Below are 55,534 nucleotides of genomic sequence, written 5' to 3'. Positions count from 1 at the left end.
CGGCCGTAACAACTCCGGTAAGATCACCACCCGTCACAAGGGTGGTGGGCACAAGCGCCAGTACCGTCTGATCGACTTCCGTCGTCACGACAAAGATGGCATCAACGCCCGCGTTGCCGAAATTGAGTACGACCCGAACCGCACGGCTCGCATCGCACTCCTGCACTACGTTGATGGCACCAAGCGTTACATCATCGCTCCCAACAAGCTGTCCCAGGGTGACTTCGTCGAGGCTGGTCCTGACGCTGACATCAAGCCGGGCAACAACCTGCCGCTGCGCAACATCCCGGTTGGTACCGTAATCCACGCAGTTGAACTGCGTCCGGGTGGCGGCGCCAAGATGGCACGTTCCGCAGGTGCTTCGGTACAGCTCGTTGCCAAGGAAGGCCGCTTCGCTCAGCTGCGTCTGCCCTCCGGCGAAATCCGCAACGTTGACGTGCGCTGCCGCGCAACCGTCGGCGAGGTGGGCAACGCCGAGCAGTCGAACATCAACTGGGGCAAGGCCGGCCGCATGCGCTGGAAGGGCGTTCGCCCGACCGTCCGTGGTGTAGCCATGAACCCGGTTGACCACCCGCACGGTGGTGGTGAAGGTAAGACTTCCGGTGGACGTCACCCGGTTAACCCGAACGGCAAGCCCGAGGGCCGTACCCGCCGTCCGAACAAAGAGAGCGACAAGCTTATTGTTCGTCGCCGCCGTACTGGCAAGAACAAGCGATAGGAGCCTGGACACATGCCACGCAGCCTGAAAAAAGGTCCTTTCGTTGACCAGCACCTCTTTGTGAAGGTCGCACGGGAAAACGATAAGGGCACCAAGAACGTCATCAAGACCTGGTCCCGCCGTTCGATGATCATCCCCGACATGCTCGGGCACACGATCGCCGTACACGACGGACGCAAGCACATCCCGGTGTTTGTCACTGAGTCGATGGTCGGGCACAAGCTCGGCGAATTCGCTCCCACGCGGACATTCCGCGGCCATGTTAAGGACGACCGTAAGGGCAAGCGCCGCTAGGCGCCTGACTTTACGTCTTAGACGAGAGAAGGAAAGCAATGGAAGCCAAGGCTATTGCGCGTCACATCCGCGTAACGCCTATGAAGGCCCGGCGCGTCGTCAACCTTGTTCGTGGTAAGCAAGCGAATGAGGCTCTGGCAATTCTGAAGTTTGCCCCCCAGGCAGCTTCGGAGCCGGTATTCAAGGTACTTCAGTCGGCAATGGCCAACGCACGTGTCCTCGCGGACCGTGACGGCGTTGCATTCGACGACAGCGACCTCTTCATCACCGAAGCATTTGTTGATGAAGGCCCGACCATGAAGCGGTTCCAGCCGCGTGCCCAGGGCCGCGCCTACCGCATTAGGAAGCGGACCAGCCACATCACGCTGGTTGTCGCAACCCCGGAGAAAGAGGAGGCTCGCTAAGTGGGACAGAAAGTTAACCCGCACGGGTTCCGACTCGGCATCACCACCGACCACGTTTCGCACTGGTTCGCTGACAGCACCAAGCCCGGACAGCGCTACAAGGATTTCGTCCGCGAGGACATCAAGATCCGTCAGCTCATGTCCACCGGCATGGAGCGCGCCGGCATCGCCAAGGTCGAGATCGAGCGCACCCGTGACCGTGTCCGCGTGGATATCCACACGGCACGCCCGGGTATCGTTATCGGCCGCCGCGGCGCTGAAGCAGACCGCATCCGCGGCGAGCTCGAAAAGCTCACCGGCAAGCAGGTTCAGCTGAACATCCTCGAGGTCAAGAATCCCGAGATGGAAGCACAGCTTGTTGCCCAGGGCATCGCTGAGCAGCTGACTTCCCGCGTGGCTTTCCGCCGTGCGATGAAGAAGGCCATGCAGTCCGCACAGCGTGCGGGTGCCAAGGGTATCCGTGTTGCTTGCTCGGGTCGTCTGGGTGGCGCAGAAATGTCCCGCTCGGAGTTCTACCGCGAAGGCCGTGTGCCCCTGCACACCCTCCGCGCGAACATCGACTACGGCTTCTACGAAGCCAAGACCACCTTCGGCCGTATCGGTGTGAAGGTTTGGATCTACAAGGGTGACGTAACTGCCAAGGAACTGGCTCAGCAGGCAGCTGCTGCTCCGTCCCGTGGCCGTGCAGGAGACCGTCCGGGCCGCCCGGGTGGCGACCGCCGTCGTCGTAACGACCGTCCGGCAGCTGAGGCAGCACCCGCTGCCGTTGAAGCACCGGCCGCTGAAGCTGCTGCTCCGGCAGCAGAAGGAGGACAGGCTTAAATGCTTATCCCACGTCGAGTCAAGCACCGTAAGCAGCACCACCCGGGTCGTTCCGGCGCTGCAACGGGCGGCACCAAGGTCAGCTTCGGTGAGTACGGTATCCAGGCTCTCAGCCCGGCATACGTAACCAACCGTCAGATCGAGTCTGCTCGTATCGCGATGACCCGCCACATCAAGCGTGGCGGTAAGGTCTGGATCAACATCTACCCGGACCGTCCGCTCACGAAGAAGCCTGCCGAAACCCGCATGGGTTCCGGTAAGGGTTCTCCTGAATGGTGGGTCGCAAACGTCAAGCCGGGCCGGGTTCTCTTCGAACTCTCCGGTGTCAATGAAGAGGTAGCTCGCGAGGCCCTGCGCCTGGCAATCCACAAGCTCCCGTTGAAGGCACGCATTGTGCGTCGCGAAGGTGGTGAATAGAAATGGCAGTAGGGTCGAAGGATCTCGCACCCGCACAGCTGGACGGTTTCGACAACGAGCGTCTCGTTGAAGAACTCCGCAAGTCCAAGGAAGAGCTGTTCAACCTGCGTTTCCAGTCCGCCACCGGACAGCTGGAGAACCACGGTCGCCTGCGCGCGGTAAAGAAAGACATCGCACGCATCTACACCGTTCTCCGTGAGCGCGAGCTGGGCATTCGTGCCGAGGTTGCCGCACCGGTTGTGGAAGCCAAGGAAGAAAAGAAGTCCAAGAAGGCTGCCAAGGCTGAAAAGGCCGAGGTTGAAGCTGGAGAGGACGCCAAGTGAGCGAGAAGGAAACTGTGACGGAAGCAGCAGCCAGCGCTGAACAGCGCGGTTACCGTAAGACGCGTCGCGGCTACGTTGTCTCTGACAAGATGGAAAAAACCATCGTTGTTCAGGTTGAAGACCGCGTGAAGCACGCTCTGTACGGCAAGGTTATTCGCCGCACCTCGAAGATCAAGGCTCATGACGAAGAGAACACCGCCGGCATCGGCGACCTCGTTCTCATCTCAGAGACCCGCCCGCTCTCCGCTACCAAGCGGTGGCGTCTGGTGGAGATCCTCGAAAAGGCCAAGTAAATCCGACGCCAGGCATGCCTGGCAGTGATTCACTGGAGAAGCCCGTATTCCCTTGGGAATGCGGGCTTCTCCGCTTCTCCAGCCGTTTCGGTTTCAGGCTCTTAACGTGCTAGGATATTGAGTTTGTATGGCGCCACTTGTGCGTCGTCCACTACCTCGTAAACAATCGTGCCGCTGCATACTGCCCCGCGCAGAGTTTTCTGCAAGGGAAGCTGATGCTTGTGGCACGGGCGTTTAGGCCTGTACTGGCAAAATCCAGGCAGGTCAAGAGACACCCCGATCAACCGTTCCGCAAGGCTCATTCCGTATGCATGATTTCGGTCTGAGAACCGGCGCGACGCAAGGAGTAAAAATTGATTCAGCAGGAGTCGCGACTCAAGGTCGCCGACAACACGGGTGCTAAGGAAATCCTTACCATTCGCGTTCTCGGTGGATCCGGTCGTCGCTACGCAGGCATCGGCGACGTCATCGTCGCCACCGTCAAGGACGCTATCCCTGGCGGCAACGTAAAGAAGGGTGACGTCGTCAAGGCTGTCATCGTTCGTACCAAGAAGGAACGCCGCCGTGCGGATGGTTCCTACATCAAGTTTGACGAAAACGCAGCTGTGATCCTGAAGAACGACGGTGACCCCCGCGGTACCCGTATCTTCGGCCCGGTTGGTCGTGAACTTCGCGACAAGAAGTTCATGAAGATCGTTTCGCTGGCCCCGGAGGTGCTTTAGTCCATGGCTAAGATCAAGAAGGGTGACCTCGTTCAGGTCATCACCGGCGCCAAGCAGGAACGTGGCGGCGACCGCGGCAAGCAGGGCAAGGTCCTGCGCGTATTCCCGGACACCAACCGCGTGCTGGTAGAGGGAATCAACCGCGTCACCAAGCACACCAAGGTCGGTCAGTCGCAGCGCGGCACCAAGACCGGTGGCATCGAGGTTGTTGAAGCCCCGATCCACGTTTCCAACGTTGCTTTGGTTGACCCGTCGACCAAGAAGCCGACCCGTGTTGGTTTCCGTCTCGACACCGTTGAGAAGGATGGCGCTACCAAGACCGTCCGTATCCGCGTGTCCAAGGCCACCGGGAAGGACATCTAATGACTGAGACTCTCGAGACTCCAGTAAAGATCGTTCCGCGTCTGAAGACGAAGTACGCAGAGACCATCAAAAAGTCCCTGCAGGACGAATTCAGCTACGCGAACGTCAACCAGGTTCCCCGCCTGGTCAAGGTTGTAGTGAACATGGGTGTTGGAGATGCCGCCAAGGACTCCAAGCTGATCGACGGCGCCGTCCGCGACCTCACCCTGATCACCGGCCAGAAGCCGCAGGTAACCAAGGCCCGCAAGTCGATCGCACAGTTCAAACTGCGCGAAGGCATGCCCATCGGTGCACACGCAACTCTGTGTGGAGACCGCATGTGGGAATTCGTGGACCGTCTGGTTTCGCTGGCACTGCCGCGTATCCGCGACTTCCGCGGCCTCAACGGCAAGCAGTTCGACGGCAACGGTAACTACACCTTCGGTCTGACCGAGCAGGTTATGTTCCACGAAATCGATCAGGATTCCATCGACCGCGTTCGCGGTATGGACATCACGGTCGTCACCACCGCCAAGACCGATGACGAAGGCCGCGCGCTGCTCAAGGCGCTTGGTTTCCCGTTCAAGACCGAAAACTAACTACGTGACAGGTCCGACCGCGCACGCTCCTAGGAGCGGGCGCAGCGGAAACCGGTACGAGGAAGGGCTATAGCCCAAATGACTATGACAGATCCTGTCGCAGACATGCTCACGCGTCTGCGCAATGCAAACTCGGCATACCACGACACCGTGTCCATGCCGTACAGCAAACTGAAGGCACGCGTTGCTGACATCCTGAAGGCAGAAGGCTACATTGCCGGCTGGAAGGAAGAAGACGCCGAGGTTGGCAAGAAGCTGACCATCGACCTGAAGTTCGGTCCGAACCGCGAGCGTTCCATCGCTGGCGTCCGCCGCATCTCCAAGCCGGGCCTCCGCGTTTACGCGAAGTCCACCAACCTGCCGCACGTGCTGGGTGGCCTGGGTATCGCAATCCTGTCCACCTCTTCCGGCCTCCTGACTGACAAGCAGGCCGGCAAGAAGGGCGTGGGCGGCGAAGTCCTCGCGTACGTCTGGTAACGGGAAAGGAAGAGAATAATGTCACGTATTGGACGTCTCCCCATCACCGTTCCTGCCGGAGTTGAGGTCAAGCTCGATGGCTCCGTCATCAGCGTCAAAGGTGCCAAAGGCGAGCTGAGCCACACTGTGGCCAGCCCGATCGAGGTTACCCAGGAAGAGAACACTCTCACGGTCACCCGCCCGAACGACGAGCGCAACTCGCGTTCGCTGCACGGCCTGACCCGCACCCTGATCGCCAACATGATCCAGGGCGTTACCGAGGGCTACGAGAAGAAGCTTGAAATCGTTGGTACTGGTTACCGCGTTCAGGCCAAGGGTTCTGACCTGGAGTTCGCTCTGGGCTACAGCCACCCTGTCAGCGTCTCTGCACCCGAAGGCATCACCTTCGTAGTAGAGGGTCCGACCAAGCTCTCTGTTGCGGGTATCAACAAGCAGCAGGTCGGCGAGGTTGCTGCCAACATTCGCAAGCTGCGCAAGCCTGACCCCTACAAGGGCAAGGGTGTCCGTTACGCCGGCGAAGTCATCCGCCGCAAGGTCGGAAAGGCTGGTAAGTAAACCATGGCCATCGCAATTAACAAGAAGCGTTCGAACAAGAGCAAGTCTGCTGCACGCAGCCGTCGCCAGCTTCGTATCCGCAAGCGCATCACCGGTACGGCTGTACGTCCTCGTCTGGTCGTCAACCGTTCGGCACGTCACGTATTCGTCCAGGTTGTCGATGACAGCAAGGGTGTAACCGTGGCTTACGCTTCCACCCTGGAAGCTGACCTCCGCGCATTTGACGGAGACAAGACTGCCAAGGCCAAGCGCGTCGGCGAGCTCGTTGCCAAGCGTGCCCAGGCTGCAGGCGTCGAAGCTGTTGTCTTCGACCGTGGCGGTAACAAGTACCACGGCCGCATCGCCGCCGTCGCTGACGGTGCTCGCGAAGGTGGGCTGGCACTGTGACCGTTGAAAATAACGAAAAGGACATTCAGGTGACTGAAGCTGTAGCTGCTGAAGCAACTGAGACCGCACCCGCTACCGATGACCGCCGCGGCGGACGTCGTGGCGAGCGCGGCGACCGTGGCCAGGGCCGCGGCGACCGTGGTGGCCGCGGTGGCCGCGACGGCGGTCGTGAGGCTGAGAAGAGCCAGTTCGTAGAGCGCGTTGTCACCATCAACCGCGTTGCCAAGGTCGTCAAGGGTGGTCGTCGCTTCAGCTTCACCGCTCTCGTCGTCGTCGGTGACGGCAACGGTATGGTCGGCGTTGGCTACGGCAAGGCCAAGGAAGTTCCCGCGGCTATCGCAAAGGGCGTTGAAGAGGCCAAGAAGTCCTTCTTCCGCGTTCCCCGCGTTGGCAGCACCATCCCGCACCGTGTGCAGGGTGAGGCCGCTGCAGGTGTAGTCCTGCTGCGTCCGGCTTCCGCCGGTACCGGTGTTATCGCCGGTGGTCCGGTCCGCGCGGTATTGGAGTGCGTGGGTATCCACGACATCCTCTCCAAGTCGCTCGGTTCCTCAAACGCGATCAACATCGTTCACGCGACTGTTGCCGCTCTGAAGCAGCTCGAAGAGCCCGCTTCCGTGGCTGCCCGCCGTGGCCTGCCGCTGGACGAGGTTGCTCCTGCTGCTCTGGTGCGCGCGCTCCAGAACCAGAAGGCAGGTGTTTAGTCATGGCTAAGAACCTGACTCCCTCCGACGCCAAGTTGGAGATCACCCAGATCAAGGGCGTCATTGGCGCCAAGCAGAACCAGAAGGCTACCCTTCGGTCCCTCGGCCTCAAGCGCATCGGACACACTGTTGTCCGCAACGCTGACGCCGTGACCGTTGGCATGCTGAACACGGTTCCGCACCTCGTGAATGTAGAGGAGGCGAAGTAATGGCAGAGAACAAGACCGCCGAAGAGACTGTTGAGAAGCAGCACGCTCTGAAGGTCCACCACCTGCGCCCCGCCCCGGGTGCCAAGACCGCCAAGACCCGTGTTGGTCGTGGTGAAGGCTCCAAGGGTAAGACCGCTGGTCGCGGTACCAAGGGTACGAAGGCCCGCTACCAGGTAAAGGCTGGCTTTGCCGGCGGCCAGCTGCCGCTGCACATGCGCCTGCCGAAGCTGCGCGGCTTCAAGAACCCGTTCCGGGTTGAGTTCCAGGTTGTTAACCTGGAGAAGCTCAACGAGCTGTTCCCGGAAGGTGGCGTTGTCACCGTGGAGTCCTTGGTTGAGAAGGGTGCCGTTCGCAAGAACCAGCCCGTGAAGGTGCTGGGCACCGGCGACATCACCGTCAAGGTTGACGTCACGGTCCACGCATTCTCTTCCAGCGCTGCGGAAAAGATTGCTGCAGCTGGCGGAAGCACCACTGCTCTCTAAGAGCAAGTGGGGCAAAAGCCCGTTGTAAAAAGATCCCGGTATGCGGGGCTTCGGCCTCGTATACCGGGATTTTTTGCGTGATTGTGGGCTCTCGATTATTCCGACGGCGTCACAAGCGGTTAGACTCGGTTGTTGGGTTTCATTGATCCATCCACATCCTTGTACTTTCTACTCAGGAGGACGCTTGCTAAGCGCATTCGGCCGGGCGTTTCGGACGCCTGATTTGCGACGCAAGTTGTTGTTCACGCTGGGAATCATCACAATCTTCCGCTTGGGAGCTTTCATCCCCTCGCCTGGTGTGAACTACCAGAATGTCCAGCAATGCTTGAACACCGGTGACACCTCGCAGGGCATCTACCAGCTGGTGAACTTGTTCAGCGGCGGCGCGTTGCTGCAGGTTTCAGTGTTTGCGTTGGGCATCATGCCCTACATCACTGCGAGCATCATCGTGCAGCTGCTCCGGGTGGTCATTCCCCGGTTCCAGCAGCTCTACGAAGAGGGCTCCTCCGGTCAGTCAAAGTTGACGCAGTACACCAGGTACCTCACTATCGCCCTCGGTCTGTTGAACGCCACCACTCTGGTGTCTCTTGCCCGATCCGGTCAGCTGCTCCCTGGTTGCAACCTGCCCATCATTCCTGATGAGAGCATCATGACCACCATCCTCATCATCATCACGTTGACGGCCGGCACCGGCCTCATCATGTGGATGGGCGAACTGGTCACCGAAAAGGGTGTTGGCAACGGTATGTCGTTGCTGATCTTCACCTCCATCGCCGCAAGCTTCCCCGGCTCGCTGGGCTCCATTTGGGAGTCCAAGGGTCCTGGCACCTTCTTCACAGTCCTGGCCGTCGGCCTGCTCACAGTAGCCCTGGTGGTGTTTGTGGAGCAGTCACAGCGTCGTGTTCCCGTTCAGTACGCCAAGCGGATGATCGGACGCCGCACTGTGGGCGGCACCAGCACGTACATCCCCATCAAGGTGAACATGGCCGGCGTCGTGCCTGTCATCTTCGCTTCCTCCATGCTGTACCTGCCCGGGCTGATTTCGCAGTTCAACCAGCCGGCGCCAGGGGAGCAGATGGCCCCGTGGGTTGAGTGGATCAACAACAACCTCACCCGTGGCGACCACCCCATCTACATGGCTCTGTACTTTGCCATGATTGTGTTCTTCACCTACTTCTACGTTGCCATCACCTTCAACCCTGAAGAAGTGTCGGACAACATGAAGAAGTACGGCGGGTTTATTCCGGGCATCCGGGCGGGTAAACCGACCGCGGACTACCTGCAGTACGTGCTTTCCAGGATCACTTTGCCTGGAGCCCTCTACTTGGGCTTCGTGGCGTTGATTCCTTTGGTTGCACTTGTCCTGATCAACGCCAACCAGAACTTCCCGTTCGGTGGCACGTCTATTTTGATCATGGTGGGTGTTGGCCTGGAAACCGTCAAGCAGATTGATGCGCAGCTACAACAACGTCACTACGAAGGGCTTTTGCGATGACGAGAATGCTGATCATTGGACCTCCCGGTTCGGGCAAGGGTACGCAGGCTGAGCGGATTTCCGAGCGCCTCGGCGTAGTCGCCATCTCCACCGGCGACATCTTCCGTGCCAACGTCAAGGGCGAAACCCCTTTGGGCATCGAAGCCAAGAAGTACATGGACGCCGGGGACTTTGTTCCGGACAGCGTCACGAACGATATGGTTCGTGACCGCTTGAGCCAGAGCGATGTCGAAAACGGCTTCCTCCTGGATGGCTACCCGCGCACCACCGCGCAGGTTGACTACCTTGACCAGATCCTCGCTGAGGGCGAGCAGGAGCTCGACGTCGTGCTCCAGCTCACCGCTGACGACGAAGAACTGGTCACCCGTCTCCTGGGCCGTGCCAAGGAAACGGGCCGCTCGGATGACAACGAAACCGTCATCCGCCACCGCCTGGATCTCTACCACGAGCAGACCGAGGCAGTTGTGGCCAAGTACGCCGAGCGTGGCATCCTCACGCAGGTTGATGGCATCGGTGGTATCGATGAAGTTACCGACCGCGTGCTGACGGCGATCGAGTCGGCCAAGGCCGTGTAGTTTGTTCTCCACGTAGCCGGCAGCCCGGCGCTGGAGTGAGGGGTGTGTCCCGTACCGTGAGTGCGGGACACACCCTTTTCCTATTCCACCTGCAGTTCAATTTCGGCCACGCTCCCCGGTACGGGAAAATGGTTGAAGCAAGAGGCCTGATCGGCCTCTACAGCAAACCTTCCAGAGGAGATCATGGCGTTCGGTCAGCCCCGCATTGAATACAAAACCAACGAGCAGATGCGCATCATGCACCAGGCCGGACTCGTCCTGAGCCGTGCACTCGACGCTGCCGTTGCCGCGGCCAAACCGGGCGTCACCACCAAGGACCTGGACGACGTCTTCGCCGCGGTCCTCAATGATGCCGGGGCGAAGTCGAACTTCCTTGGATATCACGGCTTCCCGGCCACCATCTGCACCTCGGTCAATGAGGAAGTGGTTCACGGTATCCCGGGCGGCAAGGTCCTCCAGGATGGCGACATCATCTCCATTGACGGCGGCTGCATCGTTGACGGTTGGCATTCCGACTCCGCCAGGACCGTGATCGTGGGCAACGCAGATCCGGAAGACCAGCGTCTCTCCGATGTCACCGAAGCAGCTATGTGGCGCGGCATCGCTGCCCTGGCCAACGGCAAGTATGTAGGAGACATCGGAAACGCCATTGACGACTACGTATCTTCCGTCCAGGGAAAACCCCTGGGCATCCTGGAGGACTACGTGGGACACGGCATTGGCTCCGAGATGCACATGGCACCGGACGTTTTGAACTACCGGACCAGTCACCGCGGCCCCAAGATCCGGCCCGGCCTGTGCCTGGCCATTGAACCCATGCTGGTTCGTGGTGACATCGAGACCGCAACCCTCGACGACGACTGGACTGTGGTGACCACCGACGGCAAGCGTTCCTGCCAGTGGGAGCACTCGGTGGCTGTGCATGACAAGGGCATCTGGGTCCTGTCCGCCGCTGATGGCGGCGCCGCGCAGTTGGTGCCGCTCGGCGTCGTGCCCGTCCCCATCCCGTAACACCCGCAGAAGAAGAGCCGGGCTGCAAACGCAGCCCGGCTCTTCCTTGTTCTGAAGCGGTTATGCCTTGAGCTTGGGCTTGACGTCCTTGGTGTAAATACCCTCGAGCGTCTTCTTGAGATCGGTCATGGTTGCCTGGACATCGCCCTGTTGCGTGAGGATCTTCGCCGCTGCCTTGGCCATCTCCTGATCCGCGCCAGGCAGGAACACCCGGGCATTGTCCTGGACCCTGGTCGCGGCGAGCTGGTCCATGGCGGTCTTGATCTGTGGTGTTGCCGCAAGGACCGCCGACATGTCCGCCGAGAGCCTGGTGGGCATGTAGCCGGTGGCGGCCGAGAAAGCTGCAGTGTTCTCCGGTTCCGTCATGAACTTGAGGAACGTTGCCGCAGCCAACTGCTCTTCCTTGGTGATGCCGCTGGGGATGCCCAGGCCTGCGCCGCCAGTGGGGCAGACGCCGCTGGGTGCCTCCGGGCCGCCAGGCAGGAACCCTACGCCCACGTTGAACTTGGCTGCTTTCAGAACGCCGAGCAATGAGCCTGTGGAGGAAATGGTGGACGAGGTGATCCCGGCGGCGAAGTCATCCGCTGCTTCCTTGGATGAGACACCCGCCCAACCGTCCTTATAGATGGAGTCCTGGGCCCACTGCAGCGCAGCTACGGACTGGGCTGAATCGCAGGTGATGTCCCAGTCCTTGGACCAGCTGCCGCCCCAACCCCACAAGTTGTTCTGGAGGGTCCAGCCCGCGTAGCCGGCAAGGGCAGGGTAGATGTAGGCGTACTGGGCGCCGGAGGTGGCCTTGAGCTTCGGAGCCCACTCCGCGAATTCCTGCCAGGTTGCCGGTGCACGATCCGGGAGGCCTGCTGCCTTGAAGTGATCTTTGTTGTAGTAGAACAGCGGCGTGGACCGGCCGTAAGGGAGAGCCCACTGCTTGTCTTCGTATTTGTAGTCATCAACCAGGGATTTCTGGAAGTCGTCAATCTTGATATCGAGCTGCTTCACCAAACCATCGATGGGGATGATGCTGCCGTTGGAGTAGTAGCGGAACCACCAAACGTCGGAGAGCACAACCAAGCCCGGCAGCCCCGTCTTTGCCGCCTGGGAGGTCTGGAACTTCTGGGCGATCTCTTCATAGTTTGCCCCGGCCGTTACCAGGTTGACCTTGATGTCAGGGAACTTGGCATGGAACTTCTCAATGATCGCCTTCTCCACGTCCTGCGACTTACCGGGGTGGTTGGTCCAGAAATCGATGGACGCGGCGGGCTTTACACCGGTGAAATCGATGGTTGCGGTGTCGACGGCGTCTGCCGTGCCCGCCGTCGACGGCCCGCCGCATGCGGCGAGGGCCGCGGCTCCGGCTCCGAGGCCTGCCAGCCCCAGGAAATGGCGGCGGTCAAGGTTGCTGCGCATGGTGTTTCCTCTCAGTACGGTACTTCGATGCGAATGGTGCAGTTGGAGAAATTCAGCCGGTAACACTGCCCTGTGTCAGCCCGGCAACGATGTAGCGCTGGAGCGCGGCGAAGACCAGCAGGATGGGAACGATCACCAAGACCGCTCCGGCCATGAGGATTCCCCAGCCTGCGCCGTTGCCCTCGGAGTTCTGCAGCAGGGTCAGGCCCACGGGGAGCGTCATGGTTTCGGGGCGGTCAGTGATGATGAGCGGCCAAATGTAGTCATTCCATTCGCTGACCACGGTCACGAGCGCCACCGTGGCGATGGACGGCACCGAGACCGGCACGATGATCTGCCACAGCCGCCGCCAGTGGCCCGCACCGTCGATTTCGGCTGCTTCCAGAATCGAGGGCGGCAGCGTCAGGAAGTGTTGCCTCAGCAGGAAGGTGCCAAACGCCGTACCGAGGCCTGGAAGGATGATGCCCCACAAGGTGTTCTTCCCACCCATACCCGCGATCAGGATGTAGCTGGGCAGAATGGATACCTGTGCGGGGACCATGAGTGCCACCAGGATCAGTACAAAGATCACGTTCTTGAACGGGAAGCGGACAAACACCAGCGCGTACGCCGTCAGGATCGCGAGAATCACCTTGATGGTGGAACCCACCGCCGTAACGATCAGGCTGTTGGCGAAGAACTGGGCGAACGGAACCGTGGTCATGGCTGTGGCGTAGTTCGCCAGGTTCAAGGACTCGGGCAGGATCTTCAGATCCATGGTGACGATCTCGCCGGGTTGCTTGAACGAACTCAGCAACATCCACAGCAACGGCAGGAAGACCACCAGCGTTGCCAGGATCAACGGCAGGTAGCCGGTGGCCACCGTCCGGATGAGATTGGTTGTGGAGAAAGGCCGCGGCCGCTCTTGCCGCGCAGCTGACTGCGCGTTCTCTTGTGGGGAATCAACGACGACGGCGGGTGTGGGCGCGCTCATGAGTAGTGGACCTTTCGCTCAACGAACCGCAGTTGAAGAACAGTAATGATGAGCAGGATCGCGAAGAGAACCACCGAAATCGCGGCTGAGTAGCCTGCCCGGTTGTACGCGCCGAACGCCTGCAGGTACGCCTCATAGATCAAGGTGCTGGTGCCGTTCCCCAAGGGGGTCATGATGCGGATGAGGTCAAATGCCTGCAATGAACTCAGCATGGTGGTGATCAGCAGGAAGAACGTGGTGGGGGATAGCAGCGGTAGTGAGATGCTGAAAAACCTCCGTGCACCATTGGCCCCATCCAGCGCCGCAGCTTCCATGACGTCGCGGGGGAGTGACTGGAGGCCAGCGAGGTAGACCACGGCGCAGTAACCCAGGTTCTTCCAGACGTACACGATGATCACCATCACCAACGAGAGCTGGGGATCGTTGATCCACTGAGGGCTCTGCTGGCCAAAGCCGCGCAGGATCCACGCCAGCACCCCGTAGCCGGGATCGAAAATGAAGAGCCACACCAAACCAACGCCTACACCGGACAGTACATACGGCGCGAAGACAGCTGACCGGGCAAACGTGGTGCCCCGGACCTTTGAATTCAGGGCAAGGGCAACCAACAGGCCCAGGACCATGGAACCGCCCACTGTCACCAGCGTGAAGATTGCTGTGGTCCCAAGGACCGTGGACGCTTCTTCACTGGTAAAGAACGTGACGTAGTTCTGCAGTCCCACCACTGTGGCCGAAGCCGAACCGAGGGTCCAATCCAAGGTGGAGTAGTAGATGTTGTTGATCAGCGGCCAATAGGTGAACGTGCCGATCAGTGCGAGGTTAGGCAGGGCCATAGCCAGGAACACAAAGAATTCCCGGCGGCTGCGGGTGGACCAGCGCTTTCCAGCCTGACCGGGTTTGGCTGCTCTGACCGGCGGAACCGGGGGCTCGGCCGGCATGTCTGCAGGCGCAGCACTGGTGCTGTGAATCTGTCGGGTAGTCATGAGTCACTAACGGTTTCGGGCGAATGTGGGGCGCCAGCTCCCTGACCGGGGCGGCGAAGACAGGCCTAGCTCACCACACCGAAAGCCCGCGTTTTGGCCAAAATGGGGGGCCGTATCGATAGTTGGCTTACCCTTCCAAGCCCGTTTACTCGGCGTTACTCGGGTGTTCGTATTTGAGGCCGGCCTCCCACTTCTCGGGTGAACCGCGCCTGTCGGCGCGCTGCGCCCCTCTGCGCGCTCGGTCGTGCCGCCCCAACGGCGCCCTAACCTCGCAAGCTCGGCCAGGGAACCCTGCCGTCGTGGGCCCACCTTAGACGCGCGCTGCCGGGGCCCAGCGCACCGTCAGTTCGTTTTTCGGCCGGAGGTGGAGAATGGAGCCATGAATTCGATCACCGATGTTGCTGGCATACGGGTTGGGCATGTGCAGAGAGTCGGGGAGGGGTGGTTGTCCGGGGTTACTGTCGTGCTTCCTCCGCCGGGGACCGTGGGGTCTGTCGATGTGCGCGGGGGTGGGCCCGGGACGCATGAAACTGATGCCCTGGATCCGACCACGTTGGTGTCCACCGTGGATGCCGTGGTGTTGACCGGGGGCAGTGCTTTTGGGTTGGCCTCGGCTACCGGAGCCCAATTGTGGTGCGAGGAGCAGGGCAGGGGTTTTGCTGTTCCGGGGACGGTGGTGCCCATTGTGCCGGCGGCGGCCATCTTCGACCTCGGGCGGGGTGGCGACGTCAAAGCCCGACCCAACGCCGACATGGGTTACCAGGCTGCTGCAGCAGCCTTCGCCTCAGGCGACCATGCCGCCGTCGAACGTGGAAATGTTGGTGCCGGGACCGGTGCGGTAGTTGCACGTGGACACTACAAGGGCGGGGTAGGTACTTCTTCCATCACTCTTGATGGCGGGGTGATGGTGGGGGCCCTTGCTGTGGTGAACGCACTCGGAATGCCAGTGGTCAGCGGGTCGGGGCCACAGGCTGCGGCGGGCATGGCTGTTCCGCCGCAGGGGCTGAACACAACGCTCGTGGTGATCGCCACAAACGCTGTCTTGGATGTCGCCGAGTGCAAGCGGACGGCATCTGGCGGGCATGCGGGGTTGGCCCGGGCCTTGGATCCGTCCCATACCCTTGCGGACGGCGATACCGTGTTCGCCTTGGCGACCGGCGCCGTCGAGCTTGACCGCAGTACCGAACAGGCACGCCAAGTCTCACTGATAACGCTCCAAAGCGCTGCGGCGGAAGCCGTCCGGCTGGCCATTCTGGATGGCGTCATGGCGGCGGAAAGCGTCTCGACGGCGGCGGGAGACTTCCCGGCTTATCGGCCAGCGGGGGAGTGACGGCTGGAGACGGGTGCGCTACCATAGACGGATTTAACTTTCCGGCCTCATTGGCGTAGAGTTATTTGTTGGTTGTCTCTGCAGCCACGCCCTTTTCAGTGTCGTGGTTCCAAGAGAACCAAGCAAACAAAAAACGTCCGCTGGATCTTCGGTGCCTAACTGAAGGACGGTGGCAAACAACAGTTAGCGGAGGATATGGCCAAGAAGGACGGGGTCATTGAGATCGAGGGCGTTGTGACTGAGGCGCTGCCCAATGCGATGTTTCGCGTTGAGCTCACCAATAAGCACGTCGTTCTCGCACACATCTCTGGGAAGATGCGACAGCACTACATTCGAATCCTCCCCGAGGACCGGGTAGTGGTTGAGCTGAGCCCATACGACCTCACACGTGGTCGTATCGTCTACCGCTACAAGTAAATTGCTGGGCGGCAAGGCAAAAGTGCCTAAGCCGCTCCAGCAGATCAACTGCAAAACACGCAAAGGAACGCCATGAAGGTCAAGCCGAGCGTCAAGCAGATCTGCGACAAGTGCAAAGTGATCCGCCGTAACGGCCGGGTCATGGTGATCTGCGAGAACCCGCGCCACAAGCAGCGCCAGGGCTAATTCCCCCTTCGGGAATCAGTGTCCGCAAGGACAAACCTGGGCTGCTAGCCCACGCAAGTAAATAAAGGCAGCACAAGCTGTGCCAGGACTGCAGTACAGAGCCTGGTCAGCGAACCCCCGGTCGGAGGCTGGGGCCACACTGAACGTGTGGGTGTACTGCCTACGACCTCCGGTTTATTCAAGGAGTACTGCCACTATGGCTCGTCTCGCTGGCGTAGACATTCCCCGCGAAAAGCGGTTGGAAATTGCGCTTACTTACATCTACGGCGTGGGCAAGACCCGTGCACACGAAACCCTGGCTGCCACCGGCATCAGCGCTGACGTTCGCGTCAAGGACCTGACTGACGCCGAGCTGGTCCAGCTGCGTGACTACATTGAAGGCAACTACAAGGTTGAGGGTGACCTTCGCCGCGAGGTAGCCGCTGACATCCGCCGCAAGGTAGAGATCGGCAGCTACGAAGGCCTGCGCCACCGCAAGGGCCTGCCCGTACGCGGACAGCGTACGAAGACCAACGCTCGTACCCGTAAGGGCCCGAAGCGCACCGTCGCCGGCAAGAAGAAGGCCGGACGTTAATCCCTCGGGATTAATCCGGTTTTCCCCCGATAACTTTCTGTAGGAGAAACAATGCCCCCGAAGACTCGTGGAGCGGTTCGTAAGCCGCGTCGCAAGGATAAGAAGAATATTGCGCTTGGCCAGGCGCACATCAAGAGCACCTTTAACAACACCATCGTGTCCATCACGGACCCGAACGGTGCTGTCATCTCATGGGCTTCCGCCGGTGAGGTTGGCTTCAAGGGCTCCCGTAAGTCCACCCCGTTCGCTGCCCAGATGGCTGCCGAAGCTGCTGCAAAGCGCGCTCAGGAGCACGGTCTGCGCAAGGTTGACGTATTCGTCAAGGGCCCGGGATCCGGACGCGAAACCGCAATCCGTTCGCTTCAGGCCGCTGGCCTCGAGGTTGGCTCCATCCAGGACGTCACCCCCAGCGCCCACAACGGTTGCCGCCCGCCGAAGCGCCGCCGCGTCTAATTAGGTCTTCCCCGCCTGACCGGCCGGGCCTGCTATGGATGGTTTCGATCATCCATCAGCATGGTCCGGCTGGTCAGGCTGGAAACCGAAGCCGATTTCCACCACCTGTGTTGCGTCATATAGCGGATGCTCGCCGAAAGGAAACCTAAGTGCTCATTGCACAGCGCCCCACCCTGTCTGAAGAAGTTGTATCCGAGAACCGCTCCCGTTTCATCATTGAACCGCTGGAGCCGGGCTTCGGCTACACCCTCGGAAACTCCCTCCGCCGTACCCTGCTCTCCTCCATCCCCGGTGCCGCTGTAACCAGCATCCGGATCGATGGCGTGCTGCACGAGTTCACCACGGTTCCGGGTGTCAAGGAAGATGTCACCGAGATCATCCTGAACATCAAGAACCTTTCGGTTTCCTCCGAGCACGATGAGCCGGTTGTTGCTTACCTGCGCAAGCAGGGCCCCGGAGTCGTCACCGCCGCGGACATCGCTCCGCCGGCCGGCGTCGAATTCCACAACCCGGATCTGCACATTGCCACCCTGAACTCGAAGGGCAAGTTCGAACTCGAACTGACCATCGAGCGCGGCCGTGGCTACGTTTCGGCAGCTCAGAACAAGTCCGGCGACTCCGAGATCGGCCGTATTCCGGTTGACTCGATCTACTCGCCGGTCATGAAGGTAACTTTCCGCGTGGAAGCTACCCGTGTTGAGCAGCGCACCGACTTCGACAAGCTCATTGTCGACGTCGAGACCAAGCAGGCCATCGCCCCGCGCGATGCCGTTGCTTCCGCAGGCACCACCTTGGTGGAACTGTTCGGTCTGGCTCGTGAGCTGAACACCGCAGCTGAAGGTATCGAGATTGGCCCGTCGCCGACGGACGCTGCCCTGGCAGCGGACATGGCTCTGCCGATCGAGGATCTGGACCTCACCGTCCGTTCCTACAACTGCCTCAAGCGTGAGGGCATCCACACCGTGGGTGAACTCGTTGCCCGCTCCGAGGCTGACCTGATGGACATTCGTAACTTCGGTGCGAAGTCCATTGACGAGGTCAAGGCAAAGCTCGTGGAACTGGGTCTGTCCCTTAAGGACTCCCCTCCCGGTTTCGATCTCGCAGCCCGCGCCGCAGCCATCGAAGAGGACGACGCCGCGTTCAGCGACGACGAGCTCTAAACAGCAGATCTTGGCCGCCGGGTCCAGCAATGGACCTGATCGGCTTACATAACAGGAGAAATAACTATGCCTACCCCCACTAAGGGTCCGCGCCTCGGAGGCGGCCCGGCTCACGAGCGCCTGATGCTCGCGAACCTGGCAGCTGCTCTCTTTGAGCACAAGCGCATCACCACCACGGTCACCAAGGCCAAGCGCCTCAAGCCGTACGCAGAGCGTCTGGTCACCTTCGCCAAGCGTGGCGACCTCGCTTCGCGCCGCCGCGTTCTCGGCCTGATCAGCGACAAGGGCGTTGTCCACGAGCTGTTCACCGACATCGCCGGCGCTGTTGCTAACCGCGATGGTGGCTACACCCGCATCACCAAGATCGGCAACCGCAAGGGCGACAACGCTCCCATGGCTGTCATCGAGCTCGTTCTCGAGCCGGTTTCCCCGAAGCAGGCCGTTGTTGCTGAAGCAACCGCTGCCGCTGCCAAGGCTGCTCCGGCTGCCGAGGAAGAGGTCGTTGAGACCGAAGCCGCTGAAACCGAAGAGGCTCCTGCCGCTGAGGCAGAAGCTGCTGAAGCTGAAGCTGCTGAGACCGAAGAGGCTCCGGCCGCTGAGGACAAGAAGTAATTCACTGAATTCTTCACAGTAGACTTAAGTCTATGAACGAACGAAAACCCGCTGCCCCCGTTATGGGGGGCGGCGGGTTTTTGCGTGTCCGGCTTGATCTTTCGTACGACGGCGGACCCTTCAACGGTTGGGCATTGCAGCCCGGTCTTAGGACGGTGCAAGGATCCCTTGAAGAGGCTTTGGCGCTCCTTTTGCAGCGGCCCGTTCGTGTCACGGTGGCTGGCCGGACTGACGCGGGTGTCCACGCCCGGGGCCAGGTGGTCCATATGGACCTGACTGAAACCGAGTGGCTGTCACTGCCGCGCGGGCACGAACTTGATCCCGCCGTCGCGCTTCTGCGTCGGTTGCGGGGAGCCTTGAGCCGTATCCTCGGCGACCTCACCGGTGCTGTGGAAGTGCACGACGCCGGTCTGGCACCGGATGGTTTCGACGCCCGGTTTTCAGCGTTGTGGCGTAGGTACAGTTACCGGATTGCCGACGGCCCGGAACGCTGGGACCCGGTGCTGCGCGGCATCACCTTATGGCACAAGTCGCCCCTGGACGTGTCTCATATGAATGAGGGTGCTTCGGCGTTGCTGGGGCTCCAGGATTTTCGCTCTTACTGCAAGCCGCGTGAAGGCGCCACCACCATACGCGAGCTGCAGAAGTTTGCCTTTGAGCGTGCAAGCGACGGCGTCATAGTTGTCACCGTTCAGGCCGATGCGTTCTGCCACAACATGGTGCGGTCCTTGGTTGGTTCCGCAGCGCGCGTGGGGGAGGGCCTGGAAACCCCGGCATGGCTGCACTCGCGTCTGCTGGAACGTCGAAGGGACGCGAAATCTGTGCTCGCAGCACCGCACCCCTTGGTGCTGGAGGAAGTTGCTTATCCGTCCGATGCCGAGATGCTGGTCCGGGCTGAGCTGACGCGGGCCCGGCGGGAGTAGCCCCTGTTCTTCGTCCGGACGTGGGAGGACCCCCTCCCGGCTCTGGGTACCGGAAGGGGGCCGTTGTGGCACTCCGTGGTCTGGGATCCGCGAAGTGCCGGTCTATTTCCCGCGGAGCAAGATCAGCCGAATGCCTGCATGATCTTGATGGCTGCGGGACCCAGAAGGACTATGAAGAGGACCGGGAAAATGCAGAACAAGAGCGGAAAAAGCACCTTGACTGGCAACTTCATCGCACGCTCCTCTGCGCTTTGCCGCCGTTTGACGCGTGCTTGCTTGGCCTGGGCGCGGAGGACGTTCGCGATCCCGATGCCATATTTGTCGGCTTGTATTACGGCAAGGACGAAACTGCGGACGTCAGGTACGGCGCATCGATCGGCCAATGCCTCGTAGGACTCCTGCCGGGGACGACCCACTTGGATGTCCTGCAACGTGCGCATGAGTTCCTGAGGCAGAGGACCGGCCCCCTGCGAGGAAGCCCGTTCCATCGCCGATTCGAAGCCGAGGCCTGCTTCGACCGAAATCAGCATTTGATCCAGGGTGTTGGGAAACTCGAGTTTGATTGCCTCCTGCCGTTTGATCCCGGAGTTATAGATCAGGAGGTCTGGAAGGAAATACAGAAACACTGTCAGGAAGAGGCCCAGTCCGACCATTCCGGGACCAGGACTGAGAAGAAACAGGGATACTCCGCCGAGTGCTCCGGCCAGCCCAAGTGCGGGCTTTAGGGCTAGGAGCTTGGGCAACGGCATCGACATTGGCCGCCCGGCGAGGGCGAGCCAATGATCCATTTTGGCTTCGTAGCTGCCAGGGGTCAGTTTCCTGGCGACGCCCAGCAGGAGAGGGGGACGTTGAAGGTTTACCCCGCCGCCTTGCGCGAAGCCCGAACCGAGATTGCTCTGAATGGCAACTATGCCCTTACGGTCGATGCTGAGCAGCGACCAAGCGAAGTAGCCTACCGGCAGAACGATGGTGGCTATGATCAGCCATGCAATGGGAGTCATGAGCGTTGTCTCCTAGAATTTGATCTTCACAGTGCGGCTCATCCAGAAGCCGCCAACAGCGAACAGGACCGCGCTGACCACAACGAGGGCGATCCCTATGGGGTGTTCTGCGAAGAGCCTCATGTAACCGGGGTTCAACGCGGACATGAAGAGTCCCACAGCAACAGGAAGAATCATCAAGACCACCGCTGACATCTTGCCTTCAGCGCTTAAGGCGCGTACGTGGCCCTTGATCTCGCTGCGCTCCCGGATGGTTCCTGCCACCTGCTCCAATACCTCGGCCAAGTCGCCACCCACCTCGCGGTTGATCTGGATTGCTTGCCCAATCCACTGGAAATCTTCGCTGTCCATACGGCTGGCGCAATCCTCCAGTGCCTGCCGAGGGTCCTTGCCGATTCGTACTTCGTTGACAATCCGGGCAAGTTCTTCTGACGTTGGGGCCTGTGATTCCTGTGCCGCGGCCTCCAATGACCTCATGATGCTGTGCCCGACGCGAAGGCCACCAATCAACATCTGAATGGTGTCCGTTAACTGCATCTCAAACTTGCCGCGGCGTTTTCCTGTTTTCACGGCGAGGATCAGCTTCGCCCCAAAAGGTGCGGCAATAGCGAGCACAATGCCAATGAAGGGATTAATCAAAAGCCAGCCGAAGCCTCCCAGAAGTACAGCGGCGATCACAACCACCACCGTCACGTCTGCAGGAGCCTGTTTGACGCCGGCGTTGTATAGGACCTCTCGATTGAAGGGGCCCCCAGACGTGCCAATGGCGGTATCAACCAGGCGCACCGCAGACTCGGAAACGCGCCCCACTGCGGAGTTATCCTGTGGCAGGTCCACCCGACGACGCTCAACCGGGATAGGGCCATTCCGCGGTTTCAGGACCACGGCTACCAGGACGATGAGGGCGGACACACAGAGTGCGATCGCGAGGACGAAGAACGCTGGAGATTCCATCGCTAACGCCTCCCCACCGCTACTGGAGCGACACCAAAGGTCGCAGGGGATACCTGAATCCCGAGCTCCGTAAACCGATCGAGGAAACGGGGCCGAATGCCTGTAGGGATAGCTTTGCCCAGGAAGTGCCCCTGGGCGTCCAAACCTGCCGAGTAGTCGAAGAGAAAAGCGTCCTGGAGTGTGACGACATCCCCTTCCATCCCTTGCACCTCGGTGACATGGGTTACCCGTCGGCTACCATCACGGAGGCGGGTGACCTGAACGATGAGATCAACAGCTGAGGAAACCTGCTCCCGAATTGCGCGAAGCGGAAGATCCATTCCGGCCATCAACACCAGCGTCTCCAATCGTGCAATCGCGTCCCTGGGAGAGTTGGCGTGCACAGTGGACAGGGAGCCATCGTGGCCGGTGTTCATCGCCTGCAGCATGTCCAAGGATTCACCGCCACGGACCTCACCGACGATGATCCGATCCGGGCGCATACGAAGCGAGTTACGGACCAGATCACGGATAGTGATAGCACCCTTTCCCTCAATATTGGGTGGGCGGCTTTCCAGCCTGACGACATGACGCTGTTGAAGTTGTAGCTCCACGGCGTCTTCAATGGTGACGATTCGATCGGACTCCGGGATGAAGGACGACAAAACGTTCAGCAATGTCGTCTTTCCTGTGCCTGTACCGCCCGAAACGATGACATTCAAGCGTGCCCTTACGCAGGCGCTCAGTAATTCAGCCATCTCCTGGCTCATGGAGCCCCACTCAATGAGATTCCTGACCGTGAGCGGAACGTGGCTGAATTTCCTGATGGTCAACGATGGTCCGTTGACAGCCAGCGGGGGGATGATCGCATTCACACGCGAGCCGTCCTCCAACCGGGCATCGACCAATGGAGACGATTCATCGATGCGGCGTCCGACTCTTGAAACGATCCGTTCAATCACCTTCCGCAGGTGGTCATCCGAACTGAACTGCAGCTCGGTCAAGGCCAGGTGTCCATGCCGCTCCACGTAGATCTGGTCAAAGCGGTTCACCATGACCTCCGTGACGGAGGGGTCCTCCAGCAGACGCTGCAGCGGGCCGTAGCCCATCACCTCGTCGGAAATCTCGCGGATGAGCCGACGCCGCTCCTCGGGGGAGAGCGGTACTTGCTCCTCATCGATGACTGCTGAGAGTTCGTCCACTGCAAAAGACCGAAGATCCTCCTCGGATGACGACGTGTCACCCATGCGGTTTCCGATGCGTTCAAACAGTGAAGAAGCCGCACGCTGTTTGAGTCCGGCCAGCGCATCCACCGCAGGCGTAGTGGGTGCACCGCCCAAAATTGGGGTGGGCGCTGAAGCTGTTGCTATCCAGTCACCGCCGGGAGCCGTGTCCGGAGCTTGCATGTCACCCGGGGCAGCGGCACCAAGGGAGTTATTCTTCGAAAGTCTCTCTGACAGCTTCATGACACCACCACCCTTCGGTGCAGTTTGTTCTGAGGTGCGGATTCGAGCCGAGGATCGAACCGCTGAACGAGCTTCCGCAGTCCCTTGATCGCTGAATCCCGAACTGTGCCTTGCAGGACCGGGATGCCACGGTTCGTGGAGTAGGGAAGAGTGCGGGACCTCGGAATGACCGTGTCAACGGGCACTCCGATGGTGGCTTCAACGTCCTGGACGGAAAGACCACTCTTCCTGTCCGCGAAGTTCAAGACCGTATGCCGGCCCTGTGGCAACAGCTGAAGTTCCTTCAGAACGCTGAAGCACTTCCTCAGACCCCTGATGCTGGGCACATCCATCCCGCACACCCAGACTCCATCGGTGGCCAACTCCAGCGTGGCGAGACAGTGTTCGCCAAGGCCTGGTGCAGTGTCCACCACGACGTACTTGAACTCTGTTGCCAGCTGATTGAGGAGGCGGGTGACGTGTTCGGCAGTGATGTAGTCCGAATCAGAGGGCTTCTGTGGTGCGCAGAGTGCGTAGATTCCGGCTGGGTGGACGGTCAGAAACGCCTTGAGGACCATGGAGTCCTGGGCAGCAGCTCCGTGAACAGCTTCGGTGATGGAGTGCTCCGGTTCGAGCAACAGGCCGGAAGCGACGTCGCCGAATTGCAGGTCCAGGTCCACAATCACCACACTCATCGGCGCAAGCGACCCCAAGCCAATGGCGAGGTTCGTGGCAACAGTCGTCTTTCCCACGCCGCCTTTCGGTGACATGACGGCAATGACCCGTCCCCGCTCTTGTCCGGATTCGGCAGCTGGTTGCATTCCGCGTCGCCGGCTGGCGGCGGCCAAGCATGCACGTTCCAGGAGGACTCGGAGTTCGTTGACGTCCGCTTCGGGGGCGACCACATCCCTGACTCCAGCGTGCATGGCTTTCAGCACAATGTCAGCGCTGGGCTCGGCCACCATCAGGAGGCTGATTTCGGGGTACTGGAGGTCGATCACCGTGGCCAGTTTGAAAGCGTCGTCAGGATTGACGCCTGGGCCGAGGATCATCACCTCTGGAGGTGCTCCTGTCAGTTGCTTGAAGATTTCGTCGGTGCCGGCTTGGAGGACGGCCGGGGACAGCGTTTGAAGGTCGCCGTGCAGTGCGCCACTGATGGCTTGCCGAATGCGTCCTTCAAAGTCTCGGACGGCAGTGATGGCTACGAAGCGGCTCATTGGACCAGCCCTCCAAAGGTCGTCGTCGGAGGATCGCTCTTGACGGTCTTGTCGGTCTGCTTGGAGAGCCACAGAGTGCCAAACTCTGCGCCAAAGACCATCTTTGTAGCGTTGGCGTCGCTGAGCGCCACCGTGACGTAGGCGGATCCGTTGGGAAGTGCCACCCCCTTGTCAGTTCCTGCTGATTTTTCCGCGTCAGGGGCTGCTTGCTGGACTGCGGTGACCAGAACGTCGTGATACAGCAGTTCTGTGAAGTCTTTCCAGCCGGTCAAGCCAGCCGGAAGGTTCGCACCTGCCGGAACCGCTTCGTCCAATTTGAAGGAAGCAAAGACTGTGACGGTGTCTCCGGCCTCAATCCGGCCTCCCAGGATTCGCTCGGGCGCAAGTACGAACGTTGCTTCTTGCAATCCCTCGGGTACAGGAACAGTGCCTGGTGCGAGATCTTTGGGGCTGACCAGTTTTACTCCCAGAAGCTGTTCCCCTGGTTGGAGGTCTGATGAGGTGACCTTGCCCTTTTGATCGCTAAGGGCATTGATGGTGCCGGGTGCCACCGCCGACTGCGGCAGGGTTTCGGTCTTGACCTTGGACTGAATTTCTTCAGCCTTGGTGCCGGCCGGTATGCGTTCCTTAACCACAAGGACGTTTACGGGATCAAGCCCTTGCTGCGCACGCTTGTCGGCTCCTTGAACGTAGCTGACCAACAAGACGGTGCCGATGACTGCTAACAGCAGTGCCGCAATGCCTCCCAGTAGGCGTGTTTTCACTTTCTACTCCTTTGATTCTTTCGGATTCCAGAACAGCGGCATCTCAGCCCGCTACCCAGTGAGCGTGACGACGGAGGCCCCGTAGTTGGGAGTTCCCTCCGTTGTCTGCATGCCCTCTTCGAGTGAAACGAAGCGGGAGAAGTACCCCTGGAGTCCGCGGCAGTTGCCAGTGCAACTCGGGGCGAGGGGATCAAGAACGGCCCCAGAGCCGCTGAATTTGTAACCGGTGACCTGAAATGCTGCGAAGCCAATCAGTGTGTATTCGGCGTTTGAACCATTCCCCGTCGCAGCACTGAAAAGCGGAATAAGAGCTGGCTCGTCCATGATGGTGGCCAAAGCTGCATTACATCCAGCTGCATTCGGGAAGTGGTTGCCGGTCTGACCGTCGACTGTCATGTCGAGGTCGATATCCGTAGAACATCCAGAATCTGTCAACAGCCAACCAAAGCCGCCGGGCTGGTAGCCATTCTGTGCGGCGCACCCCGGGACTGTCGGCGCATTCTCGTCGTACCGAAGAAGAAGATGGGTCGGGGTGGGATCTCCTGAGAAATTGCCGGTGGAGTTTAGCGAGGACAGCTGCGTCGGCGAGAGGTATTTCTTGAACACACACTCGCTGACCGTCCACGGCAACGTGGTCGCAGCTGACGGAGCGCCCCACGAGGCCTCAGCCGACGCGTCAACTGTGGTCGTGTCGTAGCCCATTGCCCGCGCAAAGAAAAGTGAGAAGCTGTTCTGGCCCGCAGTGTCCCTGGCGTTGGTGACCACCCGTACCGTAGTGGCAGAGGGGAACGTTACGACGGCGCCGCTGGTGTTGTCATTGGCATTGTCATTGGCGAACTGGTTTCCGGTAGACGCGCTGCTCCCGCAGTTACCCCCTGCGCAGTCGGTGGCGATAGCCAGCGCTGCTGCATCAGCGCCATTCTGCAGTTGGGCTTTCTCGGCATAGATTGCCCCGACATCCACGGCCAAGGCGGCAAACCCGAAGAGGACGACCATGAGGCCTGCGACGATGACGGTGCTTGCGCCACGTTCGGAGTCGACGGCATCCTTATGCGTCCAAATATCCCGACGTGCCCTGTCTAACCACCGCATCTCATGACCCCCACTCCTGACAAATTAAGCGGGAAGATGCCTGTTCCGCCGAAGAAGCCGGCGTCCAGGAATCCAGTCATCGAAGACAGGGAAACACTGGTGGTGACTTCCACGTTTGATCCTGGCGCGCAGCTGGAAGCATTGTCTGCGACGGTGACTCCTAATCCGTCCAAGGCCGGCGCCGCTGCCAAAGCGGCGCCGGAGACGTCGAGGGTGCCGTCTTGGTAGTGCACTGCGGCATGGCGGGCTCCTTCACGTGCGGCCTGAGTCAGGGAAACCTGGACATTGTAGGCGCGCCCAAACTCCATGATTCCGAACAGGATTAGCAGCAAAAGTGGCAGGAGGATGGCCAGTTCCACGGCCGCGGCGCCACGCTCATTCGTTTTGGATTTCACATCCGTCTCCCGGTCCCAGATCCAACAGAACGTGCTTTAAAAGCGACGGGTTGGTCGTGGTTGCCAATCGGCAGCCGCGACCAACCGAGTCACGTGGCTGAGCTAGAGGATGCCGCCGAAGAGAGTAGTAACACGCCCTCCGAGTGCGAAGGCTGCAACTCCCACCACGACGGCGATAGCGGCGACCATGATGCCGTATTCAACCATCGTCGCGCCCTTCTCATCGGAGGTGAAGCGATCCTTGACGCCGGCAATGTACGAGGTAATGGTGAACATGAAAGCAGACATTGGAATTTCCTTCCCAGAAAAATATTCGTGAATGTGGATATAGGTCCAGCAAATTATCGGAATTTGCATTTATACGTTTCCCGAACTACCCCCATGTTTCCTTTAGCGGTTCGGAATTCGATGAGATAAGAATTCACCCTGGGAAGTGGCTGCGACAATGCGTAGCCGTACTCGACTTGGGGGAGTGGCCGCTACTCGCCGGCACGCACTGAGGGGAGGAAGTACTCAGTTTTGGATGAAAAAGGGCTCGAAACTACTTGGTTTCGACAGGAGCCTTAGTGATTTGGGGGCCCGGGATGGGAAAGGTAAGTGCGTACTACGTTGTGTCAGCTCATGACCAGGGCGACGCTGAGGGCGCCGATGACCATCGCTGGACCATGTGCCGTTTCTGTGGGTTTTTCCGTGCGTCGCAGGCGCAACATCAGTACCGTGAGCACCCCACCTACCACGAATCCCAACAGTCCGCCGAAGAGTACTTGCTGCCAACCCAAGTACCCCAAGTACAGTCCGAGTGGTGCTGCGAGCTTCACATCGCCCATTCCGAGGTTTTTTGGCGAAATAAGTTTAAGAATGACGTAGCTCGCGAACAGGACAGCCCCTCCGGCGAGTGCCCGCGCGAGCTCCGGCCATCCCGGGGCAAGGGCTGCGGATGCCGCCAGGAGGAGTAGTCCACCCCCAAGAAGGAACACTATGAGTGCATTCGGCAGCAAATGGAGGGCGAAATCGATCCGTGAAAGCTGCACGCCCAGCAATGCCAATAAGAGAAATGCCGGCAACTCGGAAGAGAAACCAAAACGCCATGCGAGCAAACCAAACAGCAGCGAGGTGACAGCCGCCGTCGTGATCCGGACTTGAGGTGCAGGGGTGCTGCCAAGCCGCGGTAGCGTGCGTGCGATCACGAGCTCGGCCGCAGGGCTGAGGAGCAAACCTGGCAGCGCCATAAGGAACGGAAAGACGGGCCCGTCGGTCATGTGCTCTCCCTCAATCGGCGCCCAACCCCCTGGGGCGGTAACTCCATTTTGACCCGGGCGCCCCGTTGAAGGTATTGTTTAGAGTCGTTGTGCGTGTCCTATCTCGATGACACATGCCTTATGGGGGATCCAGTTGCAGGATCGCTAACTCCTGAGGCATTTCGAGATCCTGGGATAACTGGTACATAGAGCCCTCACCTCTGCTCCGGTAGCGCATACATAGTAGGTACACGCCTTATTGCGTGCCGCCTAAAACATGAACGCCAGAACAAGAACGAGGCAAAACCGTGCGTACGTACACCCCGAAGCCCGGCGATATCAACCGCCAGTGGCACGTCATTGACGCCACCGACGTTGTCCTTGGTCGTCTTGCCAGCCAGACCGCAACACTGCTGCGCGGAAAGCACAAGCCGACCTTTGCGTCCCACATGGACATGGGCGACTTCGTCATCATCATCAACGCTGAAAAGGTTGCCCTCACCGGCGCCAAGCTGGAGCAGAAGCGCGCATACCGCCACTCCGGTTACCCGGGCGGCCTGACCTCCGTCAACTACGCCGAGCTGTTGGAATCCAACCCGGTTCGCGCTGTTGAGAAGGCCATCAAGGGCATGCTCCCCAAGAACTCCCTCGCCGCTCAGCAGCTGGGCAAGCTCAAGGTCTACGCAGGCCCGGAGCACCCCCACGCTGCACAGCAGCCGAAGACTTTCGAAATCACCCAGGTCGCCCAGTAGTCCTGGCCACCAACTAAACTTTTTATTACAAGGAGAACCGTGGCTCAGAACGAAGAACTGACCGCCGAAGCCGTCGAGGCTGAGGAAACCCTCACCAGCTACACCTCTGAAAGCACATCTGCTGAAGATGCGCCGAAGAAGGAGCGCCCGGCACTGACCGTTGCCGGCGCAGCTGTTGGCCGCCGCAAGGAAGCCGTTGCACGCGTTCGCGTTGTGCCGGGCTCCGGCAAGTGGACCATCAACGGCCGCACGCTGGACAACTACTTCCCGAACAAGCTGCACCAGCAGGACGTCAACGAGCCCTTCAAGATCCTTGATCTTGAAGGCGCCTACGACGTCATCGCCCGTATCCACGGCGGTGGCATCTCCGGCCAGGCCGGTGCCCTGCGCCTCGGTGTTGCTCGCTCGCTGAACGAGATCGACGTCGACAACAACCGCGCCACCCTCAAGAAGGCCGGTTACTTGAGCCGTGACGCCCGCGTCATCGAGCGCAAGAAGGCTGGTCTCAAGAAGGCACGTAAGGCTCAGCAGTACTCCAAGCGTTAATTCGCTTCGCCCCTTCGCCGGGGCATCGAAAGCCCGTTCCGCCACCTCGGCGGGGCGGGCTTTCGCCGTTATGCAGGGGCGGTGCGCGGCCCGCATGTGACGTTCCGACACGCTCCTGAACTGATGGTGTCCCGGCGTCGTCTAAACTTGAGCCGATGTCTAGATTATTTGGAACAGATGGCGTGCGCGGTCTCGCGAACGGATTGCTCACCGCCGAGCTGGCTATGCAGCTCGCCCAGGCCGCCGCCGTCGTACTCGGCCATGACCGCACAACCGACGGCAAGCGGCCACGCGCCGTCGTTGCCAGGGACCCCAGAGCGAGTGGCGAGTTCCTCGCCGCCGCCGTGGAAGCCGGGCTTTCCAGCTCCGGAATCGACGTCTACGACGCCGGCGTTCTTCCCACCCCTGCAGCCGCTTACCTGGTGGCAGATCTCGACGCCGATTTCGGCGTCATGCTGTCGGCCTCCCACAACCCCGCGCCGGACAACGGCATCAAGTTCTTTGCCCGCGGCGGCCAGAAGCTCCCGGACCACGTCGAAGACGCCATCGAGGCACAGCTCGGCAAAGAGCCGCAGCGCCCGGTGGGAGCCGACGTCGGACGCATCCAGCGCTTCTCCGACGCTGAGGACCGTTATATCGTGCACCTGCTGGGCACGCTTCCCAAGCGCCTCGACGGCCTGAAGGTGGTCCTGGACTGTGCCCATGGTGCGGCGAGCGGTTGTTCACCCCAGGTGTTCAAGGACGCCGGTGCGGACGTCGTAGTGATCGGCGCTGAGCCGGACGGCCTGAACATCAACGAGGGCGTAGGATCCACCCACCTGGGACCGTTGAAGGAAGCAGTCCTTCAGCATGGCGCCGACCTTGGCGTAGCCCACGACGGCGACGCCGACCGTTGCCTCGCCGTGGACCACGAAGGCAACGAAGTGGATGGCGACCAGATCATGGCTATCCTTGCACTGGCCCTCAATGAGGCCGGAAAGCTCAAGGACAGCATCCTGGTGGCCACCGTCATGAGCAACCTCGGCCTCAAGATCGCCCTCAAGAGCGCCGGTATCACCATTCGCGAAACCGGAGTCGGCGACCGCTATGTCCTCGAAGAAATGCGCAACGGCGGTTACAACCTGGGCGGCGAACAGTCCGGCCATGTGATCTTCTCCGATTACGCCACCACAGGTGACGGTGTCCTGACCGGCCTTCAGCTTGCGGCGCAGGTTGCACTGACAGGCCGCAGCCTTAAGGAACTCTCCACCGCGATGACCAAGCTCCCGCAGCTGATGATCAACGTCAAGGGCGTGGACAAGGCCCGCGCCGCTACCGACGAAGGCGTGGCGGCTGCTGTTGCTGCAGCCGAACTCGAACTGGGGGAGACCGGCCGAGTGTTGCTCCGCCCTTCAGGCACCGAGGCGCTGGTGCGCGTCATGGTGGAAGCTGCTGACATGGAAACGGCGGAGCGCGTGTGCACAGGTCTTGCTGCCGTGGTCAAAGAGCGTTTAGGCGCTCCCAGCCACATGGCAGTCTAGGGAATCGCGTTTTGGGCCGCCCGCACTCCTGCTCGATAAGTGAGCAGGGGAGCGGGCTTTGGCTTTTAAGGTTCTAGAGGTAGTCCGGCGCTGCTTCGAGACCGAAGTACTCTTCCAGGGTCGCGATGCCGCGCGTTGACATGTCAGTGGCAGCCTCCACACCGAGGTAGCGCAGGTGCCAGGACTCGTAAAAGTAGCCGGTGGTGTCGTGGAACATCCATGGATAGCGGATCACGAACCCGAACTTGTGGGCATTGGCTTTGGCCCATACAGCGGCGGGTTGCTCGGCAAAGCAAGGCTGGAAACTGCAGGCACCCGCACCGTCGCCAATGTCAAAGGCCCAGCCCGTTTGATGCTCAGAGTGTCCTGGCCGGGCGGATGCCCGGTCAGCGGCGGCCTGACCGGTGCTGGCGACATATCCGCCGTAGGTAGCTACCTGGGTGGAATAGGAACGGTAGCCAGAGGCTAACGTCATGATGACCCCTTCAGCGGCCGCGGCCCCGAACATCTTTTCGGCAGCAGCCGCCGTCGTGCTGTTCAGCAATGCCGCTTCGCCGCTGACGGCCAACCGCACGCCCGGCTGAACCAAATCTGCTGGCACGAAGTCCTGGGGAGCTAGTGGCCGGTGTTTGTTGACCACAACCCAGGGACTTGTGGGATCCGTGAGGGAGTGCTGAGGGGCAACGGCTTGCGAGGGGGCCGTGCTGGAGGGTGTCGCGCTGGCCGTTTCAACGGGTGCAGTTTCGGTGGCCGCAGCGCTTGGGGTGGCTGTGGAGCTCGTTACGGGAGCTGAGGGGGCTTCGCTGGTGGCGGTGGCGGCAACGGGGGAAGGTGTGGCGTTCTCAGGAGTGCAGGCGGCGAGGGCTGCCATTCCAGCGCCAGCGGTCAGCAGGCTTGCGAATACCCTCCGGGTAGGCAGCGGTGGAGGATTGTTGGGCACGCTAGACCTTCCTCAGCAGCATTCGGCGGATGGAGTGGTCTGCGTCCTTCGTGAGTACCAACTGCGCGCGTCCGCGGGTAGGCAGGACATTCTCCTCGAGGTTTGGCTCGTTGATCCGTTTCCAGATGCCTCTTGCCGTGGATTCGGCGTCGTCGTCAGAGAGTGTTGCGTAGCGGTGGAAGTAGGACTCGGGCTGGGCAAAGGCGGTGGTCCGCAATTTACGGAAACGGTCCACATACCACTCCTCGATGTAGCTGGTTTTCGCATCGACGTAGATGGAGAAATCGAAGAAGTCGCTGACGGCCAGTCCTTGTTTTCCGTCCATGCGGGGACGGGCGGGGGCAAGGACGTTGAGTCCTTCCACAATGAGGACATCCGGACGCCGCACCACAACTTCTTTGCCCGGAACGATGTCGTAGGTGACGTGGGAGTACCACGGTGCCCGCACTTCCTCGGCGCCGCCTTTGACTTCTGAAACGAAGCGAAGAAGTCCGCGGCGGTCGTAGGACTCGGGGAATCCTTTTCGCTCCAGGAGGTGCCGGCGCTTCAGTTCGGCCAGGGGATAGAGGAAGCCATCTGTGGTGATGAGTTCCACGTTGGGGGTACCAGGCCACCGCCTGAGCATTTCCCGGAGTACACGGGCGATCGTGGATTTACCAACAGCTACGGATCCGGCCACGCCGATCACGAACGGCGTGCGTTGGGTTTGCTCGCCCAGGAAGGTGGTGGTGGCCGCGTGGAGCTGGTGCGAGGCTTGGACGTACAAGTGGAGGAGGCGTGAGAGCGGGAGATAGACCTCCCGGACTTCCTTCATGTCCAAGGGGTCTCCGAGGCCGCGGAGGCGGAAGACGTCCTCTTCGTTGAGGGGCTGCTCCATCTGCGCTGCAAGTCTGGACCACGTTTGACGGTCCAGTTCTACAAACGGGGAAGCGCCGTCGCCATTAGCTTCGGTGCGTTGCAAAGTCACGCTCATGATTCTGCCCTCCGCGGGACGGATCAGGAAATGCACGACGACGGGCAGGTGAATTGTGAGTGGTGGCTGTCCACGTGAGGCTATGAGCTAGGACGTCCCACATCAGTTGTTTGGAGTAGACGCTAAGCTTGTGCCCATGTGTGGAATCGTAGGCTATGTTGGCAATTCGTCTCGCAAGGCAGCTGGTCACAGCGCCCTGGACGTCGTCGTGGAAGGGCTGCGTCGTCTTGAATACCGCGGCTATGACTCCGCTGGCGTCGCAGTGGTGGCTGACGGGACGATCTCGTCCCGCAAAAAGTCCGGCAAGCTGAGCAACCTGATCGCAGAACTGGAAGCAAACCCAGTTCCTGAATCCCTGACCGGCATCGGCCATACCCGCTGGGCCACGCACGGCGGACCCACCGACCGTAACGCGCACCCGCACCTCTCCGACGGCGGCAAGCTGGCGGTCATTCACAACGGCATTATTGAAAACTTCGCTGAGCTCAAGCAGGAACTGCTCGGCAAGGGCGTCACGTTCGAATCCGAGACGGACACCGAAGTTGCGGCCGCCCTCATCGGTGACATCTTCCGCACCCAGCTCAACGGCGACGGCGGTAACCTCACCGAGGCGATGCGCCTTGCATGCCAGCGACTCGAAGGCGCTTTCACCCTTCTCGCTGTCCACGCGGACCAGCCTGACGTCGTCGTGGCCGCCCGCCGCAACTCCCCGCTGGTTGTAGGCCTGGGCGACGGCGAGAACTTCCTCGGCTCCGATGTCTCCGGCTTCATCGACTACACCCGCCGTGCCGTGGAACTGGGCCAGGACCAGATCGTCACCATCACCGCGGACTCCGTGGAGATCACCGACTTCTTCGGTGCTCCCGCCGAGGGCAAGGAATACCACGTTGACTGGGATCCCGCTTCTGCCGAAAAGGGCGGTTTCAGCTCCTTCATGGAGAAGGAAATCCACGACCAGCCCGACGCCGTGGCGCAGACCCTCCTGGGCCGCTCGGACCTTGACGGAAAGCTGACCCTGGACGAGCTCCGCATCGATCCCGAGCTCCTCAAGCAGGTGGACAAGATCATCGTGCTGGCTTGCGGTACCGCGGCCTACGCCGGTCTGGTGGCCAAGTACGCCATTGAAAACTGGTGCCGTATTCCCACCGAGGTGGAGTTGGCCCATGAGTTCCGCTACCGCGATCCGATCGTTGACTCCAACACCCTGGTGGTGTCCATCAGCCAGTCCGGCGAGACCATGGACACCCTGATGGCCGTCCGTTACGCCCGCGAGCAGGGCGCAAAGACGATCTCCATCTGCAACACCAACGGGTCCACGATCCCGCGTGAATCCGATGCCGTGCTGTACACCCACGCCGGCCCGGAAATCGCTGTTGCTTCCACCAAGGCCTTCCTGGCGCAGATCACTGCTGCTTACTTGCTGGGCCTTTACCTCGCCCAGCTGCGCGGGAACATCTTCTCCGGACAGATCAAGGACGTCCTGGCGGACCTCAACAAGATCCCGGCCAAGATCCAGCACATCCTGGACAACGCCGGACCCCTGCGTGAATTGGCCCGCAGCATGAAGGACGAGAAGTCCGTGCTGTTCCTCGGCCGCCACGTTGGCTACCCGGTGGCCCTTGAAGGCGCTTTGAAGCTCAAGGAAATTGCCTACATCCACGCTGAAGGGTTCGCTGCAGGCGAGCTGAAGCACGGTCCGATCGCCCTGATCGACGATGGCCAGCCGGTCTTCGTTGTTGTGCCGTCCCCGCGTGGCCGCGACTCCCTGCACTCCAAGGTGGTCAGCAACATTCAGGAAGTCCGCGCACGTGGTGCCCGTACCCTGGTCATCGCTGAAGAGGGCGACGAATCAGTCAAGGATTATGCAGAGCAGGTCTTCTACGTTCCTGAAACCCCCACCCTGCTGATGCCGCTGCTCACCACCGTTCCGCTGCAGATCTTTGCTGCTGAACTGGCCGGCGCCAAGGGTTACGACGTCGATCAGCCGCGTAACCTCGCCAAGAGCGTCACCGTAGAATAACGCCATGATTGTTGGCATTGGCGTAGACGTTGTAGACATCGAGCGGTTTGGTCGTCAATTGGAACGAACACCGGGCCTTCGGGACCGCCTGTTTGTTCCTGCCGAGCGGGAACTCAACACCAGGTCCTTGGCCGCGCGTTTCGCGGCCAAGGAGGCTGTGGCCAAGGTGCTGGGCGCTCCGGCGGGCATGAACTGGCAGGACTGCTGGATCGGCCTCGACGAGAATGGACCAACCGTTCAGGTCAAGGGAACAGTGCTTGCCGTGGCCGAGGCCAAGGGTGTCAAGCGCTGGCACTTGTCCATGAGCCACGACGGCGGCATAGCAACGGCTACTGTCCTCGCCGAGGGCTAAACGGACCTTCAACAGTAATGATCAGCGCCTTCACCGGACAACAGATCAGGGATGCGGAACAGCCGCTCCTTGTCTCCGGTGAGGGCGCTGTTCTGATGCAACGGGCTGCTTACGGGCTGGCACAAGTGGTGGCCCGCGAGGTCAAAAGCAGGCGGAAGCTTGCCGGCGCCAGCGTCACTGTGCTGGTTGGAAAGGGCAACAACGGCGGGGACGGTCTCTTCGCTGCGGCTTTCTTGGCCCGCCGTGGAATGCGGACGACGGCGGTGCTCGCCGCCCCGGAAGTCCATCCTGAAGCGCTGGATGCCTTTGTTGCGGCCGGTGGCACCTTTGTGACGTTGGAGGCCGCCAACGCCGAAGAGCTCGCTGTCCTGTGCGCGGGCGACGACGTGCTTATTGATGCGTTGCTCGGAACTGGGGCACGAGGCGGCCTGCGCGGCGCTTCAGCGGAACTGGTTGCCTCGCTCCAGGAGTTGCGGCCACGCCTTGTGGTGGCCTGCGACCTCCCTAGTGGACTGGACGCCAACAGTGGTGAAGTGCATTGGCCGGTGTTGGATGCGGATGTCACCGTCACCTTTGGCGGCGTCAAAGCCGGGCTGATGGCGGATCCGGGTGAAGGGTGTGCCGGGCGCGTTGAGCTGATACCGATCGGGATAGAGAAATCCTTGGAACACCACCGCTCCGAGCTTCGCCGGCTCTCTGCCACGGACCTGGGGGCGTTGCTGCCCCATCCTGACCGGCGTGCCCACAAGTACTCACGCGGAGTTTTGGGCGTAGTGGCGGGTTCGGCGCGCTTTGCCGGAGCTGCTGCCGTGAGTGTTCACGCTGCTGCCGTCGCCGGAGCGGGCATGGTGCGCTACATGGGGCCTCCGGAAGCGGCGCAGCTGGTGCTGGCCCGTACCCCGGAAGCCCTCTGGGAAGAAGACCACCCCGGCCGGGTCCAAGCGTGGCTGTTGGGGTCCGGGGTGGATGGTGAAGAACAATTACAGCGTGCAAGGGATGCCGGCATGGGGGCCCTTGCCGACGACCTGCCGGTCGTGGTGGACGCCGGAGCTTTAGGTGTCTTGCCGGAACGCTGCCCCGCCCACTGGATACTGACACCGCATGCCGGGGAACTCGCCACCTTGCTGAACTCGCTGCCTTCAACGGGAGAAGTGAAAGTAACCCGCGACGACGTCGAATCCCGGACCCTGCACTATGTGCGGCAGGCCGCCGAACAAACCGGCGCCACAGTGCTCCTGAAGGGTGCCACCACACTCGTGTCCTCGCCGTCGGGCGTGGTTTTTAGCCAGTCCGAAGGCACCGCGTGGATGGCCACTGCAGGGAGCGGCGATGTCCTGGCGGGCGTACTGGGGGCCTTGCTGGCGCAGTCTATGGAGTTGATCCGCCACGACGACGGCGCTTACGCTGCCTTGGACTTGGATCCCGCCGACCGCTGGGCTGCCGTGGCTGCGGTTGCGGCGAGCGTCCACGGACGAGCCGGAGCCCTGGCATCCGAAGATTTGGGTGGAGGCCCCCTTACAGCCTCGGCCATCATGACGGCGGTTCCACGCGTCATTGGTTCGCTCAACGCGGAATACGACCGAACAAGACCCTAAGGTTGCTGTCGGTGTCTGGGGGCTTGAGTAGGCTTGCAACAGTTGTTCGCATCATCTAGAGGAGAACGCATGGAAGTCTGGCCTGGATCGGCTTATCCGCTGGGTGCCACCTTTGACGGCACCGGCACTAACTTCGCGCTGTTTAGCGAGAAGGCCGAAAAAGTGGAATTGTGTCTCTTCGACGACGACGACGGGGAAGTCCGCGTAGACGTTACCGAAGTAGATGGTTACGTATGGCACTGTTATCTGCCGCAAGTCCAACCGGGACAGAAGTACGGCTACAGGGTGCACGGTCCCTACGACCCCGACGCCGGCCAACGCTTCAACCCCAACAAGCTGCTGCTGGATCCTTACGCCAAGGCTGTCCACCGGCAGATTGACTGGGACCCGTCCTTGTTCTCGTACACCATGGGTGACCCGGATTCCCGGAATGACGAGGACTCTGCACCGCACATGATGCTGGGCGTGGTCATCAACCCGTTCTTTGACTGGGACGGCGACAAGCTCCTGCGGATCCCGTACCACAAGTCCGTGATCTACGAGGCACATGTCAAGGGCCTCACTCAGATGCATCCCGAAGTGCCCGAGGAGCAACGCGGCACGTACGCCGGCGTGGCACACCCGGCGGTTATTTCCCATCTGCAGAAGCTGGGCATCACGGCGATCGAACTCATGCCGGTGCACCAGTTCGTCAACGACGGCATTCTGCAGGACAAGGGCCTGAACAACTACTGGGGCTACAACACCATCGGCTTCTTCGCGCCCCACAACAGCTACAGCTCCAAGGGCGATACGGGGCAGCAGGTCCAGGATTTCAAAGCCATGGTTCGGGCGCTGCACACGGCTGGCATCGAGGTCATCCTTGACGTCGTGTACAACCACACCGCTGAGGGGAACCATCTGGGACCCACTCTGTCCTTCAAGGGCATCGACAACTCCGCGTACTACCGCCTGGTGGAAGACGACCAGAAGTACTACATGGACTACACCGGCACGGGCAACTCCTTGAATGTCCGCAGCCCGCACTCCCTCCAACTGCTCATGGACTCCCTGCGATACTGGGTCACCGAGATGCACGTTGACGGATTCCGGTTCGATCTCGCCTCCACGTTGGCTCGCGAGTTCTATGATGTGGACAAATTGTCCACCTTCTTCGAACTCATCCAGCAGGACCCCGTGGTTTCCCAGGTGAAACTCATTGCCGAGCCTTGGGACGTTGGCCCCGGTGGATACCAGGTGGGCAACTTCCCTCCGCAATGGACGGAGTGGAACGGCCAATACCGCGATACCGTGCGCGACTTCTGGCGTGGCGAACCTTCCACCCTTGGCGAGTTCGCTTCACGGCTGACCGGCTCGGCGGACCTCTACGAACACTCGGGGCGCCGACCCGTGGCGTCCATCAACTTTGTCACCGCCCATGATGGCTTCACGCTGGCAGACCTCGTGTCCTACAACGAGAAACACAATGATGCCAACGGCGAGGACAACAACGACGGCGAATCCCACAACCGTTCCTGGAACTGCGGTGCGGAGGGGCCCACGGACGATCCCACCGTCCTTGGCCTGAGGGCACGTCAGCAGCGAAACTTCATTGCCTCGCTGTTCCTGTCCCAGGGTGTTCCCATGCTCCTGCACGGCGACGAACTGGGCCGGACTCAGAACGGCAACAACAACGGCTACTGCCAGGATTCCGAACTGACCTGGATCAACTGGGAAACCGTGGACCAGCCGCTGATTGAGTTCACAGCAGCCGTCAGCGCGCTCCGCGCCAAACACCCCAGCCTGCGCCGCAGCCGCTTCTTCGACGGCCGACCTGTCCTGCGTGGAGAGGGCGAGCGACTCCCGGACATCGTATGGCTGGATGCCGACGCCAGCACCATGACTCCGTCCGATTGGGACGAAGCTCTGGGCCGGTCTGTGGGCGTGTTCCTCAACGGCGATGGCATCCATGGACGGGATACACAGGGCCGACGCATCACAGACGTCAACTTCCTGCTGTACTTCAACGCCGACCAGGACGAGGTGGGCTTCCGGATTCCTTCGGATGAATACGCGCCGGCTTGGGACGTCATGATTGATACCGCCGGAGAAGGTGCTGAAGCAGGTGTGGTCAAGCCAGACCAGATCCTGATGGTGGGCGGCAAGTCGCTGGTGGTACTCCGTGCCCACAGCACCCCGGAAATTGAACCCGATCACTCGGTGGCAGCGTCTCTTGCGGCCTTGACGCAGACGAGTACTCCGGAAACCGCATCCATTACCGCTCCGGCAGTAACGTCCTTGCCTTTCGACTACAAGAGTTCAGCGCCCGAGGGCAATGACGGTGAAGGTGAAACAAAGGAAACGGAAGCATGAGGACGCCTGTCTCAACGTATCGTCTCCAGATTCGCCCGGGTTTCACGCTGCAGGACGCGGCTGAACTCACCGGATACTTGCATACCCTGGGAATCGATTGGGTGTACGTCTCACCGATCCTGACAGCGGAAAAGGGTTCGGATCACGGCTATGACGTGACCGATCCCTCCACTGTTGATCCCTCTCGGGGAGGTCCGGAGGGGCTTGCGGCGCTGTCGCGGGCTGCGAAGGACAAGGGCTTGGGCATTCTGGCTGACATCGTGCCCAATCACATGGGGGTTGCTTCGCCCAAGCAGAACCCCTGGTGGTGGCAGCTCCTGAAAGAAGGCCGCGGTTCAAAGTATGCCGAGGCTTTCGACGTCGACTGGGACTTTGGCGGGGGAAAAATCCGCATCCCTGTCTTGGGAAGTGACGACGACCTTGATGAACTGAAGATCGTGGACGACGAACTGCGGTACTACGATCACAGTTTTCCGCTGGCCGAGGGCACATACACCTCAGGGGAGAGCCCGCGCGAGGTCCATGCACGGCAGCACTATGAGCTGGTTGGCTGGCGCCGGGCGGACGCCGACCTGAACTACCGTCGGTTCTTCGCAGTGAACACCTTGGCCGGAGTTCGCGTCGAAATTCCCTGGGTCTTTGATGAGTCCCATGGAGAGATCGTCCGTTGGTTCCGTGAAGGCCTGGTGGACGGGCTGAGAATCGACCACCCGGATGGGCTCGCCGACCCCGAGGGCTACCTCGCAAGGCTGCGCGAAGCGACCGGTGGTGCCTACCTGCTGGTGGAGAAGATCCTGGAACCGGGGGAGCAGCTGCCGGAGAACTTCGAGTGTGAAGGGACCACCGGATACGACGCCTTGGCTGACGTCGACCGTCTTTTGGTGGACCCGACGGCGGAGGAGTACTTAAACTCCCTCGATGCCCGTCTCCGGAATGCAGACGGTCCCGCGGATTACCACGACATGATTCATGCCACCAAGCGCCGGATCGCCGATGGGATCCTGCGCTCGGAAGTCCTGCGTCTGGCCCGCCTTGTGCCTGACTCCTTGGAGCTGCCGTTCGCCAAGGTAGCCGATGCCTTGGCTGAGGTCATATGCTGCTTCCCCATCTACAGGACGTATCTGCCCTATGGCGGGAAAACACTGACCGAGTCGGTGGAGAACGCCGCTAAGGAGCGCCCTGACCTGGCCAAGGTCCTCAGCCACCTTCAGCCGCTCTTGATGGATGAATCCAGTCTGCTTGCCCGGCGTTTCCAACAGACGTCCGGCATGGTGATGGCCAAGGGCGTGGAGGACACCGCCTTCTTCCGGTACACCCGTCTTGGGTCACTGACGGAAGTGGGCGCCGATCCCACGGAATTCTCCATCCCCGGCAATGTGTTCCATGAGCGCATGGCGCGGCGGCAACAGCTTTTGCCGCTGTCCATGACGACGCTGAGCACCCACGACACCAAACGGAGCGAGGATGCCAGGGCAAGAATCTCCGTGATCTCCGAGGCCGTACCGGAATGGGAGCTTTTCCTCGGCATCGTCCATGAGCTCGCGCCCATCCCGGATGGCCCCTTGTCCGCCTTGGTCTGGCAATCCATCGCAGGCGCATGGCCGGCAGATCGCCAACGGTTGCAGTCCTACGCCTTGAAAGCGGCACGGGAGGCAGGGAACTCCACCAACTGGACCGATCCCAACCAGGATTTCGAACGCCAGCTGGCAGCCGCCGTTGACGCCGTTTTCGATGTACCCGAGGTAGGAGCCGCCCTGACGAACTTCGTCAACGAGCTCGAACCTTTTGGTACCTCCAACTCGCTGTCCGCCAAGTTGATCCAGCTGACCATGCCGGGAGTTCCTGACGTGTATCAGGGGACGGAATTCAGGGACGGTTCACTGACCGACCCCGACAACCGGCGGCCCGTGGATTTCAAGGCCCGGATTGCCGCTCTGGAAGAGTTGGATCGCGGTGGCAAGCCAGCATTCACCGATGAGGCCGCCAAGCTTCTGGTGGTTTCCCGGGCACTGAGGCTTCGCCGTGACCGGCCGGAGCTGTTCGCCGGTTACCTTCCGGTGGCGGCCCAAGGCGCAGCAGCGGGACACGTGGTGGCCTTTGATCGCGGAGCCGAACGTCGGGGAGCTCTCACGGTCGCCACCCGCTTGCCCAAGCGGCTGGCCGCGGAAGGCGGCTGGCGGGACACGTCCATTGACGTGACCGTGAACTGCCGGGACGAACTCACCGGTGCCAGCTATGAGGCAGGTACCGTCCCTCTGGCCATCTTGCTGGAGCACTATCCGGTGGCCTTGCTGGTTCCAACGGACTGATTTCCGGACGGTGCGATCACCGTTTGGCGCTGATCGCACCGTCAACACCGTCATTGCAAAGCACGCTTGAAACACGTACAGGGGAGCATGATGCTGGAGCACGCTGCTGGAAAAAATCTTTACGACGTCTGGGCTCCAAAGGCAGATTCGGTGCGGTTGCTCGCCGGGGGCCACGAGTACGCCATGGAAAAGCACCACGACGGCGCCGCGGCCGGATGGTGGCGGGCGCCGGCTGACGTGCTGGCGCAGGAGGCCGACGGGGTGCGGTACGGCTACATCGTGGACGGCGAGGGACCGTTTCCCGATCCGCGCTCGCGGAGGCAGCCGGACGGCGTCCACGCACTGTCCGCCACCTTTGATCCTTCCGCCCATAAGTGGACGGACAACGAATGGAAGGGGCGGAGCCTCAAGGGTTCGGTCATCTACGAACTGCATGTGGGCACCTTCACCCCGGAGGGCACACTGGATGCCGCCGCAGGGAAACTGGATTACCTGGTGGACCTCGGCGTCGATTTCATCGAGTTGCTCCCGGTCAACGGTTTCAACGGTGTTCACAACTGGGGCTACGACGGCGTGCTTTGGTATGCCGTGCACGAGCCCTATGGTGGTCCCGCTGCCTACCAACGCTTTGTGGATGCGGCGCACGCTGCGGGCTTGGGCGTCATCCAGGACGTTGTCTATAACCACCTCGGGCCAAGCGGTAACTACCTGCCCAAGTTCGGCCCCTACCTGAAATCGGGGGAAGGCAACACCTGGGGTGATTCTGTCAACCTTGACGGCCCCGGCTCGGACGATGTCCGCCGCTACATCCTGGAGAACGCAGCGATGTGGCTCCGGGATTACCACGTGGACGGGCTCCGTCTGGATGCTGTGCACGCTTTGCGTGACGAGCGTGCCGTGCACATCCTTGAGGAGTTCGGGGCACTCGGAGATGAGGTAGAGGCCGGGACGGGGATTCCCCGGACCATGATTGCTGAATCTGATCTGAACAACCCGCGGCTCATCTACCCCCGCAAAGACAACGGCTACGGCTTGGAGGGCCAGTGGAGCGACGATTTCCACCATGCCGTGCATGTCAACCTCAGCGGGGAGACCACGGGTTACTACTCAGACTTTGACTCGCTCGCAGTCCTGGCGAAGGTCCTGGAGCATGGTTTCCTTCACGATGGCAGCTACTCCAGTTTCAGGGAACGGCACCACGGCCGGCCTATCAGGCACGACCTCGCTCACCCGTCCGCTCTTGTGGTCTGCCTGCAGAACCACGACCAGATCGGCAACAGGGCGATTGGCGACAGGCTCACAGCGTCGTTGTCGTACGGGAAGCTGGCCATCGGCGCTGTGCTGACCATGACGTCTCCCTTTACGCCCATGTTGTTCATGGGCGAAGAGTTCGGGGCTTCCACTCCATGGCAGTTCTTCACCTCCCACCCGGAACCTGAGCTTGGGAAGGCTACGGCGGAGGGGCGGATCAAAGAATTCGAACGCATGGGATGGGACCCTGCGGTTGTACCCGATCCGCAGGACCCCGAGACCTTCCAACGCTCCAAGCTCCAGTGGGACGAAGCCGGAGAAGGGGAGCATGCACGTTTGCTGCAGCTATACCGCGATTTGGCACAGCTGCGCCGTAACACTCCGGAACTGGTGGACGGAGGCTTCGGTGAGACGTCGGTTGAGTTCGACGACGACGAACACTGGCTGCAGTTCTCCCGCGGCACTGTCCGGGTGGTCTGCAACTTCGGGGACGAAACATGTGGCACGCCGTTGAATGGCTCCGTCATGCTGGCTACCGACGACGAAGTAGCCCTGAACGACGGGACGCTGACTCTTCCCGGCGGTAGCGCCGCCGTCGTGCGCGTCCACTAAATCCACTACAGAAACAGCGGTGACGGCGCCCACATAGCGGACGGCGCCGTCACCTCTGTTTCGTCAGTGGCAGGATGGTACGTATGACTTATTCGGCTGCGGAAAACCGCTACGAAACCATGCCCTACCGCCGCGTCGGACGCAGTGGACTCAAGCTCCCGGCCATCTCCCTGGGCCTCTGGCACAACTTCGGCGATGACAAACGGTTCGACGAACAACGCGCCATCCTGCGCCGTGCGTTCGATCTTGGTGTCAACCACTTTGACCTCGCCAACAACTATGGACCGCCGGATGGCTCGGCGGAGACCAACTTCGGCCGTCACCTCAAGGATGACTTCAAGCCGTACCGTGACGAACTGGTCATCTCCACCAAAGCCGGCTACTACATGTGGCCGGGCCCTTACGGCGAGTGGGGATCCCGCAAATACCTGATCTCCAGCCTGGACCAGTCGCTGGAGCGCATGGGTCTGGATTACGTGGACATCTTCTACAGTCACCGGCCTGACCCCGAGACGCCCCTGGAAGAGACCATGGGCGCGTTGGACTACGCAGTCCGGTCAGGCAAGGCCCTGTACGCGGGCATCTCGTCGTATACGCCGGAGCAGACGCTCGAAGCCGCCCGGATCCTGAAGGAACTCGGAACCCCGCTGCTCATCCACCAGCCCAGCTACTCCATGCTGAACCGGTGGACGGAGAACGGCTCACCCAATCTTTACGAAGCTCTGGATCAGGTGGGCGCAGGATCCATTGCCTTCTCGCCGCTGGCGCAGGGCATGCTTACCAACCGCTACCTCAACGGTGTGCCGGCAGACTCCCGTGCAGCCAAGGAACGGTTCCTGTCCGAATCGCAGCTGACCGAGGAGAAGCTGGACCGGGTGCGCGGCTTGAACGCCATCGCCGAAGGGCGTGGGCAGACACTCGCGCAGATGGCCATCGCGTGGATCCTGCGTGATCAGCCCAAGGGATCACCGGTGACCTCTGCACTGATTGGTGCCTCCAGCGTGGCCCAGCTTGAGGACACACTCAGCGCCATTAACAACTTGAAGTTCACCGCGGAAGAACTGACGGAGATCGACGAGTTCGCTGTCGAATCCGACATCAACAGGTGGGCGCAAAAGTAGCCGTCCAGCACTGACATAAACAGTGGGGGCCGGTAGGGAACAAAACCGGCCCCCGCTGTGTTGGCTACAATGCAAGTGTGCGCCGAATGGCGCCGTGCCTTTTAGCCGTGCCCTGGACTCAGTCAGGGATGCGCCTGGCACCTGAGGTTATTTCTCAAAAGGAGTTCCGTGTCTTCACATCCGATTCGTGTTGCCATTGTCGGCGTAGGTAACTGCGCCGCATCGCTGGTCCAAGGAGTTCAGTACTATCGCGACGCTGACCCCAAGGCCACGATCCCGGGTCTGATGCACGTCGAGTTCGGCCAGTATCATGTCAACGACGTTCAGTTCGTTGCTGCCTTCGACGTCGATGGCAAAAAGGTTGGGCTTGACCTCGCAGACGCCATCGGTGCCAGCGAAAACAACACCATCAAGATTGCCGACGTTCCCGCCACCGGTGTGACTGTCCAGCGTGGCCACACCCTGGACGGTTTGGGCAAGTACTACCGCGAGACGATCGTGGAGGCTCCGGAAGAAGCTGTGGACATCGTTGCCGCGCTCCGCGAAGCCAAGGCCGACGTCATGGTTTGCTACCTGCCCGTTGGTTCGGACCAGGCCGCCAAGTTCTACGCCCAGTGCGCCATCGACGCTGGCGTGGCCTTCGTCAACGCCCTGCCCGTCTTCATCGCCGGCACCAAAGAGTGGGCCGACAAGTTCACTGAAGCCGGTGTCCCGATTGTGGGCGACGACATCAAGAGCCAGATCGGTGCCACCATTACGCACCGCGTCATGGCCAAACTGTTCGAAGACCGCGGCGTCACGCTGGACCGCACGTACCAGCTGAACGTTGGCGGCAACATGGACTTCAAGAACATGCTGGAACGCGACCGCCTCGAGTCGAAGAAGATCTCCAAGACCCAGGCTGTTACCTCCAACGTTGAGGCTGAACTTCACGCTGACGACGTCCACATTGGACCGTCCGACTACGTGGCGTGGCTCGATGACCGCAAGTGGGCCTTCGTCCGCCTTGAGGGCCGCAACTTTGGTGACGCCCCTGTTTCGCTTGAGTACAAGCTCGAAGTGTGGGACTCCCCGAACTCTGCCGGCGTGATCATTGACGCCATCCGTGCGGCGAAGATCGGCTTGGACCGCGGAATCGGCGGCCCGCTGCTCTCCGCTTCCAGCTACTTCATGAAGTCCCCTCCGGAGCAGTTCAACGACGATCTCGCCCGCGACAAGGTTGAGGCCTTCATCCGCGGCGACATCGAACGCTAAACACCGCGACACACCAAACGCCCCCGTGTTCCGATACGGGGGCGTTTGCTGTCTCCCGAACCCTCTATCGGTTCCCTCGGGCTTGAGCGCAACCCTCTCCCACTTTCTTCAAGAAAGTGAGAGAGGGACGGGTTGAAGGGCTAGGGATGTGAGAGAGCGTCAGAAGAGACCTGTCGGTTGGCCGTGAGCGTCCACGTCCATGCGCATGGCGGCCGGTTCCTTGGGGAGGCCGGGCATGGTCATCACCGCACCGGTCAGCGCAACAATGAATCCAGCACCGGTCTTGGGAATCAGATCGCGGACGTGCACCCGGAATCCCTTGGGCGCACCAAGCCTGGACGCATCATCGGTGAAGGAGTACTGGGTCTTGGCCATGCAGACAGGGAACTCTGACCAACCGTTCTTCTCTATTTCGGCGAGACGCTTGAGGGCCGGGACTGAGAACTCCACGCCGTCGGCCCCGTAGATCTCCTGCACAATAGTCCGGATCTTGTCCTCAACACTGAGCTCCAGCGGGTACAGGTGATGGAAGTCGGACGGCGCATCCAGCGCAGCTGCCACCTTGGCGGCGAGCTCATCACCGCCGTCGCCACCACCCCCGCGCCCCCAAACATCGGAAACCGCCGCCTGCACGCCTTCTGCAGCACACCAGGCAAGGAGCCACTGAAGTTCCTCAGGACTGTCCGTAGCAAATTTGTTGATGGACACAACAGGGGAGAGTCCGAACTTCGCCACGTTGCCCACGTGCCTTTTCAAGTTCTCCACACCGGCTGCCACGGCGTCGACATTTGGCTCGCCAAGATTCTCCTTGGCAACGCCGCCCTGCATCTTGAGCGCGCGGATGGTTGCCACCACCACGACGGCGGATGGCGCCACGTCGGCGATGCGCGCCTTGATGTCCATGTACTTCTCCGCACCAAGGTCCGCGCCGAAGCCGGCTTCGGTGACCACGACGTCGGCGAGTTGCATGGCGGTGCGGGTGGCGATCAACGAATTGCAGCCGTGGGCGATGTTCGCGAAGGGGCCGCCGTGGACCAAAGCGGGGGTCCCTGCGATGGTTTGGACGAGGTTGGGCTTGATGGCATCCTTCAAGAGCATGGTGAGAGCGCCCTCCACGCCGAGGTCCGACACCGTGGCTGGTGTTCGATCGTAGGTGTATCCGAAGGTGATGCGTCCCAGCCGGTCCCGAAGATCGTCAAGGTCTGAGGCGAGACAGAAGACCGCCATGATTTCCGAGGCCACGGTGATGTCGAAGCCGTCTTGCCTGGGCACTCCCTGCATGGGGCCGCCGAGCCCGATGATGACTTCGCGTAAGGCGCGGTCGTTCATATCCAGCACGCGTTTGAACGTCATGCGGCGTGGATCGATGCCGAGCTGGTTGCCTTGAAAAATGTGGTTGTCCACCAAGGCCATGAGGGCGTTATTTGCCGAGGTAATGGCATGGAAGTCGCCCGTGAAGTGCAGGTTGATGTCGTCCATGGGCAACACCTGGGAGTAGCCGCCGCCCGTGGCTCCACCTTTCATGCCGAGGATGGGACCCAAGGATGGCTCGCGAAGGGCGATCATCACGTTGTGTCCGGCGCGGGCCAGGGAGTCTGCGAGTCCCACAGTGGTGGTTGATTTGCCTTCGCCGGCCGGGGTGGGGGACATGGCAGATACGAGCACTACCTTGCCGGGTGCCTTGCCCTGAGGCAGCACCAGTTTGGCGGTATTGATCTTGGCTTTGTAAGGCCCGTAGAGCTCGAGGGCGTCCAGAGTGATACCGGCGCGCTCGGCGATTGCTTCGATGGGAAGCATGGTGGCGTGGTGGGCAATCTCAAGATCACTCAGGACCTTGTTTTCAGACATCGTTGTCCTTCGGCTCTGCCCGCAGCGGGGATGCTGCTGCTGGGGTTCTTAGGCTGTGCGCGACAATCTACCAGCCCGGGAGCGTCTGCGAGCTGAACTCAGCGCCGTGGGACCAACAGTCCACCAACAGCCTCACGGTAGCTTTCCAAGGTGATGGCGGCGGTGCGTTGCCATCCGAAGGACTCGGCATGGGTGGCCGCGAGCCGGCCCATGTCCTCTCGCGTTTGGACGTCGTCGTAAAGATCCTCCAGGGCGTCTGCCCAATCGGAGGGATCGTGTCCGTCCACCAGGATCCCTGTTCGCCCGTCCGAGATGGCGCGGGAAAGGCCACCAACGTTGGTGGCCACCACGGGGGTGCCGCACGCCTGTGCTTCCAAGGCCACCAAACCGAAGGACTCGCTGAACGAGGGCATCACCACCACATCTGCTGAACGGAACCAGCTGGCCAGCTCCGGTGCCACTACAGGCGGCCGGTGAGTGACGACGTCGGACAGTCCGGCGTCTTCAATGATGTGTTGGAGGTTGAAGTCCTTGGCCCCGCTGAGGGACCCCAGTACGGTCATTTCCAAATCTATGTCCGGCCGGCGTTTGCGGAGGATCCCGGCGGCCTTGACGAACACTTGAGGTCCTTTAAGCCGCTGGATCCTGCCGGCAAAAAGAATATGGAAACTGTCCGGCCTGACGCCCCGCAAGGAACGGGACTTCCGCCGGAATGAGGGCGTGAACACCTTCAGGTCCACTCCGGGCGGCGCGACATCGATCCGGTCCAGGTCCGCCCCGTAGTGCGACACCAATTCCCCGGCCTCGGCAGGAGTGTTGGCGACCAGCCTGGAGGCGCCGTCCACAATCCGCTGTTCGCCGTCTTCCCTGCGCCGCGGCTCAGGCCGTTCGCCAGACTCCAGAACCAGGTTTTTGACCTTGGCCATGGTGTGCATGGTGTGGATCAGGGGGACACCCCAGAGTTCTGACAATTCGAGCCCCGCCACGCCTGAAACCCAGTAGTGGGAATGGATGGCGTCATAGCGGCCGTGGAGCTGTTGCTGGCGGATCTTGTCGATCTCTTCGACCATGTGGTGCAGAAGTGCAGGGAGTTCTTCCTTGGGCAGTTTGCGGCGTGGCCCTGCCATGACGTTGTGAACGCAGACCCCGGGCCCCGGGTGCTCGACGGCGGGCTGGCTTGCTTTGGTGGACCGCGTGAAGATCTCCACCTCCACCCCGGACTCAGCAAGTGCCATGGCCAAGGCGCGGACGTAGACGTTCATTCCGCCGGCATCTCCCGCGCCGGGCTGCTCCATGGGGGAGGTGTGGAGCGACAGAAAGGCCACACGACGGATCAACGGCATCCGGGTCCTCCTCACGATCACAGCAAAATCAACGTTGCACTGCAGAAAACATTACTCCTGCCGTTGAATCCCAAGCCGGGCAAGCTCCGTTATGTGGTCAAGACTGCTAGCGTGGCCGCTGTGAGCCAAGAACAATCCTTTGACATCCGTCCGGCAAAGCCCGAGGACTGGCCCGGAATGTGGTCGATCCTGCAACCGGTGATCCGCGAGGGCGAGACCTTCACGTGGGACCGTGACACCAGCGAACAAGCAGCCAGGACCAAATGGATGAAGGAAGCCCCTGGCCAGACCTTCGTTGCGGTGCGCCATGACACTGGCGAGATCCTGGGAACGGGGGAGTTCCACGCCAACCAAGCCGGCGGTGGAGGCCACGTTGCCAACGCTGGATACATGGTGGGTGCCAACAACTCGGGTCAAGGCATTGCCCGGGCCCTCTGCGCCTACTCACTGAGCGAGGCGAAGGCGGCAGGTTTCCGTTCCATGCAGTACAACGCCGTGGTGGAGAGCAACGTGCGTGCCGTGTGGTTGTGGCAGTCCATGGGTTTCAAGATTCTGGCCACGGTTCCTGAGGCCTTCAACCATCCGGAGATCGGCTACGTGGGCCTGCACGTCATGTACCGAAAGCTTTAACCCCACAACCGGGTTAACTCAGGAAAAGCGGCCTCGTAACCCTCCAGCAATTGCCGGCCCAAGGGGAGCGAACCCACTAACGGGTGCGCGGCAAAGGCTTGCACGGCTGCCTCACGTTCCCCGTAAACCACAGCGCGGATTGTCAGCCGCTCCACTTCCTTGATGTGCTTCATGAGGGTCAGGAAATGCCCGTCCGGCCGGTCCTGCGCGAGCGGCAACGCGCCGTCGGGAGTTATCTCGCAAGGAACTTCGACGACGGCGTCCGCAGGCAGGCCGGGCACCGCAACCTCGGCGGACCCGGCAGGCAGCGCGGGCGAGTTGGGCACATTGAGGACCAATTGGGCCGTGCCGCCACCGGACAGCGCACGCATGACCGAAAGCGCCACACGTTCGTAGCCGCCACCTGCGAGATCGGTCTCGTCCCGCTGCTCCCCGTGGGTCCTCGCCTCAGCCAGATACCCTTCTTCGCGGGAGCGCCGGGCGGCATCCCAGAGCCCGTACGGATGTGGAGCCTGCAGAAGCGAGGGATACAGCGACTGTTGCTGGCTGTGGATGGTGGCCCCACGCGTTTGGTGTTGCTGCACAATGGCCTCGGTGGCCTGTGACGTCTTGTAGTAGTAATAGAGATACTCGTTGGGCAGGCAGCCAAGGTGAAGCAGGGTGTGCTGCCCGAACAAGCGGCCTTCCTCCATGGTCTCAAGAGCAGTGTGATCGGACAGCAGAGCCGGCAGGAGATCCCGCCCGTCAGGGGCCAAACGGTATAGCCAGCCGAGGTGGTTCAGCCCGTAGTAGCCCACGCCGTCGAGCACCCCTTCGGCAAGCGGCGCCCCGGCAGCGCGCGCAGCACGCTGCACCAGGCCCCCGGCGGAATCGCAGATGCCGATCACCCGGTTCCCCAAGACCGGCACCAAAGCCTCGGTCACCATGCCGGCCGGATTGGTGAAGTTGACGAGCCAGGCCTCGGGGCAATGCTCCCGCATGGCCTCAGCGAGTTCCAGCATCCGGGGGATGGAACGGAACGCGTAGGAGATGCCGCCTGCTCCGGTGGTCTCCTGGCCCAGCAAGCCCAAGCTCAAGGGAACGTGTTCATCAGCGATCCTCCCCGCGGTACCGCCCGGACGGATCGCCGCGAACACCATGTCCGTCCCGGTGAGTGCCTGCCCAAGATCTGTGGAAACCATGACGGCGGGCGCGGCGCCGGCGGGCATGTCGCGGAGCACCGCCTCAATGGCTGCGAGCCGTGATTCATCCACGTCAAAGAGAACAAGTTCATCCACCAAACCCGCGAAAGGACCCTCGCACAAAGCCCGGTACACGAGGGGAACCCGGAATCCGCCGCCACCGGCGATCATGAGCCGCATGCTCCGAGTCTATGCAGGCCCGCAAGTCTATGCAGCCCACAACGGGCGGCGTAGTCTGCCGTGCATGGACGCTATGCCCCAGCGACGATTCGACCCCTTGGCTGCCGTGCGGTCTGACGGGGACCACCACTGCGACCTCCTCCTGACCGGCACGGTTTTCCAGGACATCATCTTCACCGGACTTCCGCACGCACCCGAACCTGGCACGGAGGTGTGGAGCGATGGCATGGGCAGCTGCCCCGGAGGCGTGGCCAACCAAGCCATTGCTGCCGCACGGCTCGGCTTGCGAACCAACCTCGCGGCAACCTTCGGGGACGACGGCTACGGAGACTACAACTGGCAGATCCTGGAAAGCCAGGAACACGTTGACCTCTCACTCTCGCAGCGGGTTTCCGGCTGGCACTCACCAGTGACGGTATCCATGTGCGTGAACCAGGACCGGTCCATGGTCACGCACGGCCACCCCGCCCCGATCAGCTCCTCGGAACTGATCGGGAAACCACCCAAGGCGCTCGCCGCCGTCGCTGATTTAGGCGAGGAGATGGAACCGTGGATGCTTGCAGCGAAGGATGCAGGCACCAAACTCTTTGGCGTGGTGGGCTGGGACCCCACAGGGGAGTGGTCCGAGCGCCGGCTGGACCAACTGGCCAACTTCCATGCTTTCTTGCCCAATGCTCCCGAAGCGATGGCGTTCACCGGCAAGGCGGACCCGTGGGCGGCGTTGTATGCGCTGGCTGACCGCGTCCCAGTGGCAGTGGTGACTCTTGGCCCCCAAGGCGCGGTGGCAGTGGACTCGGAAACCGGGGAAGAAGAATGGGTGCCGTCCCTGCCCGTATCAGCTTCTGATCCCACAGGTGCCGGGGACTGTTTCGGGGCAGCCTTCATTGTGGGATGCCTGGCAGGGTGGAGGCTGGGGGACCGGCTCCGGTTCGCGAACCTCTGCGCCTCCTTGGCGGTCCAGGAAGTGGGCGGTTCGCTGGCCGCGCCGGGGTGGGGCGACATCGCCGATTGGTGGCAACGGGCAAACGCCCGGAAAGAGCGTCAGTCGAGTCAATGGTTGCGGCGCTTCGCCTTCCTGGAACCGATCGTGAAGGACATCCCGGCGGAAGCGCAGCGACGAGCCCGGGCCACCATCGCCCATTTGTCCGACGCTCAGTAGCCTTGACAGGCCCCGCAGTTAACCCGAGTTCACTGACAGCACTAGAATCTCTAGGGTGACTTACGAAGCAGCTGCAGATATCGGGATCGGGACGAAAGCCTCCATAGCAAAGTCAGCGGTGCTGGAGCGCTCCGCCGTGATCGACCTCGACGCCGTGCGGCACAACGTTCGTCAGTTCGTCGGCATCGCCTCCCCGGCCGCTGTCATGGCCGTGGTGAAAGCGGACGCTTACGGGCACGGTGCCGTGCAGGTGGCCCGGGCAGCCCTCGACGCCGGAGCGGCCTGGCTGGGCGTCGCCCACATATCCGAGGCACTCGCCTTACGCGCCGCCGGAGTCGATGCTCCCCTGCTTGCCTGGCTGCACACCCGCGAAAGTAACTTCCAAGCCGCAGTCGCCGCCGGCATCGACGTCGGCATCTCGGGCTGGGAGCTGGAAGCGGTAGTCGCCGCGGCACGGGAACAGGAACGGCCCGCGCGGGTGCATCTCAAAGTGGACACGGGACTGGGCCGGAACGGCTGCACTATCGCCGACTGGGACCAACTGTTGGGCCAAGCCATGGAATACCAGGACCAGGGCCTCCTCAGGGTAGTGGGTATCTTCTCGCACCTCGCCGTCGCCGACGAGCCGCACCGCCCCGAAACAGACGAGCAACTGGCCGTCTTCCGCGAAGCCATCGCCATGGCCGAGGACGCCGGCGTGGACACCGAGGTCCGGCACATAGCCAACACACCGGCAGCATTGTCCCGCCCGGACGCCCACTTCGACCTCGTCCGCGTGGGCCTCGGGATCTACGGACTCTCGCCCTTCGAAGGGGCTACCTCTGCCGAACTTGGCCTGCACCCCGCCATGACGGTCCGGACCCTCCTGTCCAACTGCAAGAAGGTACCCGAAGGCCAAGGCGTCTCCTACGGACTCAATTACCGGACCAGCGGGGAAAGCACGCTGGGCCTGGTGCCGCTGGGTTACGCAGACGGCGTCCCAAGGATCGCCACCGGCGGTCCCGTGCAGGTGAACGGCCACAACTACCCGGTAGTGGGCAGGATTGCCATGGACCAGATGGTCATTGATCTGGGCCCACTGTCTCCGGAAGAGGCGTCCCGCCTCAAAGGCTCCGAGGCTGTCATGTTCGGCAACGGTGCCGATGACGGCCCCACTGCCGATGATTGGGCGGCCGCAGCCGGAACCAACAACTACGAAATCGTGACGCGCATCAGCCCCCGGGTCCCGCGCAGCTACGTTAACGAGCTACCTGAGGCCCCTGCGGCTGTTGCCGGCCACGCTGAAGCGGCAACGCTGTGAGCGAAGCCCAGTGGGAGCGCACGCTCACGGTCACGACGGCGGAGCAGACCCATGCGCTCGCAGCAGCTGTGGGCGGGGTGCTTGAGGCCGGGGATCTCCTGGTCCTGACCGGCGAGCTGGGCGCGGGCAAGACGACGTTCACCCAAGGCCTTGGTGAGGGCCTGGGGGTGCGTGCGGGCATCATCTCGCCAACGTTTGTCCTGGTGCGGATCCACCCCAATCTCCCCGATGGCCCCAGGCCAGGGGGTCCGGACCTGGTCCATGTTGACGCCTACCGACTGGATTCGGCAGCGGAGATCGATGACATCGATCTGGAAAACACCATGGACACAGCGGTAACCGTGGTGGAGTGGGGCCGGGACCGGGTGGAGCACCTCTCGGACAGCCGTCTGGAGGTTGATCTGCACAGGTCTGTTGGTGGGGAAAGCCCTGCGAGCTCCCCGGACGGGGAGTTCTTGGACTTCGATACCGAGGACGACGACGAACCCCGCACCATCGTGTTCCGTGGGTTCGGCCCCCGCTGGGCCGAAGCACCGCAAGTCCTTGAAATTACGTCACAGCTGGAAGGTCGTTGATGCTGATCCTGGCCATTGATACGTCGGCGGTTGCCAGTGCGGCCCTGATTTCGGATGATGCCATGGAGGGCGTTGTTGATTCTTTCGCCACCGAGGACACCCGCAGCCACGCCGAAGTCCTCGCCCCCGGGATCGAGAAGCTCCTGGCTGGTGCGGGGGTCACCGGTGCTGACATCGACGCGATCGTCACAGGTGTGGGACCTGGCCCGTTCACCGGTCTCCGCTCCGGCATTGCGACGGCCCGCACCCTCGCTTTCGTGTGGAACAAGCCGTTGTATGGGCTCATGAGCCTGGACGCCATCGCTTTGGAAGTCGCGGAGTCAACGGCCGCCACCCGTGAATTCCTTGTGGCGACGGATGCCCGCCGCAAAGAGGTCTACTGGGCCCGTTACACGCTGGCTGAGGGCCAGCTTCCGGAGCTTGCAGACGGACCGCACGTGGGTTTCGCTTCCGAGCTTCCGGACTTGCCGGTCTTCGGGGCTGGTGCTGGTTTGTATGCTGACGTCCTGACAGCGGATGAGGACTTTGCCCGGACACAACCGGATGCGGCCTCGCTGGGCCAGTTCGCATTGGCCCGGCTTACGGCCGGGCAGTCGTTGCTTGACTCCACTCCGCTCTACCTTCGCGAATCTGATGCCCAGGTGCCCGGGCCACGGAAGCGTGCTCTTTGATGGGAAGGACACTGTGAAACTGTCACCCAAGCTGGAACTCGCCGGTGTTTCACTGCGCGACATGACTGAGGCCGATATCCCGGCAGTTGAGGTGTTGGAGCGCCGCTTGTTCCCCGTGGACGCCTGGCCCTTACAGATGTTCTTCGACGAGTTGGCCCAGCCCGAGACCCGGCGATACGTGGTGGCGGAGGTTGCCGGGGAGATCGTGGCTTACGCCGGATTGATGTGCATCGAACCGATCGCGGACGTCCAGACGATCGCCGTCGTGCCTGAATTCGAAGGCAAAGGAATTGGTTCCGCTGTCCTCACTGAGCTGATTGAGGAAGCCCGGCGCCGCCGTGCGGACGACGTCCTGCTTGAGGTCAGGGCGGACAACCCCCGCGCCCAGCAGCTGTACGTTCGGTTCGGCTTCGAACAGATCCACGTCCGCCCCCGCTATTACCGGGACGGCACCGATGCCCTGATCATGCGGCTTCCGTTGAACAAACCCCAGTCTTCCGAAGGAGCTTCCGCATGAGCGGCCCTGATCACAAGCAGCCGTTGGTGCTGGGCATCGAGTCCTCCTGCGACGAGACCGGCGTTGGAATCGTGCGGGGGACCACGCTGTTGACCAATACCGTGTCCTCGTCCATGGATGAGCACGTCCGGTTCGGCGGTGTCATCCCGGAGATCGCTTCACGCGCCCACTTGGACGCTTTTGTTCCGACGCTTCAGGAGTCCCTGCACGAGGCCGGCGTGACCTTGGACGACATTGATGCCATTGCCGTCACATCAGGTCCAGGTCTGGCCGGAGCCTTGATGGTGGGTGTCTGTGCTGCCAAGGCGTTGGCTCTGGCCACGGGCAAGCCGCTCTACGCCATCAACCACTTGGTGGCGCACGTGGGCGTGGGACTGCTTGACGGACGTCAAGGAACTGTCGGAAAGCACGACGCCGGTGCTGCCGCCGGCTTGGGTGCCGGAAAGCTGCCGGAGAACCTCGGGGCTCTGCTGGTATCGGGAGGGCACACTGAAATCCTGCGGATCAGGAGCATCACGGACGACGTTGAACTGCTTGGTTCAACCATCGATGACGCCGCCGGTGAAGCGTACGACAAAGTTGCCCGGATCCTTGGCCTCGGGTA

Annotated in this window: 62 protein-coding genes (2 of these 62 running past the window's edge); 45 read left to right on the top strand and 17 right to left on the bottom strand. The window is 61.4% G+C overall.

Going from position 1 to position 55,534, the window contains the following annotated elements; all coding sequences use genetic code 11:
• The 19 genes from rplB to map all read left to right on the top strand — a co-directional run.
• On the top strand, positions 1-718 hold the 3' portion of the coding sequence (gene rplB, locus AR689_RS20620) for a 50S ribosomal protein L2 (RefSeq protein ID WP_011775592.1). Its footprint begins 122 nt before the window's first position; only the last 718 of its 840 coding nucleotides appear in the window; the start codon falls outside the window, past its left edge; it ends in the stop codon at positions 716-718.
• Between the two features lie 12 nt (positions 719-730).
• On the top strand, positions 731-1,012 hold the full coding sequence (gene rpsS / locus AR689_RS20615) for a 30S ribosomal protein S19 (RefSeq protein WP_011775591.1): 282 nt from the start codon (positions 731-733) through the stop codon (positions 1,010-1,012).
• A gap of 38 nt (positions 1,013-1,050) precedes the next feature.
• Positions 1,051-1,416 carry a 50S ribosomal protein L22 gene (gene rplV, locus AR689_RS20610; protein WP_011775590.1) on the top strand — a complete coding sequence of 122 codons (366 nt, stop codon included), beginning with the start codon at positions 1,051-1,053 and terminating at the stop codon, positions 1,414-1,416.
• Positions 1,417-2,238: a 30S ribosomal protein S3 gene (rpsC, locus tag AR689_RS20605; protein ID WP_011775589.1), complete on the top strand. Its 822-nt coding sequence runs from the start codon at positions 1,417-1,419 to the stop codon at positions 2,236-2,238.
• Positions 2,239-2,655: a 50S ribosomal protein L16 gene (rplP, locus tag AR689_RS20600; RefSeq protein ID WP_003803795.1), complete on the top strand. Its 417-nt coding sequence runs from the start codon at positions 2,239-2,241 to the stop codon at positions 2,653-2,655.
• A 2-nt stretch (positions 2,656-2,657) separates the two neighbouring features.
• Positions 2,658-2,978 (top strand): 50S ribosomal protein L29, encoded by a 321-nt coding sequence (rpmC, locus tag AR689_RS23690; RefSeq protein ID WP_014922387.1) that lies wholly within the window; start codon positions 2,658-2,660, stop codon positions 2,976-2,978.
• A complete protein-coding gene (rpsQ, locus tag AR689_RS20590; RefSeq protein ID WP_011775587.1) occupies positions 2,975-3,271 on the top strand; it encodes a 30S ribosomal protein S17 in 297 nt (98 codons plus the stop codon). The genes rpmC and rpsQ overlap by 4 nt, the downstream gene beginning before the upstream one ends.
• Positions 3,272-3,624: 353 nt before the next feature.
• Positions 3,625-3,993 carry a 50S ribosomal protein L14 gene (gene rplN / locus AR689_RS20585; protein ID WP_003803789.1) on the top strand — a complete coding sequence of 123 codons (369 nt, stop codon included), beginning with the start codon at positions 3,625-3,627 and terminating at the stop codon, positions 3,991-3,993.
• Between the two features lie 3 nt (positions 3,994-3,996).
• A complete protein-coding gene (rplX, locus tag AR689_RS20580) occupies positions 3,997-4,356 on the top strand; it encodes a 50S ribosomal protein L24 (protein ID WP_062073171.1) in 360 nt (119 codons plus the stop codon).
• Positions 4,356-4,934 (top strand): 50S ribosomal protein L5, encoded by a 579-nt coding sequence (gene rplE, locus AR689_RS20575; RefSeq protein WP_062073169.1) that lies wholly within the window; start codon positions 4,356-4,358, stop codon positions 4,932-4,934. The genes rplX and rplE overlap by 1 nt, the downstream gene beginning before the upstream one ends.
• A 78-nt stretch (positions 4,935-5,012) precedes the next feature.
• Positions 5,013-5,411, top strand: coding sequence for a 30S ribosomal protein S8 (gene rpsH / locus AR689_RS20570; RefSeq protein WP_011775584.1), 399 nt, complete (start codon positions 5,013-5,015; stop codon positions 5,409-5,411).
• Between the two features lie 18 nt (positions 5,412-5,429).
• Positions 5,430-5,966 (top strand): 50S ribosomal protein L6, encoded by a 537-nt coding sequence (gene rplF / locus AR689_RS20565; RefSeq protein WP_062073167.1) that lies wholly within the window; start codon positions 5,430-5,432, stop codon positions 5,964-5,966.
• A 3-nt stretch (positions 5,967-5,969) separates the two neighbouring features.
• Positions 5,970-6,353 carry a 50S ribosomal protein L18 gene (gene rplR, locus AR689_RS20560; RefSeq protein WP_062073165.1) on the top strand — a complete coding sequence of 128 codons (384 nt, stop codon included), beginning with the start codon at positions 5,970-5,972 and terminating at the stop codon, positions 6,351-6,353.
• A 29-nt stretch (positions 6,354-6,382) separates the two neighbouring features.
• The gene (gene rpsE, locus AR689_RS20555) at positions 6,383-7,054 is read left to right on the top strand and encodes a 30S ribosomal protein S5 (RefSeq protein ID WP_011775581.1); all 672 of its coding nucleotides are present in this window, start codon (positions 6,383-6,385) and stop codon (positions 7,052-7,054) included.
• A gap of 2 nt (positions 7,055-7,056) precedes the next feature.
• Complete coding sequence (gene rpmD / locus AR689_RS20550) at positions 7,057-7,263, top strand: 50S ribosomal protein L30 (RefSeq protein ID WP_011775580.1); 207 nt, start codon at positions 7,057-7,059, stop codon at positions 7,261-7,263.
• Positions 7,263-7,745: a 50S ribosomal protein L15 gene (gene rplO, locus AR689_RS20545; protein ID WP_062073163.1), complete on the top strand. Its 483-nt coding sequence runs from the start codon at positions 7,263-7,265 to the stop codon at positions 7,743-7,745. Before rpmD ends, rplO begins: the two co-directional genes overlap by 1 nt.
• A 184-nt stretch (positions 7,746-7,929) precedes the next feature.
• Complete coding sequence (secY, locus tag AR689_RS20540; protein WP_024817581.1) at positions 7,930-9,240, top strand: preprotein translocase subunit SecY; 1,311 nt, start codon at positions 7,930-7,932, stop codon at positions 9,238-9,240.
• Positions 9,241-9,245: 5 nt separating this feature from the next.
• The gene (locus AR689_RS20535; protein WP_178997654.1) at positions 9,246-9,815 is read left to right on the top strand and encodes an adenylate kinase; all 570 of its coding nucleotides are present in this window, start codon (positions 9,246-9,248) and stop codon (positions 9,813-9,815) included.
• Between the two features lie 183 nt (positions 9,816-9,998).
• Entirely contained in the window at positions 9,999-10,826 is an 828-nt protein-coding gene (gene map, locus AR689_RS20530; RefSeq protein WP_062073159.1) for a type I methionyl aminopeptidase, read from the top strand.
• A 60-nt stretch (positions 10,827-10,886) separates the two neighbouring features.
• Here the strand turns inward: map and AR689_RS20525 are convergent, their stop codons facing one another.
• From AR689_RS20525 to AR689_RS20515, 3 genes are read right to left on the bottom strand one after another with little or no spacing between them, the layout of a single operon-like run.
• Complete coding sequence (locus AR689_RS20525; RefSeq protein WP_062073158.1) at positions 10,887-12,233, bottom strand: ABC transporter substrate-binding protein; 1,347 nt, start codon at positions 12,231-12,233, stop codon at positions 10,887-10,889.
• A 52-nt stretch (positions 12,234-12,285) separates the two neighbouring features.
• Positions 12,286-13,206: a carbohydrate ABC transporter permease gene (locus tag AR689_RS20520; protein ID WP_062073157.1), complete on the bottom strand. Its 921-nt coding sequence runs from the start codon at positions 13,204-13,206 to the stop codon at positions 12,286-12,288.
• Positions 13,203-14,189: a carbohydrate ABC transporter permease gene (locus AR689_RS20515; RefSeq protein WP_197412935.1), complete on the bottom strand. Its 987-nt coding sequence runs from the start codon at positions 14,187-14,189 to the stop codon at positions 13,203-13,205. The genes AR689_RS20520 and AR689_RS20515 overlap by 4 nt, the downstream gene beginning before the upstream one ends.
• Positions 14,190-14,568: 379 nt before the next feature.
• On the opposite strand from AR689_RS20515, the gene AR689_RS20510 reads away from it, so the two are divergent.
• From AR689_RS20510 to truA, 8 genes are all read left to right on the top strand, one after another.
• A complete protein-coding gene (locus AR689_RS20510; RefSeq protein ID WP_197412934.1) occupies positions 14,569-15,519 on the top strand; it encodes a P1 family peptidase in 951 nt (316 codons plus the stop codon).
• A gap of 195 nt (positions 15,520-15,714) precedes the next feature.
• The gene (gene infA, locus AR689_RS20505; RefSeq protein WP_011775571.1) at positions 15,715-15,936 is read left to right on the top strand and encodes a translation initiation factor IF-1; all 222 of its coding nucleotides are present in this window, start codon (positions 15,715-15,717) and stop codon (positions 15,934-15,936) included.
• Between the two features lie 72 nt (positions 15,937-16,008).
• Complete coding sequence (rpmJ, locus tag AR689_RS20500; protein ID WP_011775570.1) at positions 16,009-16,122, top strand: 50S ribosomal protein L36; 114 nt, start codon at positions 16,009-16,011, stop codon at positions 16,120-16,122.
• A gap of 196 nt (positions 16,123-16,318) precedes the next feature.
• Positions 16,319-16,696, top strand: coding sequence for a 30S ribosomal protein S13 (gene rpsM, locus AR689_RS20495; protein ID WP_011775569.1), 378 nt, complete (start codon positions 16,319-16,321; stop codon positions 16,694-16,696).
• 51 nt (positions 16,697-16,747) lie between these two features.
• Entirely contained in the window at positions 16,748-17,149 is a 402-nt protein-coding gene (gene rpsK, locus AR689_RS20490) for a 30S ribosomal protein S11 (protein ID WP_014922380.1), read from the top strand.
• A gap of 149 nt (positions 17,150-17,298) precedes the next feature.
• A complete protein-coding gene (locus AR689_RS20485) occupies positions 17,299-18,309 on the top strand; it encodes a DNA-directed RNA polymerase subunit alpha (RefSeq protein ID WP_011775567.1) in 1,011 nt (336 codons plus the stop codon).
• 66 nt (positions 18,310-18,375) lie between these two features.
• The gene (rplQ, locus tag AR689_RS20480) at positions 18,376-18,921 is read left to right on the top strand and encodes a 50S ribosomal protein L17 (protein WP_062073152.1); all 546 of its coding nucleotides are present in this window, start codon (positions 18,376-18,378) and stop codon (positions 18,919-18,921) included.
• Positions 18,922-18,953: 32 nt separating this feature from the next.
• On the top strand, positions 18,954-19,844 hold the full coding sequence (truA, locus tag AR689_RS20475; RefSeq protein WP_231745613.1) for a tRNA pseudouridine(38-40) synthase TruA: 891 nt from the start codon (positions 18,954-18,956) through the stop codon (positions 19,842-19,844).
• Between the two features lie 122 nt (positions 19,845-19,966).
• Here truA and AR689_RS20470 read toward each other — a convergent pair whose 3' ends face one another.
• The 9 genes from AR689_RS20470 to AR689_RS20430 form a co-directional block, all read right to left on the bottom strand.
• Entirely contained in the window at positions 19,967-20,845 is an 879-nt protein-coding gene (locus AR689_RS20470; protein ID WP_062073148.1) for a type II secretion system F family protein, read from the bottom strand.
• Between the two features lie 12 nt (positions 20,846-20,857).
• Positions 20,858-21,799, bottom strand: a complete 942-nt coding sequence (locus AR689_RS20465; RefSeq protein WP_062073146.1) for a type II secretion system F family protein — start codon at positions 21,797-21,799, stop codon at positions 20,858-20,860.
• Between the two features lie 2 nt (positions 21,800-21,801).
• Entirely contained in the window at positions 21,802-23,244 is a 1,443-nt protein-coding gene (locus AR689_RS20460) for a TadA family conjugal transfer-associated ATPase (protein ID WP_062073145.1), read from the bottom strand.
• Entirely contained in the window at positions 23,241-24,440 is a 1,200-nt protein-coding gene (locus tag AR689_RS20455; RefSeq protein WP_062073143.1) for a CpaE/TadZ family protein, read from the bottom strand. Before AR689_RS20455 ends, AR689_RS20460 begins: the two co-directional genes overlap by 4 nt.
• The gene (gene cpaB, locus AR689_RS20450; RefSeq protein ID WP_062073141.1) at positions 24,437-25,204 is read right to left on the bottom strand and encodes a Flp pilus assembly protein CpaB; all 768 of its coding nucleotides are present in this window, start codon (positions 25,202-25,204) and stop codon (positions 24,437-24,439) included. The genes AR689_RS20455 and cpaB overlap by 4 nt, the downstream gene beginning before the upstream one ends.
• Positions 25,205-25,255: 51 nt before the next feature.
• On the bottom strand, positions 25,256-26,296 hold the full coding sequence (locus AR689_RS20445; RefSeq protein ID WP_062073139.1) for a pilus assembly protein TadG-related protein: 1,041 nt from the start codon (positions 26,294-26,296) through the stop codon (positions 25,256-25,258).
• Positions 26,284-26,691: a TadE/TadG family type IV pilus assembly protein gene (locus tag AR689_RS20440; protein WP_062073138.1), complete on the bottom strand. Its 408-nt coding sequence runs from the start codon at positions 26,689-26,691 to the stop codon at positions 26,284-26,286. The genes AR689_RS20445 and AR689_RS20440 overlap by 13 nt, the downstream gene beginning before the upstream one ends.
• Positions 26,692-26,793: 102 nt before the next feature.
• Positions 26,794-26,979 (bottom strand): Flp family type IVb pilin, encoded by a 186-nt coding sequence (locus tag AR689_RS20435; RefSeq protein WP_231745612.1) that lies wholly within the window; start codon positions 26,977-26,979, stop codon positions 26,794-26,796.
• 326 nt (positions 26,980-27,305) lie between these two features.
• A complete protein-coding gene (locus AR689_RS20430; protein WP_062073136.1) occupies positions 27,306-27,950 on the bottom strand; it encodes a prepilin peptidase in 645 nt (214 codons plus the stop codon).
• Between the two features lie 287 nt (positions 27,951-28,237).
• Between AR689_RS20430 and rplM the strand changes: the two genes are divergently transcribed.
• The 3 genes from rplM (at position 28,238) to glmM (ending at position 30,747) form a co-directional block, all read left to right on the top strand.
• On the top strand, positions 28,238-28,681 hold the full coding sequence (gene rplM, locus AR689_RS20425; protein ID WP_011775554.1) for a 50S ribosomal protein L13: 444 nt from the start codon (positions 28,238-28,240) through the stop codon (positions 28,679-28,681).
• A 39-nt stretch (positions 28,682-28,720) separates the two neighbouring features.
• On the top strand, positions 28,721-29,227 hold the full coding sequence (rpsI, locus tag AR689_RS20420) for a 30S ribosomal protein S9 (protein WP_011775553.1): 507 nt from the start codon (positions 28,721-28,723) through the stop codon (positions 29,225-29,227).
• Between the two features lie 155 nt (positions 29,228-29,382).
• Positions 29,383-30,747 carry a phosphoglucosamine mutase gene (gene glmM / locus AR689_RS20415; RefSeq protein WP_062073129.1) on the top strand — a complete coding sequence of 455 codons (1,365 nt, stop codon included), beginning with the start codon at positions 29,383-29,385 and terminating at the stop codon, positions 30,745-30,747.
• A gap of 73 nt (positions 30,748-30,820) precedes the next feature.
• Here glmM and AR689_RS20410 read toward each other — a convergent pair whose 3' ends face one another.
• A complete protein-coding gene (locus tag AR689_RS20410; protein ID WP_062073127.1) occupies positions 30,821-31,687 on the bottom strand; it encodes a M15 family metallopeptidase in 867 nt (288 codons plus the stop codon).
• A 1-nt stretch (position 31,688) separates the two neighbouring features.
• Complete coding sequence (gene coaA / locus AR689_RS20405) at positions 31,689-32,660, bottom strand: type I pantothenate kinase (RefSeq protein WP_024817559.1); 972 nt, start codon at positions 32,658-32,660, stop codon at positions 31,689-31,691.
• A 136-nt stretch (positions 32,661-32,796) separates the two neighbouring features.
• On the opposite strand from coaA, the gene glmS reads away from it, so the two are divergent.
• The 8 genes from glmS to AR689_RS20365 all read left to right on the top strand — a co-directional run bounded on the left by glmS (position 32,797) and on the right by AR689_RS20365 (position 45,526).
• The gene (gene glmS / locus AR689_RS20400; protein WP_062073125.1) at positions 32,797-34,680 is read left to right on the top strand and encodes a glutamine--fructose-6-phosphate transaminase (isomerizing); all 1,884 of its coding nucleotides are present in this window, start codon (positions 32,797-32,799) and stop codon (positions 34,678-34,680) included.
• Positions 34,681-34,684: 4 nt separating this feature from the next.
• Positions 34,685-35,032, top strand: coding sequence for a holo-ACP synthase (locus AR689_RS20395; protein WP_011775548.1), 348 nt, complete (start codon positions 34,685-34,687; stop codon positions 35,030-35,032).
• A 17-nt stretch (positions 35,033-35,049) separates the two neighbouring features.
• The gene (locus AR689_RS20390) at positions 35,050-36,627 is read left to right on the top strand and encodes an NAD(P)H-hydrate epimerase (RefSeq protein ID WP_197412933.1); all 1,578 of its coding nucleotides are present in this window, start codon (positions 35,050-35,052) and stop codon (positions 36,625-36,627) included.
• Positions 36,628-36,696: 69 nt separating this feature from the next.
• Positions 36,697-38,979, top strand: a complete 2,283-nt coding sequence (glgX, locus tag AR689_RS20385) for a glycogen debranching protein GlgX (protein ID WP_062073123.1) — start codon at positions 36,697-36,699, stop codon at positions 38,977-38,979.
• Positions 38,976-41,288 carry a malto-oligosyltrehalose synthase gene (gene treY / locus AR689_RS20380; RefSeq protein WP_062073117.1) on the top strand — a complete coding sequence of 771 codons (2,313 nt, stop codon included), beginning with the start codon at positions 38,976-38,978 and terminating at the stop codon, positions 41,286-41,288. Before glgX ends, treY begins: the two co-directional genes overlap by 4 nt.
• Before the next feature lie 90 nt (positions 41,289-41,378).
• Positions 41,379-43,151 carry a malto-oligosyltrehalose trehalohydrolase gene (treZ, locus tag AR689_RS20375; RefSeq protein ID WP_062073115.1) on the top strand — a complete coding sequence of 591 codons (1,773 nt, stop codon included), beginning with the start codon at positions 41,379-41,381 and terminating at the stop codon, positions 43,149-43,151.
• An 83-nt stretch (positions 43,152-43,234) separates the two neighbouring features.
• Positions 43,235-44,272, top strand: a complete 1,038-nt coding sequence (gene mgrA, locus AR689_RS20370; RefSeq protein ID WP_062073113.1) for an L-glyceraldehyde 3-phosphate reductase — start codon at positions 43,235-43,237, stop codon at positions 44,270-44,272.
• 168 nt (positions 44,273-44,440) lie between these two features.
• Entirely contained in the window at positions 44,441-45,526 is a 1,086-nt protein-coding gene (locus tag AR689_RS20365; RefSeq protein WP_062073111.1) for an inositol-3-phosphate synthase, read from the top strand.
• 159 nt (positions 45,527-45,685) lie between these two features.
• Here the strand turns inward: AR689_RS20365 and AR689_RS20360 are convergent, their stop codons facing one another.
• Together AR689_RS20360 and mshA are read right to left on the bottom strand one after the other, a co-directional pair.
• The gene (locus AR689_RS20360) at positions 45,686-47,374 is read right to left on the bottom strand and encodes a formate--tetrahydrofolate ligase (RefSeq protein WP_062073109.1); all 1,689 of its coding nucleotides are present in this window, start codon (positions 47,372-47,374) and stop codon (positions 45,686-45,688) included.
• Between the two features lie 98 nt (positions 47,375-47,472).
• Positions 47,473-48,717 (bottom strand): D-inositol-3-phosphate glycosyltransferase, encoded by a 1,245-nt coding sequence (gene mshA, locus AR689_RS20355; RefSeq protein WP_062073107.1) that lies wholly within the window; start codon positions 48,715-48,717, stop codon positions 47,473-47,475.
• 120 nt (positions 48,718-48,837) lie between these two features.
• Here mshA and AR689_RS20350 point away from each other — a divergent pair, with 120 nt between their 5' ends.
• Positions 48,838-49,347 carry a GNAT family N-acetyltransferase gene (locus tag AR689_RS20350; protein WP_502686023.1) on the top strand — a complete coding sequence of 170 codons (510 nt, stop codon included), beginning with the start codon at positions 48,838-48,840 and terminating at the stop codon, positions 49,345-49,347.
• Here AR689_RS20350 and AR689_RS20345 read toward each other — a convergent pair.
• Positions 49,344-50,708 (bottom strand): 6-phospho-beta-glucosidase, encoded by a 1,365-nt coding sequence (locus tag AR689_RS20345; RefSeq protein WP_062073105.1) that lies wholly within the window; start codon positions 50,706-50,708, stop codon positions 49,344-49,346. The genes AR689_RS20350 and AR689_RS20345 overlap by 4 nt on opposite strands.
• On the opposite strand from AR689_RS20345, the gene AR689_RS20340 reads away from it, so the two are divergent.
• The 6 genes in view from AR689_RS20340 to tsaD are tightly spaced (at most 55 nt apart) and all read left to right on the top strand, a layout consistent with a single transcriptional unit that may run on beyond the window.
• Positions 50,698-51,867 carry a carbohydrate kinase family protein gene (locus AR689_RS20340; protein ID WP_502686022.1) on the top strand — a complete coding sequence of 390 codons (1,170 nt, stop codon included), beginning with the start codon at positions 50,698-50,700 and terminating at the stop codon, positions 51,865-51,867. The two genes, AR689_RS20345 and AR689_RS20340, sit on opposite strands and share 11 nt — an antisense overlap.
• Before the next feature lie 55 nt (positions 51,868-51,922).
• Positions 51,923-53,167, top strand: a complete 1,245-nt coding sequence (alr, locus tag AR689_RS20335; RefSeq protein ID WP_062073100.1) for an alanine racemase — start codon at positions 51,923-51,925, stop codon at positions 53,165-53,167.
• Positions 53,164-53,742, top strand: coding sequence for a tRNA (adenosine(37)-N6)-threonylcarbamoyltransferase complex ATPase subunit type 1 TsaE (tsaE, locus tag AR689_RS20330; protein WP_062073098.1), 579 nt, complete (start codon positions 53,164-53,166; stop codon positions 53,740-53,742). The genes alr and tsaE overlap by 4 nt, the downstream gene beginning before the upstream one ends.
• A complete protein-coding gene (tsaB, locus tag AR689_RS20325; RefSeq protein ID WP_062073097.1) occupies positions 53,742-54,413 on the top strand; it encodes a tRNA (adenosine(37)-N6)-threonylcarbamoyltransferase complex dimerization subunit type 1 TsaB in 672 nt (223 codons plus the stop codon). The genes tsaE and tsaB overlap by 1 nt, the downstream gene beginning before the upstream one ends.
• Positions 54,414-54,426: 13 nt before the next feature.
• A complete protein-coding gene (rimI, locus tag AR689_RS20320) occupies positions 54,427-54,930 on the top strand; it encodes a ribosomal protein S18-alanine N-acetyltransferase (protein WP_062073911.1) in 504 nt (167 codons plus the stop codon).
• A protein-coding gene (gene tsaD, locus AR689_RS20315) for a tRNA (adenosine(37)-N6)-threonylcarbamoyltransferase complex transferase subunit TsaD (RefSeq protein ID WP_062073095.1) crosses the window boundary here: on the top strand, positions 54,927-55,534 show its 5' portion. 541 nt of this gene lie beyond the right edge of the window; the window shows 608 of its 1,149 coding nt (coding positions 1-608); its start codon is at positions 54,927-54,929; its stop codon lies beyond the right edge, outside the window. The genes rimI and tsaD overlap by 4 nt, the downstream gene beginning before the upstream one ends.

The organism is Arthrobacter sp. EpRS71 (assembly GCF_001512285.1).
GTDB lineage: Bacteria > Actinomycetota > Actinomycetes > Actinomycetales > Micrococcaceae > Arthrobacter.
The sequence above is the reverse complement of the archived record's forward strand: the minus strand, read 5'-3'. Positions and strand labels throughout refer to the sequence as shown.

Excerpts from the sequence above, each read along its gene's own strand:
- rplO (WP_062073163.1), top strand. The coding sequence starts at position 7,263 with ATGGCAGAGAACAAGACCGCCGAAGAGACTGTTGAGAAGCAGCACGCT.
- rplE (WP_062073169.1), top strand. The coding sequence starts at position 4,356 with ATGACTGAGACTCTCGAGACTCCAGTAAAGATCGTTCCGCGTCTGAAG.
- AR689_RS20360 (WP_062073109.1), bottom strand. The coding sequence starts at position 47,374 with ATGTCTGAAAACAAGGTCCTGAGTGATCTTGAGATTGCCCACCACGCC.
- treZ (WP_062073115.1), top strand. The coding sequence starts at position 41,379 with ATGCTGGAGCACGCTGCTGGAAAAAATCTTTACGACGTCTGGGCTCCA.
- rpmJ (WP_011775570.1), top strand. The coding sequence starts at position 16,009 with ATGAAGGTCAAGCCGAGCGTCAAGCAGATCTGCGACAAGTGCAAAGTG.
- AR689_RS20390 (WP_197412933.1), top strand. The coding sequence starts at position 35,050 with ATGATCAGCGCCTTCACCGGACAACAGATCAGGGATGCGGAACAGCCG.
- rpmD (WP_011775580.1), top strand. The coding sequence starts at position 7,057 with ATGGCTAAGAACCTGACTCCCTCCGACGCCAAGTTGGAGATCACCCAG.
- AR689_RS20510 (WP_197412934.1), top strand. The coding sequence starts at position 14,569 with ATGAATTCGATCACCGATGTTGCTGGCATACGGGTTGGGCATGTGCAG.
- glmS (WP_062073125.1), top strand. The coding sequence starts at position 32,797 with ATGTGTGGAATCGTAGGCTATGTTGGCAATTCGTCTCGCAAGGCAGCT.
- mgrA (WP_062073113.1), top strand. The coding sequence starts at position 43,235 with ATGACTTATTCGGCTGCGGAAAACCGCTACGAAACCATGCCCTACCGC.
- truA (WP_231745613.1), top strand. The coding sequence starts at position 18,954 with ATGAACGAACGAAAACCCGCTGCCCCCGTTATGGGGGGCGGCGGGTTT.
- AR689_RS20520 (WP_062073157.1), bottom strand. The coding sequence starts at position 13,206 with ATGAGCGCGCCCACACCCGCCGTCGTCGTTGATTCCCCACAAGAGAAC.
- rplV (WP_011775590.1), top strand. The coding sequence starts at position 1,051 with ATGGAAGCCAAGGCTATTGCGCGTCACATCCGCGTAACGCCTATGAAG.
- tsaB (WP_062073097.1), top strand. The coding sequence starts at position 53,742 with ATGCTGATCCTGGCCATTGATACGTCGGCGGTTGCCAGTGCGGCCCTG.
- AR689_RS20460 (WP_062073145.1), bottom strand. The coding sequence starts at position 23,244 with ATGAAGCTGTCAGAGAGACTTTCGAAGAATAACTCCCTTGGTGCCGCT.
- rpsM (WP_011775569.1), top strand. The coding sequence starts at position 16,319 with ATGGCTCGTCTCGCTGGCGTAGACATTCCCCGCGAAAAGCGGTTGGAA.
- rpsK (WP_014922380.1), top strand. The coding sequence starts at position 16,748 with ATGCCCCCGAAGACTCGTGGAGCGGTTCGTAAGCCGCGTCGCAAGGAT.
- rpsH (WP_011775584.1), top strand. The coding sequence starts at position 5,013 with ATGACTATGACAGATCCTGTCGCAGACATGCTCACGCGTCTGCGCAAT.
- glgX (WP_062073123.1), top strand. The coding sequence starts at position 36,697 with ATGGAAGTCTGGCCTGGATCGGCTTATCCGCTGGGTGCCACCTTTGAC.
- rplX (WP_062073171.1), top strand. The coding sequence starts at position 3,997 with ATGGCTAAGATCAAGAAGGGTGACCTCGTTCAGGTCATCACCGGCGCC.
- AR689_RS20395 (WP_011775548.1), top strand. The coding sequence starts at position 34,685 with ATGATTGTTGGCATTGGCGTAGACGTTGTAGACATCGAGCGGTTTGGT.
- AR689_RS20340 (WP_502686022.1), top strand. The coding sequence starts at position 50,698 with ATGAGCCGCATGCTCCGAGTCTATGCAGGCCCGCAAGTCTATGCAGCC.
- AR689_RS20470 (WP_062073148.1), bottom strand. The coding sequence starts at position 20,845 with ATGACTCCCATTGCATGGCTGATCATAGCCACCATCGTTCTGCCGGTA.
- AR689_RS20435 (WP_231745612.1), bottom strand. The coding sequence starts at position 26,979 with ATGTCTGCTTTCATGTTCACCATTACCTCGTACATTGCCGGCGTCAAG.
- rpsS (WP_011775591.1), top strand. The coding sequence starts at position 731 with ATGCCACGCAGCCTGAAAAAAGGTCCTTTCGTTGACCAGCACCTCTTT.
- AR689_RS20465 (WP_062073146.1), bottom strand. The coding sequence starts at position 21,799 with ATGGAATCTCCAGCGTTCTTCGTCCTCGCGATCGCACTCTGTGTGTCC.
- AR689_RS20515 (WP_197412935.1), bottom strand. The coding sequence starts at position 14,189 with ATGACTACCCGACAGATTCACAGCACCAGTGCTGCGCCTGCAGACATG.
- map (WP_062073159.1), top strand. The coding sequence starts at position 9,999 with ATGGCGTTCGGTCAGCCCCGCATTGAATACAAAACCAACGAGCAGATG.
- AR689_RS20535 (WP_178997654.1), top strand. The coding sequence starts at position 9,246 with ATGCTGATCATTGGACCTCCCGGTTCGGGCAAGGGTACGCAGGCTGAG.
- rplP (WP_003803795.1), top strand. The coding sequence starts at position 2,239 with ATGCTTATCCCACGTCGAGTCAAGCACCGTAAGCAGCACCACCCGGGT.
- AR689_RS20430 (WP_062073136.1), bottom strand. The coding sequence starts at position 27,950 with ATGACCGACGGGCCCGTCTTTCCGTTCCTTATGGCGCTGCCAGGTTTG.
- glmM (WP_062073129.1), top strand. The coding sequence starts at position 29,383 with ATGTCTAGATTATTTGGAACAGATGGCGTGCGCGGTCTCGCGAACGGA.
- rplR (WP_062073165.1), top strand. The coding sequence starts at position 5,970 with ATGGCCATCGCAATTAACAAGAAGCGTTCGAACAAGAGCAAGTCTGCT.
- rplF (WP_062073167.1), top strand. The coding sequence starts at position 5,430 with ATGTCACGTATTGGACGTCTCCCCATCACCGTTCCTGCCGGAGTTGAG.
- infA (WP_011775571.1), top strand. The coding sequence starts at position 15,715 with ATGGCCAAGAAGGACGGGGTCATTGAGATCGAGGGCGTTGTGACTGAG.
- coaA (WP_024817559.1), bottom strand. The coding sequence starts at position 32,660 with ATGAGCGTGACTTTGCAACGCACCGAAGCTAATGGCGACGGCGCTTCC.
- mshA (WP_062073107.1), bottom strand. The coding sequence starts at position 48,717 with ATGCCGTTGATCCGTCGTGTGGCCTTTCTGTCGCTCCACACCTCCCCC.
- AR689_RS20345 (WP_062073105.1), bottom strand. The coding sequence starts at position 50,708 with ATGCGGCTCATGATCGCCGGTGGCGGCGGATTCCGGGTTCCCCTCGTG.
- AR689_RS20455 (WP_062073143.1), bottom strand. The coding sequence starts at position 24,440 with ATGAGCCGCTTCGTAGCCATCACTGCCGTCCGAGACTTTGAAGGACGC.
- treY (WP_062073117.1), top strand. The coding sequence starts at position 38,976 with ATGAGGACGCCTGTCTCAACGTATCGTCTCCAGATTCGCCCGGGTTTC.
- rpmC (WP_014922387.1), top strand. The coding sequence starts at position 2,658 with ATGGCAGTAGGGTCGAAGGATCTCGCACCCGCACAGCTGGACGGTTTC.
- rplQ (WP_062073152.1), top strand. The coding sequence starts at position 18,376 with ATGCCTACCCCCACTAAGGGTCCGCGCCTCGGAGGCGGCCCGGCTCAC.
- AR689_RS20445 (WP_062073139.1), bottom strand. The coding sequence starts at position 26,296 with ATGCGGTGGTTAGACAGGGCACGTCGGGATATTTGGACGCATAAGGAT.
- AR689_RS20525 (WP_062073158.1), bottom strand. The coding sequence starts at position 12,233 with ATGCGCAGCAACCTTGACCGCCGCCATTTCCTGGGGCTGGCAGGCCTC.